This window comes from Mycolicibacterium rhodesiae (assembly GCF_002086695.1).
Lineage (GTDB): Bacteria > Actinomycetota > Actinomycetes > Mycobacteriales > Mycobacteriaceae > Mycobacterium > Mycobacterium rhodesiae.
Map to the genome: position 1 here is coordinate 113,795 of NZ_MVIH01000004.1, position 56,435 is coordinate 170,229.

The 56,435-nt window shown below is 67.4% G+C and carries 61 protein-coding genes and 1 riboswitch (2 of these 62 running past the window's edge); of the genes, 29 read left to right on the forward strand and 32 right to left on the reverse strand.

The features are described from left to right. The 4 genes in view from BST42_RS10295 to speB (BST42_RS10310) are tightly spaced (at most 19 nt apart) and all read left to right on the forward strand, a layout consistent with a single transcriptional unit that may run on beyond the window. Positions 1–309, forward strand: partial view of an ABC transporter substrate-binding protein gene (locus tag BST42_RS10295; protein ID WP_083118493.1) — the final stretch only. The gene continues 1,254 nt to the left of window position 1, outside the view; the window shows 309 of its 1,563 coding nt (coding positions 1,255–1,563); its start codon lies beyond the left edge, outside the window; its stop codon occupies positions 307–309. Beyond that, on the forward strand, positions 306–908 hold the full coding sequence (locus tag BST42_RS10300) for a TetR/AcrR family transcriptional regulator (protein WP_083118494.1): 603 nt from the start codon (positions 306–308) through the stop codon (positions 906–908). Before BST42_RS10295 ends, BST42_RS10300 begins: the two co-directional genes overlap by 4 nt. A gap of 19 nt (positions 909–927) precedes the next feature. After that, positions 928–2,022: an agmatinase gene (speB, locus tag BST42_RS10305; RefSeq protein ID WP_083118495.1), complete on the forward strand. Its 1,095-nt coding sequence runs from the start codon at positions 928–930 to the stop codon at positions 2,020–2,022. Continuing rightward, positions 2,022–2,972: an agmatinase gene (gene speB / locus BST42_RS10310; protein ID WP_083118496.1), complete on the forward strand. Its 951-nt coding sequence runs from the start codon at positions 2,022–2,024 to the stop codon at positions 2,970–2,972. Before speB (BST42_RS10305) ends, speB (BST42_RS10310) begins: the two co-directional genes overlap by 1 nt. A gap of 3 nt (positions 2,973–2,975) precedes the next feature. Here the strand turns inward: speB (BST42_RS10310) and BST42_RS10315 are convergent, their stop codons facing one another. Beyond that, positions 2,976–3,725, reverse strand: a complete 750-nt coding sequence (locus BST42_RS10315) for a class II aldolase/adducin family protein (RefSeq protein WP_083118848.1) — start codon at positions 3,723–3,725, stop codon at positions 2,976–2,978. A gap of 76 nt (positions 3,726–3,801) precedes the next feature. Here BST42_RS10315 and BST42_RS10320 point away from each other — a divergent pair, with 76 nt between their 5' ends. The 5 genes from BST42_RS10320 (at position 3,802) to BST42_RS10340 (ending at position 7,797) form a co-directional block, all read left to right on the forward strand. Beyond that, entirely contained in the window at positions 3,802–4,740 is a 939-nt protein-coding gene (locus tag BST42_RS10320) for a D-2-hydroxyacid dehydrogenase (protein ID WP_110918555.1), read from the forward strand. Between the two features lie 106 nt (positions 4,741–4,846). After that, positions 4,847–5,680, forward strand: coding sequence for a creatininase (locus tag BST42_RS10325; RefSeq protein ID WP_237159356.1), 834 nt, complete (start codon positions 4,847–4,849; stop codon positions 5,678–5,680). A 1-nt stretch (position 5,681) separates the two neighbouring features. Next, a complete protein-coding gene (locus BST42_RS10330) occupies positions 5,682–6,392 on the forward strand; it encodes an SDR family NAD(P)-dependent oxidoreductase (RefSeq protein ID WP_083118497.1) in 711 nt (236 codons plus the stop codon). Continuing rightward, complete coding sequence (locus BST42_RS10335) at positions 6,389–7,108, forward strand: SDR family NAD(P)-dependent oxidoreductase (protein WP_165760827.1); 720 nt, start codon at positions 6,389–6,391, stop codon at positions 7,106–7,108. Before BST42_RS10330 ends, BST42_RS10335 begins: the two co-directional genes overlap by 4 nt. After that, entirely contained in the window at positions 7,105–7,797 is a 693-nt protein-coding gene (locus BST42_RS10340; protein WP_165760828.1) for a TetR/AcrR family transcriptional regulator, read from the forward strand. Before BST42_RS10335 ends, BST42_RS10340 begins: the two co-directional genes overlap by 4 nt. On the opposite strand, the gene BST42_RS10345 is transcribed toward BST42_RS10340, so the two are convergent. From BST42_RS10345 to BST42_RS10360, 4 genes are read right to left on the reverse strand one after another with little or no spacing between them, the layout of a single operon-like run. Next, on the reverse strand, positions 7,772–8,134 hold the full coding sequence (locus BST42_RS10345; RefSeq protein ID WP_083118500.1) for an FKBP-type peptidyl-prolyl cis-trans isomerase: 363 nt from the start codon (positions 8,132–8,134) through the stop codon (positions 7,772–7,774). The genes BST42_RS10340 and BST42_RS10345 overlap by 26 nt on opposite strands. 18 nt (positions 8,135–8,152) lie before the next feature. Beyond that, a complete protein-coding gene (locus BST42_RS10350) occupies positions 8,153–8,938 on the reverse strand; it encodes a GntR family transcriptional regulator (protein WP_083118501.1) in 786 nt (261 codons plus the stop codon). A gap of 4 nt (positions 8,939–8,942) precedes the next feature. Then, a complete protein-coding gene (gene fabG, locus BST42_RS10355; protein ID WP_083118502.1) occupies positions 8,943–9,719 on the reverse strand; it encodes a 3-oxoacyl-ACP reductase FabG in 777 nt (258 codons plus the stop codon). Positions 9,720–9,746: 27 nt separating this feature from the next. Then, complete coding sequence (locus BST42_RS10360) at positions 9,747–10,760, reverse strand: phosphotransferase enzyme family protein (RefSeq protein ID WP_083118852.1); 1,014 nt, start codon at positions 10,758–10,760, stop codon at positions 9,747–9,749. A 281-nt stretch (positions 10,761–11,041) separates the two neighbouring features. Between BST42_RS10360 and BST42_RS10365 the strand changes: the two genes are divergently transcribed. The 3 genes from BST42_RS10365 to BST42_RS10375 are packed head-to-tail and all read left to right on the forward strand — an operon-like array spanning position 11,042 to position 14,261. Beyond that, positions 11,042–12,616 carry an APC family permease gene (locus tag BST42_RS10365; RefSeq protein ID WP_083118854.1) on the forward strand — a complete coding sequence of 525 codons (1,575 nt, stop codon included), beginning with the start codon at positions 11,042–11,044 and terminating at the stop codon, positions 12,614–12,616. A 37-nt stretch (positions 12,617–12,653) separates the two neighbouring features. Beyond that, positions 12,654–13,985 carry an aspartate aminotransferase family protein gene (locus BST42_RS10370; RefSeq protein ID WP_083118503.1) on the forward strand — a complete coding sequence of 444 codons (1,332 nt, stop codon included), beginning with the start codon at positions 12,654–12,656 and terminating at the stop codon, positions 13,983–13,985. A 27-nt stretch (positions 13,986–14,012) separates the two neighbouring features. Further along, on the forward strand, positions 14,013–14,261 hold the full coding sequence (locus tag BST42_RS10375) for a DUF2630 family protein (RefSeq protein ID WP_083118504.1): 249 nt from the start codon (positions 14,013–14,015) through the stop codon (positions 14,259–14,261). Here BST42_RS10375 and BST42_RS10380 read toward each other — a convergent pair. From BST42_RS10380 to pdxH, 7 genes are all read right to left on the reverse strand, one after another. Beyond that, positions 14,254–14,670, reverse strand: a complete 417-nt coding sequence (locus BST42_RS10380) for a MarR family winged helix-turn-helix transcriptional regulator (protein WP_083118505.1) — start codon at positions 14,668–14,670, stop codon at positions 14,254–14,256. The genes BST42_RS10375 and BST42_RS10380 overlap by 8 nt on opposite strands. Further along, complete coding sequence (locus BST42_RS10385; protein WP_083118855.1) at positions 14,660–16,090, reverse strand: MFS transporter; 1,431 nt, start codon at positions 16,088–16,090, stop codon at positions 14,660–14,662. Before BST42_RS10385 ends, BST42_RS10380 begins: the two co-directional genes overlap by 11 nt. A gap of 137 nt (positions 16,091–16,227) precedes the next feature. Then, a complete protein-coding gene (locus tag BST42_RS10390; RefSeq protein ID WP_083118506.1) occupies positions 16,228–17,526 on the reverse strand; it encodes a citrate synthase in 1,299 nt (432 codons plus the stop codon). A 61-nt stretch (positions 17,527–17,587) separates the two neighbouring features. After that, a complete protein-coding gene (locus tag BST42_RS10395) occupies positions 17,588–18,265 on the reverse strand; it encodes a TetR family transcriptional regulator (protein WP_083118507.1) in 678 nt (225 codons plus the stop codon). Positions 18,266–18,305: 40 nt separating this feature from the next. Then, entirely contained in the window at positions 18,306–18,968 is a 663-nt protein-coding gene (locus BST42_RS10400) for a TetR/AcrR family transcriptional regulator (RefSeq protein WP_083118508.1), read from the reverse strand. Positions 18,969–18,996: 28 nt separating this feature from the next. Next, complete coding sequence (locus tag BST42_RS10405) at positions 18,997–20,271, reverse strand: MFS transporter (protein WP_083118509.1); 1,275 nt, start codon at positions 20,269–20,271, stop codon at positions 18,997–18,999. Next, complete coding sequence (gene pdxH / locus BST42_RS10410; RefSeq protein ID WP_110918565.1) at positions 20,272–20,931, reverse strand: pyridoxamine 5'-phosphate oxidase; 660 nt, start codon at positions 20,929–20,931, stop codon at positions 20,272–20,274. An 83-nt stretch (positions 20,932–21,014) separates the two neighbouring features. On the opposite strand from pdxH, the gene BST42_RS10415 reads away from it, so the two are divergent. Beyond that, a complete protein-coding gene (locus BST42_RS10415; RefSeq protein ID WP_083118510.1) occupies positions 21,015–22,139 on the forward strand; it encodes a citrate synthase 2 in 1,125 nt (374 codons plus the stop codon). A gap of 65 nt (positions 22,140–22,204) precedes the next feature. Here BST42_RS10415 and BST42_RS10420 read toward each other — a convergent pair whose 3' ends face one another. Then, positions 22,205–23,542: an MFS transporter gene (locus tag BST42_RS10420; protein WP_083118511.1), complete on the reverse strand. Its 1,338-nt coding sequence runs from the start codon at positions 23,540–23,542 to the stop codon at positions 22,205–22,207. A gap of 157 nt (positions 23,543–23,699) precedes the next feature. On the opposite strand from BST42_RS10420, the gene BST42_RS10425 reads away from it, so the two are divergent. Then, entirely contained in the window at positions 23,700–24,149 is a 450-nt protein-coding gene (locus tag BST42_RS10425) for a VOC family protein (RefSeq protein WP_083118512.1), read from the forward strand. A gap of 7 nt (positions 24,150–24,156) precedes the next feature. Continuing rightward, complete coding sequence (locus tag BST42_RS10430) at positions 24,157–24,630, forward strand: 5' nucleotidase, NT5C type (protein ID WP_237159357.1); 474 nt, start codon at positions 24,157–24,159, stop codon at positions 24,628–24,630. Here BST42_RS10430 and BST42_RS10435 read toward each other — a convergent pair. Both BST42_RS10435 and BST42_RS10440 read right to left on the reverse strand, forming a co-directional pair. Continuing rightward, on the reverse strand, positions 24,627–26,309 hold the full coding sequence (locus BST42_RS10435) for an FAD-dependent oxidoreductase (RefSeq protein WP_083118513.1): 1,683 nt from the start codon (positions 26,307–26,309) through the stop codon (positions 24,627–24,629). The two genes, BST42_RS10430 and BST42_RS10435, sit on opposite strands and share 4 nt — an antisense overlap. Positions 26,310–26,327: 18 nt before the next feature. Further along, positions 26,328–27,344 (reverse strand): AurF N-oxygenase family protein, encoded by a 1,017-nt coding sequence (locus tag BST42_RS10440; protein WP_083118514.1) that lies wholly within the window; start codon positions 27,342–27,344, stop codon positions 26,328–26,330. 144 nt (positions 27,345–27,488) lie between these two features. Between BST42_RS10440 and serC the strand changes: the two genes are divergently transcribed. Beyond that, complete coding sequence (serC, locus tag BST42_RS10445) at positions 27,489–28,601, forward strand: phosphoserine transaminase (RefSeq protein WP_083118515.1); 1,113 nt, start codon at positions 27,489–27,491, stop codon at positions 28,599–28,601. Between the two features lie 74 nt (positions 28,602–28,675). Next, positions 28,676–29,470: a septation protein SepH gene (gene sepH, locus BST42_RS10450; protein WP_083118516.1), complete on the forward strand. Its 795-nt coding sequence runs from the start codon at positions 28,676–28,678 to the stop codon at positions 29,468–29,470. A gap of 4 nt (positions 29,471–29,474) precedes the next feature. On the opposite strand, the gene BST42_RS10455 is transcribed toward sepH, so the two are convergent. The 3 genes from BST42_RS10455 to BST42_RS10465 are packed head-to-tail and all read right to left on the reverse strand — an operon-like array spanning position 29,475 to position 31,016. Then, entirely contained in the window at positions 29,475–29,747 is a 273-nt protein-coding gene (locus tag BST42_RS10455) for a DUF2537 domain-containing protein (protein WP_083118517.1), read from the reverse strand. A gap of 13 nt (positions 29,748–29,760) precedes the next feature. Then, entirely contained in the window at positions 29,761–30,588 is an 828-nt protein-coding gene (locus BST42_RS10460) for a TrmH family RNA methyltransferase (RefSeq protein WP_083118518.1), read from the reverse strand. Further along, positions 30,585–31,016, reverse strand: a complete 432-nt coding sequence (locus BST42_RS10465) for an Rv0880 family HTH-type transcriptional regulator (protein WP_083118519.1) — start codon at positions 31,014–31,016, stop codon at positions 30,585–30,587. The genes BST42_RS10460 and BST42_RS10465 overlap by 4 nt, the downstream gene beginning before the upstream one ends. A 102-nt stretch (positions 31,017–31,118) precedes the next feature. Between BST42_RS10465 and BST42_RS10470 the strand changes: the two genes are divergently transcribed. Continuing rightward, positions 31,119–31,409: a DUF2530 domain-containing protein gene (locus BST42_RS10470; protein ID WP_083118520.1), complete on the forward strand. Its 291-nt coding sequence runs from the start codon at positions 31,119–31,121 to the stop codon at positions 31,407–31,409. A 23-nt stretch (positions 31,410–31,432) separates the two neighbouring features. Continuing rightward, positions 31,433–31,885 carry an SRPBCC family protein gene (locus BST42_RS10475; protein WP_083118521.1) on the forward strand — a complete coding sequence of 151 codons (453 nt, stop codon included), beginning with the start codon at positions 31,433–31,435 and terminating at the stop codon, positions 31,883–31,885. On the opposite strand, the gene BST42_RS10480 is transcribed toward BST42_RS10475, so the two are convergent. Beyond that, positions 31,882–32,850, reverse strand: coding sequence for a DUF3027 domain-containing protein (locus BST42_RS10480; protein WP_083118522.1), 969 nt, complete (start codon positions 32,848–32,850; stop codon positions 31,882–31,884). The two genes, BST42_RS10475 and BST42_RS10480, sit on opposite strands and share 4 nt — an antisense overlap. 180 nt (positions 32,851–33,030) lie before the next feature. On the opposite strand from BST42_RS10480, the gene BST42_RS10485 reads away from it, so the two are divergent. Further along, on the forward strand, positions 33,031–34,611 hold the full coding sequence (locus BST42_RS10485; RefSeq protein WP_110918566.1) for an MFS transporter: 1,581 nt from the start codon (positions 33,031–33,033) through the stop codon (positions 34,609–34,611). 5 nt (positions 34,612–34,616) lie between these two features. After that, on the forward strand, positions 34,617–35,099 hold the full coding sequence (locus BST42_RS10490) for a DUF2771 domain-containing protein (RefSeq protein WP_083118861.1): 483 nt from the start codon (positions 34,617–34,619) through the stop codon (positions 35,097–35,099). Here the strand turns inward: BST42_RS10490 and BST42_RS10495 are convergent. Next, positions 35,076–35,981, reverse strand: a complete 906-nt coding sequence (locus BST42_RS10495) for an alpha/beta fold hydrolase (protein ID WP_083118523.1) — start codon at positions 35,979–35,981, stop codon at positions 35,076–35,078. The genes BST42_RS10490 and BST42_RS10495 overlap by 24 nt on opposite strands. A 64-nt stretch (positions 35,982–36,045) precedes the next feature. On the opposite strand from BST42_RS10495, the gene BST42_RS10500 reads away from it, so the two are divergent. Continuing rightward, positions 36,046–36,666, forward strand: coding sequence for a winged helix-turn-helix transcriptional regulator (locus BST42_RS10500; protein WP_083118524.1), 621 nt, complete (start codon positions 36,046–36,048; stop codon positions 36,664–36,666). Here the strand turns inward: BST42_RS10500 and BST42_RS10505 are convergent. Both BST42_RS10505 and BST42_RS10510 read right to left on the reverse strand, forming a co-directional pair. Further along, a complete protein-coding gene (locus BST42_RS10505; RefSeq protein ID WP_083118525.1) occupies positions 36,663–37,670 on the reverse strand; it encodes a glutathione S-transferase family protein in 1,008 nt (335 codons plus the stop codon). The genes BST42_RS10500 and BST42_RS10505 overlap by 4 nt on opposite strands. Before the next feature lie 18 nt (positions 37,671–37,688). After that, on the reverse strand, positions 37,689–38,102 hold the full coding sequence (locus BST42_RS10510) for a cold-shock protein (RefSeq protein ID WP_083118526.1): 414 nt from the start codon (positions 38,100–38,102) through the stop codon (positions 37,689–37,691). Between the two features lie 148 nt (positions 38,103–38,250). Here BST42_RS10510 and BST42_RS10515 point away from each other — a divergent pair, with 148 nt between their 5' ends. The 4 genes from BST42_RS10515 (at position 38,251) to BST42_RS10530 (ending at position 41,571) form a co-directional block, all read left to right on the forward strand. Then, complete coding sequence (locus BST42_RS10515) at positions 38,251–38,643, forward strand: YccF domain-containing protein (protein ID WP_083118527.1); 393 nt, start codon at positions 38,251–38,253, stop codon at positions 38,641–38,643. Continuing rightward, positions 38,640–39,704, forward strand: coding sequence for a GTP 3',8-cyclase MoaA (gene moaA, locus BST42_RS10520; RefSeq protein ID WP_083118528.1), 1,065 nt, complete (start codon positions 38,640–38,642; stop codon positions 39,702–39,704). Before BST42_RS10515 ends, moaA begins: the two co-directional genes overlap by 4 nt. 1 nt (position 39,705) lies before the next feature. Further along, a complete protein-coding gene (locus BST42_RS10525; RefSeq protein ID WP_083118529.1) occupies positions 39,706–39,966 on the forward strand; it encodes a MoaD/ThiS family protein in 261 nt (86 codons plus the stop codon). 245 nt (positions 39,967–40,211) lie between these two features. Continuing rightward, a riboswitch (cyclic di-AMP (ydaO/yuaA leader) is annotated at positions 40,212–40,393 on the forward strand. An 11-nt stretch (positions 40,394–40,404) separates the two neighbouring features. Further along, positions 40,405–41,571, forward strand: a complete 1,167-nt coding sequence (locus BST42_RS10530) for a transglycosylase family protein (protein ID WP_083118530.1) — start codon at positions 40,405–40,407, stop codon at positions 41,569–41,571. A 4-nt stretch (positions 41,572–41,575) separates the two neighbouring features. Here the strand turns inward: BST42_RS10530 and BST42_RS10535 are convergent, their stop codons facing one another. The 4 genes from BST42_RS10535 to BST42_RS10550 are packed head-to-tail and all read right to left on the reverse strand — an operon-like array spanning position 41,576 to position 43,148. Further along, positions 41,576–42,001, reverse strand: a complete 426-nt coding sequence (locus BST42_RS10535) for a molybdenum cofactor biosynthesis protein MoaE (protein ID WP_083118531.1) — start codon at positions 41,999–42,001, stop codon at positions 41,576–41,578. Next, complete coding sequence (locus BST42_RS10540) at positions 42,001–42,477, reverse strand: MogA/MoaB family molybdenum cofactor biosynthesis protein (RefSeq protein WP_083118532.1); 477 nt, start codon at positions 42,475–42,477, stop codon at positions 42,001–42,003. The genes BST42_RS10535 and BST42_RS10540 overlap by 1 nt, the downstream gene beginning before the upstream one ends. Next, a complete protein-coding gene (gene moaC, locus BST42_RS10545; RefSeq protein ID WP_083118533.1) occupies positions 42,474–42,962 on the reverse strand; it encodes a cyclic pyranopterin monophosphate synthase MoaC in 489 nt (162 codons plus the stop codon). The genes BST42_RS10540 and moaC overlap by 4 nt, the downstream gene beginning before the upstream one ends. 3 nt (positions 42,963–42,965) lie before the next feature. Beyond that, entirely contained in the window at positions 42,966–43,148 is a 183-nt protein-coding gene (locus BST42_RS10550) for a hypothetical protein (RefSeq protein WP_036341358.1), read from the reverse strand. 65 nt (positions 43,149–43,213) lie between these two features. Between BST42_RS10550 and BST42_RS10555 the strand changes: the two genes are divergently transcribed. The 3 genes from BST42_RS10555 (at position 43,214) to BST42_RS10565 (ending at position 49,087) form a co-directional block, all read left to right on the forward strand. Continuing rightward, entirely contained in the window at positions 43,214–45,511 is a 2,298-nt protein-coding gene (locus BST42_RS10555; RefSeq protein ID WP_083118534.1) for a helicase-associated domain-containing protein, read from the forward strand. Between the two features lie 35 nt (positions 45,512–45,546). Then, positions 45,547–47,196, forward strand: a complete 1,650-nt coding sequence (locus BST42_RS10560) for a DNA repair helicase XPB (RefSeq protein ID WP_083118535.1) — start codon at positions 45,547–45,549, stop codon at positions 47,194–47,196. 160 nt (positions 47,197–47,356) lie between these two features. Continuing rightward, positions 47,357–49,087 (forward strand): PE-PPE domain-containing protein, encoded by a 1,731-nt coding sequence (locus BST42_RS10565; RefSeq protein WP_165760829.1) that lies wholly within the window; start codon positions 47,357–47,359, stop codon positions 49,085–49,087. Here BST42_RS10565 and BST42_RS10570 read toward each other — a convergent pair. The 6 genes from BST42_RS10570 to BST42_RS10595 all read right to left on the reverse strand — a co-directional run. After that, positions 49,084–50,229, reverse strand: coding sequence for a thiolase family protein (locus BST42_RS10570; RefSeq protein WP_083118537.1), 1,146 nt, complete (start codon positions 50,227–50,229; stop codon positions 49,084–49,086). The two genes, BST42_RS10565 and BST42_RS10570, sit on opposite strands and share 4 nt — an antisense overlap. A 5-nt stretch (positions 50,230–50,234) precedes the next feature. Next, positions 50,235–50,654: a Zn-ribbon domain-containing OB-fold protein gene (locus tag BST42_RS10575; RefSeq protein ID WP_083118538.1), complete on the reverse strand. Its 420-nt coding sequence runs from the start codon at positions 50,652–50,654 to the stop codon at positions 50,235–50,237. 110 nt (positions 50,655–50,764) lie between these two features. Continuing rightward, entirely contained in the window at positions 50,765–51,754 is a 990-nt protein-coding gene (locus tag BST42_RS10580; RefSeq protein ID WP_083118539.1) for an LLM class F420-dependent oxidoreductase, read from the reverse strand. Between the two features lie 570 nt (positions 51,755–52,324). Continuing rightward, entirely contained in the window at positions 52,325–53,821 is a 1,497-nt protein-coding gene (locus BST42_RS10585) for an ANL family adenylate-forming protein (protein ID WP_083118540.1), read from the reverse strand. A gap of 94 nt (positions 53,822–53,915) precedes the next feature. Continuing rightward, complete coding sequence (locus tag BST42_RS10590; protein ID WP_083118541.1) at positions 53,916–56,051, reverse strand: 3-hydroxyacyl-CoA dehydrogenase NAD-binding domain-containing protein; 2,136 nt, start codon at positions 56,049–56,051, stop codon at positions 53,916–53,918. Positions 56,052–56,060: 9 nt separating this feature from the next. Beyond that, a protein-coding gene (locus tag BST42_RS10595) for an acetyl-CoA C-acetyltransferase (protein WP_083118542.1) crosses the window boundary here: on the reverse strand, positions 56,061–56,435 show its 3' end. The gene runs 837 nt beyond the window's last position; the window shows 375 of its 1,212 coding nt (coding positions 838–1,212); the start codon falls outside the window, past its right edge; the stop codon is at positions 56,061–56,063.

The window sequence follows — 56,435 nt, forward strand, 5'->3', positions numbered from 1 at the left end:
AATCCTGATGCCGCGCACCCCGATACGTTCTCGCGGATATACCAGTACACCAACGCACCGGTCAACATCCAGGGCTGCTCGGTACCCGAGGCCGACAAGCTCCTCGACGCAGGCAGTGCCGAACCCGACGCGGCCAAATCACAGGCCCTGTATGTCGAAGCCGCCAAGGCCTACCGCGACTCGCTGTGCTGGATCAACCTGACCGACCTGCACAACACGGTGGCCGCCCGCAAGGGGTACTCCGGGTGGCAGAGCCAGCCGGCCTGGATGTGGGACACCGACTTCTCCACCCTCAAGCACCAGGGATGACGGCTGGCACCACCGCTCGCGGCGCGGCACGCCGAACCGAGATCATCGACGCGGCAATCGAAGTGATGGCACAGGTCGGCCTGGCCGGGCTCTCGATGCGCTTGGTGGCCAACCAGGCCCAGATACCGCTTGGCGCGCTGAGCTACTACTTCGACGACAAGTCCGATCTGATCGCACAGTCGTTCGCGCAGCTGTCGGACCGCGAAATCGAACGGGTCGTCGCCACCGCGAAGCGGCTCGAACCGTCCATGCCGGCCGAGCGACTCGCCGACCTGGTCGCCGACATGATCATCGACGGGTTCAGCTCACCGCCCGGGGCAATCGTCACCCGTTACGAACTGGTCACCGAGGCCAGCCGCGACGAACGCCTGCGTCCGATGTTCGAAGCCTGGTACGCGGCAATGATTCCCGCGCTCAGCAGGCTCTTCCGGGACATCGGCTCGGGGCAACCGGAACTCGACTCGCGCACCGTGATGGCGGTGATGGCCGGCCTGGAGATCGACAACCTCTACCGCCCGCTGGGTCCGGTGGACAAGCGCCGAATCCGGGCCACCCTGCGCCACGTATTCACCGCAGTGATCGCACTGCATCAGACCTGAGCAACGAAAGGCAGCACACATGGCAGGCGTCCTGTTCGGCCCGGACATCACCTTTCTCGGCGTCCCCCGATGCGACCTCGCCGACGAATCCAGTTATGCCGACGCCGATATCGTCATCCTCGGCGCCCCACTGGACGGCGGCACCAACTACCGCTCCGGCGCCCGCTTCGGGCCATCGGCATTGCGTCAGGCCTGTTATCTGCCGCAAGACGGCTCTCGCCCCAGCCTCGCACTGCGGGTCGACGGCCTGAAGGATCTGCGTGTCTACGATGCCGGCGACGTGATGCTCTACAGCGGCGATATCGAGCGGGCCGTGAAGATGATCGAGGAGGACGTCTACAAGATCACCGCCGCAGGCGCCATCCCCATCGTCCTCGGCGGTGACCACACCATCGCCTGGCCGGACCACACCGGTGTCGCCCGCCACCACGGGTTCGGCAAGATCTCGATGATCCACTTCGACGCCCACGCCGACACCGGCGACATTCACAACGGGTCACTCATCGGCCACGGCACCCCGATGCGCAGGCTCATCGAGTCCGGCGCGCTGCGCGGAGATCGGTTCCTGCAGCTGGGATTGCGCGGGTACTGGCCCGACGAGCCCGTACTGCAGTGGATGGCGGCGCACGGCCTGCGGTCCTATGAGATGACCGAGATCGTCGCCCGTGGCCTGGAACCCTGTCTGACGGAGGCGTTCGAGATCGCCACCACCGATTGCGACGGTGTGTTCATCTCCGTCGACATCGACGTGTGCGATCCCGGCCATGCCCCGGGCACCGGAACACCCGAGCCGGGCGGCTTCTCGGCCCGCGAACTGCTCGACGCCGTGCGGCGCATCTGCTACGAGTTACCCGTCGTCGGAGTGGATGTGGTGGAGGTGGCGCCGCCCTACGACCACGCCGATATCACCGCATTGCTCGGCAATCGTGTTGTCCTGGAAGTCATCTCCGCGATCGCCCGCCGCCGCAAGGACAGGGCGGCCGGCACCACCTGGGATCCCATGCAACCGTTGCTCGCCGGACGCGAGGCGGACGAACAGCTCCGGCTGATCACCGAGGGCGAGCAAGCGCGCCGCCGCGGTGACGGCGGCGCCCGGCCACACCACCACCACTGATGCCCGAGACACCCGTCGGCGCGACGCCGTCGACCCAGGTCCCCCGTTATGCGGGCAAGGGCACCTTCGCGCGGATCGCCGACATTCACGAGGTCGCCGAGTACGACATCGCGGTGGTGGGTCTGCCGTTCGACGGCGGTACCTCCTACCGGCCGGGCGCACGCTTCGGCCCGATGGCGGTGCGCCAGGCGGCGCGTACCCTGCGTCCCGGTTATCACGTCGAATTCGGGATCGCCCCGCTGGAGCAGGTGCAGATCGTCGACGCCGGAGACGTGACGATCACGCCGTTCGACATCCCGCAAGCCTGCACACAGATCGAGAACGGCATGCGCGACATCATCGGCCGGCGGGAACGCAGGTTCGTCGCGATCGGCGGTGACCACACCGTCGCACTGCCGAATCTTCGCGCGCTGCATGCCTTCCACGGACCGCTCGCACTCGTGCATTTCGACGCCCACCTCGACACCTGGGACACCTACTTCAAAGCCCCGGTCACTCACGGCACCCCGTTCCGCCGGGCGTTCGAGGAAGGCCTGCTCATCGAGGACCACTCGATCCACGTCGGCATCCGCGGCCCGATCTACGACCGGATGGACCTCGAAGACGACGCCCGGATGGGGTTTCGGATCATCCGGGCCGGCGATCTCGACGTGATGGGCGTCGAGGCTGCCGTCGACGTCGTCGCCCGGCGCGTCGACGATCTGCCCGTCTACCTCTCGATCGACATCGATGTCCTCGATCCCGCGTTCGCACCCGGAACCGGCACACCCGAATCCGGTGGGCTAACCTCGCGGGAACTCCTGCGAATGCTGCGTCGTCTCAACGGAATCAACGTTGTCGGAGCCGACGTCGTGGAGGTGGCGCCCGCCTACGACCACGCCGAGATCACGTCGATCGCCGCCGCGACAGTGGTGTTCGATCTGCTGAGTCTGATCGTGGCGAACAGCTGAGCCTCAGACCGAGTCGGGAACGTACGTCCGTTGCGCCCATTGGAATACCTGCCAGGCGGCGACCTCGTCGAACATGTCGTGCACCCGCCGGGCGGCCTCGGCTCCGATCGGCTTCGCGTCGCGCGCTTTCACCTGGACTTCCGCGCTGCGCTCCATCATCAGGAAGTACCCGACCGCCGCGTCGACGCTGCCACCGACGGTCAGTAGGCCATGATTGCGCAGGATCGCGGCTCTGGCTCCCCCGAGAGTCGCCGCGATGCGCTTGCCGCCGTCGGTCGAGGAGATGTTGACCTCATCGTCGTCGAAGATCTCCTGGTCGCCGAAGAAGGCGCAGGCCTCCTGCGATATCGGCGCCAGCGGGGTGACCATCGCCGAAAACGGTGTGCCGTAAGGGGTATGGCAATGCGCGGCAGCAACGACGTCAGGGCGGGCCTCGTGTAGCGGGGCGTGGATGTAGTAGGCGGCTACATTGATCTCGCCGCCGCCATCGACTGTCCCGTCGGCATGCACCAGCACCAAATCGTCGGGGGTCATGAACCGGAACGGCACCCCGTAGCGGCCGAGCCAGAAGCACTCGGGCTGCTCCGGATCGCGAGCCGAGATGTGCCCGTCGCCCAGCGAACCCCAACCCATGGCGCCGAACACCCGGTACGCCAGCGCCAGACGCCGCTTGCGATGCTCGCGCAGTTCGATCGGATCGGCGATCACCGGTTCGCCGGCGTACGGGTCGAGAAATGTGCTCGGGTCGGTCACGATGGTCCTGTTCACTGGCTTTCAAATACGATATCGAAATTGTTCGCCCGCGTCGCGGTGAACCGAACGGAGCAGAGTGTCGAGTCGTCCGCGGGTGCTGGTCATCGCCGAACCCGACCCCGAACTGCCACCCCCGCCGCTGGCGCTGATCCCGCCCGACGTGGACGTCGTCGAGGTGCGCGGAACACCCACCGGTGACCAACTCGCAGGGGCCGAGGTGCTGTACGTCTGGGACCACCGCTTCGCCGATCTGGCGCCGGTGCTGCGCAGCGCCGACCGGCTGCGCTGGGTGCACGCCGCGTCGGTGGGCGTCAACCGGCTGATCTGCCCTGAGCTCGCCCAGCACCAGATCACGCTGACCAACTCGCGCGGCGTCTTCGATATCTCCATCGCCGAGTGGGTGCTCGCCGCCGTGCTCAGCTTCGTCAAAGGACTACCCGACACTCTCGCGCTGCAGCGCGAGCACACCTGGCTCTACCGCACCACCGGCAGGCTGGCAGGCAAGCGGGCGGCCGTTGTCGGCACAGGTTCGATCGGGCGAGCCATCGCAGACCGTCTGAGCAGGCTCGATGTTCACGTGACGCTGGTTGGCCGCCATGAATCCAGTGACCTGACAGCCGTCGCCGCCGAGGTCGACATCCTCATCGCCGCGGTACCGCTGACCGCGGCCACCACCGGGCTGATCGACGCGGAGGTGCTCGCCGCGCTGGGGCCGGCCGGCTTCGTGGTCAACGTCGGCCGGGGGGCCACTGTGGTCGAGGACGAGCTGATCGAGGCGCTGCGGGCGGGGACCATCGCCGGCGCCGCGCTCGACGTGTTCGAGGTCGAGCCGCTGCCTGCGTACTCGCCGCTGTGGGCGATGCCCAACGTCTTGGTGTCGCCGCACATGTCCGGCGATTACGTGGGGTTCGAGGCCGACATGATGGGCGTGTTCGTCGACAACCTCCAGCGCTGGCTGCGCGGCGAAAAGCTGCACAACATCGTCGATCCGGACTCCGGGTACGTGCGGGGCTGACGGTGTTTCGGGCGCGAGAACCCGCTGTTTCGATAATGTATCGAAAATGCCGATATCACGCCGTCGTGTTATCAATTGTTCGTCTTCGAATGAATAAAGGTGAGCGATGACCGACGACCTGATGAGACCTGCCATCGGCCCAGGCACCACCGAATACGAGTGGATGACGTGGCCCGAGATCGCAGCGGCCGCTGCCGCCGACGCCCCGGTCGTGATCGCGGTGGGTTCGACCGAACAGCACGGGCCGCACCTGCCGGTGAGCGCGGACTGGGTGATCCCGCAGACGCTGCTGCGGCTGGCCGCCGCCAAACGTCCGTTCGTGGTGGGTCCGGCACTACGGCTGGGCTACCGGTCACGGCCGGCCAGCGGCGGCGGGCAGCAGTTCCCCGGCACCCTGTCATTGCGCGCGACCACCTTCATCGCGATGATCGAAGACCTGCTCGACGAGTTGATACGCACCGGATTCCGCCGAATTATGTTGTACAACTGGCACTTCGAGAACACGAACTTCGTCTACGAGCCGGCCTACCTGGTGTCCGGCCGCTCCCCCGGCGTGAAGATCGTCGTCGTCGAGAACGCGATGCCGGAATTCGGGGACGCCGACCTGGATGTGCTGTTCCCGGACGGTTTTCCCGGCCTGGCGCTCGAGCACGCCGCGGTGATCGAGACGTCACTGTTCGAATACCTTCGGCCGGCCACGGTGCGAATGGATCGCATCGTCGACGACGCCCCGGCCCGAAACGTGCCGTGGGACGTCCTGCCGATCGACGAGTCGATGTCCACCGCCACCGGAGTGCTCGCGTCCGCGACCCAGGCCTCTGCCGCCAAGGGCGAGTTGCTGACCAAGCGGATCGTCGACCACATCGTGTCCATCCTCGACGCCGAGTTCGAGCCGATCGAACGCGACGCGATGCTGCTGACCGCCGACCGGGACAGCTGAGATGGCAGGCACAGCCCTGGTCACCGGCGGCGCCACCGGGATGGGCCGGGCCACCGCGTATCTGCTTGCCGCACGCGGCTATCGGGTTGCCATCGACCACCTCGGTTCGACGGCGCAGGCCGAACAGGTCGCCGACGACATCGGCGGCATCGCCTACGAGGCCGACGTCGCCGATATCGGGGCGGTCGACGCACTCGTCGCCGCCGTCGAGTCCGATCTCGGCCCGATCGACGTCGCGATCGCCTGCGCGGGTTTCGACGTCGACGTACCGCTGGCGGAGGTGACCGAGGACCTGTGGCGCCGCAGCCTCGAGGTGATACTCGGCGGCTGCGCCAATGTGATCGCGACGGTCGGTCCCCGAATGCGGGCGCGGCGACGCGGCTCCATAGTCGGGATCTCCTCGGAACTGGCCTTGCTCGGCGACGAGAACCATGTGCCCTATGTGACGGCGAAGTCGGCGATGATCGGGCTGGTTCGCTCGATCGCCCGCGAATACGGCCCGGACCAGGTGCGCGTGAACATCGTATGCCCGGGCCCCACCGACACCGCGATGCTCACCGAGCGATGGCGCGGCGAGGATTACCGGAACAGCATCGCGCTCAACCGGTTCGGCACACCAGACGAACTGGCCCGCGCGATCGTGGACGTGGCCGAGTGGACCTGGCTGACCGGCCAGGTGATCTCGCCCAACGGCGGCGTGGTGATCCAGTGAGCGGGCCGATCGCACTGGTGACCGGTGCCGCGGGCGGAATAGGTCGCGCGATCGTGACGGCGCTGGCCGACGCGGGCTGGACCGTTATCGGCACGGACCTGCCCGGCACCGGCGAGATCCCCTGCGCCGCAACGACAATCCCCGCCGACCTGCGCGGCCGGACCGCATGCCACGCACTCGTGGACGCCGTCGTCGCCGACGTGGGCCGGCTCGACCTGCTGGTGAACAACGCCGCGACGATGACGGTCGTGGAACCGACTGCTACCACGATGGAGCTGTGGTGGCGCGATATCGACGTGAATCTGTCGTCGCCGCTCTGGCTGACCCAGGCCGCGGCACCGGCACTGCGGGCGGCCGGCGGGCAGGTGGTGAACATGTGCAGCATCTCCGGCCTGCGCGGCGAGCCGGGCTTCAGCGCCTACGCGGCCAGTAAAGCCGGCCTGCTCGGGATGACCCGTTCGCTGGCCCGCGAATTGGCTCCGGACGTGCGGGTCAACGCGGTCGCCCCAGGCCCCACCGACACCGAACAACTCCACCGCGACGCCGAATTTCGCGGGGTCAGCCTGCCGCAGATGCACCGCGAGTACAGCGCCGACATGCCGATCGGACGGCTGATCCAGCCCGCCGAGGTGGCCGACGTGGTGCGCTTTCTGGCCGGTACACGGTCGTTCACCGGCGAGTGCGTACAGATCAACGGGGGGATGCTGATGTCGTGAGGAGTGAATTCGACCGCCGCGGCGACATTCTCGTCGTCGCCGCCCGGCTGTTCGCCGAGCGTGGGTATCTCAACACCACGATGACCGAGATCGCCCGCACCTGCGGACTCGGCCAGTCGTCGCTGTATTACTGGTTCCGGCAGAAGGAAGACATCCTGCTGGGCCTGCTCGCCCTCAACCGGGTATCGCTGGACTTCGCCCGGCAGATGGTGGCTGCGCCGGGCTCACCCGCGGTACGGCTGTTGCGCCTATTGCGATTGGACGTCGGCGAGTTGTGCTCGGCGGCGGTCGACATCTGCGAGGTCGAGGTGCTCGCCGAAGCGCAGCCCGAGGTGTTCGCCGAGTTCTGGGCCGACACCGCGGAGCTGCACCGGCACATGGCCACGCTCATCAGCGAGGGCATCGCCTGCGGCGAATTCATCGACTGCGACCCCGAGTTCGCCGCACTGAACATCTGCGCCGCCGAAGAGGGTGTGCAGCGCCGGTACCGGAACTCCGCGGCGCACTCACCCGGCGGCGCCAGCCCGTTCCGGCACCCGACCTACTCCCGCGAGCACATCGCCGAGGAGCTGGCCGCCATGCTGGTGCGCGGCCTGCTGCGCGACCCGTCGACGCTGCCCACCGTTCGAGCGCAGGCCGGCGACGACCACGCCGGGTATCCGGCTAGCGGGTTGACAGCAGGTCGATGACGAAGATCAGAGTTTTGCCGGACAACTGGTGTCCGCCGCCGGCCGGGCCGTAGGCCTGCTCGGGCGGGATCGTCAGCTGACGGCGGCCGCCCACCTTCATGCCGGGGATGCCGTCCTGCCAGCCCTGGATCAGCCCGCGCAACGGGAAGGAGATGGACTCGCCGCGGTTCCACGAACTGTCGAACTCGGCGCCGGTGTCGTACTCGACCCCTACGTAGTGGACGTCGACGACGGCGCCGGGCTTGGCCTCATCGCCCTCGCCGACCACCAGATCCTTGATGACCAGTTCGGTGGGCGCCGGGCCGTCGGGGAATTCGATCTCGGGTTTGCTCGTCACCGCTCACACAGTAGTCGCTCACGCGCTGCTGACCGAGCGTTCCACCCGCCCGTCGGTACCGCGGCGCTCCCGCGCGGTGACCGTCGACGTGGTGGCCGTCAGCCGCACCCGGTCGGCTCGGAACAGGTCGTAGGCGTACTCGAACGGCCGGTCGGCGGCATCGCGCGTGATCCGGGTGATCGCCACCAACGGTCGCCGGTGCGCGATGCCGAGCCAGTCGGCTTCGCGCGGGCTGGCGCTGACCACCTCGATGGTCTCGCTGGACGTCGCGGGCACCAGACCGTACCGAACAGCGAACAACTCGTACAGCGAGCCGCCGAGCGGCTGCTCCAGGAGATCGACGGCGTGCTCGGCGACGAAGCACGAGAAGTCCACCGAAAGCGGAACCCCGTCGGCGAAACGTAGCCGCCGGATCGCGAAAACCTCGTCGCCGGGCGCGATTTCCAGCGCGGCGGCCTCGGCGGGAGTGGGCGGCCTGCGGTCGGTGGCCAGCACCCGGGTGGCACTGGTGTGCCCGCCGCTACGCAACCGCGCAGGCAGGCCGGCCAACTCGGCGGCGTTACGTTCCACGACGTCGGCGCGCACGAACGTCCCCCCGTTGCGCCCGGTCCGCCGCTCCAGCACCCCGGCACGGCTCAGCGGCAGCAGCGCGCTGCGCAGCGTGGAGCGGGAGACCTCGAAACGGTCGGCCATCTCGCGTTCGGTGCCCAGCCGGGAGCCGGGCCGCAGGGTGCCCTGCGCGAGCATCGACAGGATGCGCCGTCGCACATCCTCCGCGATCGGGCCCCCATCCGACTCCTCCATCGGACTAGGTATTCAGCGCATCCGGCGATTCGGGCAGAACCTGACCGCCGTCGACGGCGATCGCCTGACCGGTGATGTAACCGGCCTCGACGGTGGCCAGAAACGCGGCCAGATGGCCGATGTCCTCCGGCTTGCCCAAGGCCCCTGCGGGGATCGCCTTGGTCATCCCGGCGATGTAGTCCTCACCCATGTCCGCGAGGCCCTCGGTGAAGATGTTGCCAGGCAGCACGGCGTTGACCGTGATCCCGTGCGGCGCCAATTCGATTGCCGCGGTGCGCATGAACCCGAGCTGAGCGGCCTTCGACGCGCCGTAGTGCGACCACCCCGGAAAGCCGGTGATCGGTCCGGTGATCGAGGACGTCAGGATCACCCGGCCCCGCCCGGAGGCGATCAGCGCGTCCAGACAGGCCTGCACGGTGAACACGTTGCCCTTGACGTTGACGTCGAGCACTTCGGCGAGTTGGGCCGGCGTCATGGTGGCCAACGGTGCCTCGGGGAAGATTCCGGCGTTGGCGCAGACGACGTCGATGCCGCCGAACGCGTCGACAACCGAGGCGGCCAACTCGGCACATGCCACCGGATCGGTGACATCGGTCTGGATTCCCAACACTTTTCCGCTTCCCAGCGCGTCCAGCTCCGCGACAACCGAGTCCAACTCGGCCGTCGATCGCGCCGCGATCGCGACATTGGCGCCCGCGGACGCGAACACCGCGGCGATGCCCCGCCCGATGCCCTTGCTGCCACCGGTCACCACCACGGACGTCGACTGCAGATCGAACACGCGTATCTCCTTGTGTTATAGAGTTTTTCAGACCCGGGATCCGAAGATCGCGTCCTGCAACCAGGTACGATCCTCCAGATAGCGCTGAGCCAGCGCAGCGGTGTTGGGTGCGAAGTCCGGGCCGAGTTCAGCCGCGGCGTCGGCGTCGGCATGCGAGGCGATCCACGCGGTGAGGTTGATTCGGCGCAGCATGACGAACGTCGGGATGAGCGCCAGGTGGTCGGCGGGCAGGGTGCCAGCCTCGAAATAGCCGTCGAGCCATTCGGCGATGATGCGCTCGCCGGCCGCGGTGTCCTCGATGAACGACACCGCCGCCCCCAGATCGGCGAGGTACCACGACCAGCCACAATCGTCGAAGTCGATCACGGTGATGCCTGCGCCCGCATCGGCCGGGTCGACCATCAGGTTGGCCAACCGAAGGTCGGCGTGCACCAGCCCGAAACGGTCTGGCGCAGAACCGAAGTCGGTGAGTTTCACCGCGATGTCGTCGGCAGCGCGCTGGATCATGACGCGGTCGTCGTCGGTCAGGCCGGGTGCCAGCCGCCAGTTACCCCAGCGGGCATCTGGCCCCAGGATGGTGTCGAGGTCCCAGCGGAACCGGGTGAAGCCCGACGGAAAGGCCCAGTTCCTGGCGTGCTGGTGCATGATCGCGGTGAGTCGGCCGAGCTGCTCGAAGCCGACGACGTCGGGATTCTCCTCGGCGGTGCAGCCCGCGACGAAGGTGACCGCGTCGACGTGCAGGACCTCCCCGTCAACCTCGGCAGCCACCACATCGGTGCCGTCACGGGCGGCGAGCAACTCCGGCGTTGCGACCGGGGTCTGGGTCCGCAGTGCGCGCATCCACGCCAGTTCGGAGCGGATGGCCTCCAGTGAGTGATAACCGGGCCGATGCACTCTCAGCACGATCGGCTCATCGTCGTCGACCAGGTACGTGGCGTTCTCGGACAGGCTGAGCAGCCGCAATGGCGTGGTGTCTGCGCGACCGTACGCGGGCAGTGCTGCACGCGCGAAGGACTCATGAGTCGGCGGCAGTCCCGGCATGGGCACCAGTGTGGACCATTACCGGGCACCGAGCAGACCAAATCGGCATATTTAACCTCCTTGTTTCGTAACCGGGTTTTGGGAAACACACAGGAAACATCTCTTGCGCATTGCCTGTAAGTTCCTGTTGACCAGGGCATCTGGCGGGGGTAACAATGTCGTCGTCGCACCACAAAGCCGTGCCGACATCACCTTCGCTCCCCGGGTGCAGTCGTAACCGGGAAATACCAGACCAAAAAACGGCGCGACCAAGAGTCACGTTCGAGATGGGAATCCACACCATGAGCGACATCATCGATCCGCCGGCCGCGGCCGACACCGATGCCAAATCCGATTCGGTCCAACGACTCAAGCCGAATGCCGTCGGGCTGATCGGCGTGCTGTTCATGGCCGTCGCCACCGCGGCACCGATCACGGCCATGGTGGGCAACGTGCCGATCGCCGTCGGATTCGGCAATGGCGCATACGCGCCCGCCGGGTACTTCGTGGCCACGATCGTGCTGACGCTGTTCGCCATCGGCTACGCCGCGATGAGCAAGCACATCACCGCAACCGGAGCGTTCTACGGGTACATCTCACACGGGTTGGGCCGGATCGTCGGGTTGGGCGCGGGCTTCCTCACCGCCATGGCCTACATGGTGTTCGAAGCGTCGCTGATCGGTATCTTCGCCTTCTTCGGCAATGACACCTTCAATTCCCTGTTCCACGTGAACATCCCGTGGATCGTGTTCGCCATCGGCATGCTGGTGGTCAACCTGGTGCTGACCTACTTCGACATCAACGTCGCCGCCAGGGTGCTCGGGGTCTTCCTGATCACCGAGATCGTCATGCTGTCGTTGATGGCGTTGTCGGTGCTGTTCACCGGTGGCGGCCCGCAGGGCTGGTCGTGGGGATCGCTCAACCCGCTCAACGCTTTTCAGAATCTGTCCGGGTCGGTGGCCGGGGCGGACGGCAGCATGATCACGGTGGCCGGCTCGGCAGGCATCGGCCTGTTCTTCGCATTCTGGTCGTGGGTCGGTTTCGAGTCCAGCGCGATGTACGGCGAGGAGTCGAAGAACCCGAAGAAGATCATCCCGATCGCGGTCATCAGCTCGGTCGTGGGGATCGGCGTGTTCTACGTTCTCATCTCGTGGCTGGCGATCGTCGGCACCGGACCGCAGAATGCCATTGCGCTGGCCCAGGATTCGACGACGGCCGGTGACATCTTCTTCGGCCCGGTCGGCGCACATCTGGGAACGTGGGCAGTCGACCTGTTCAAGATCCTGCTGATGACGGGTTCGTTCGCCTGCGGCATGGCATTCCACAACTGCGCCGCCCGCTACATCTACGCGATCGGCCGCGAGAACGTCATCCCGGGCATGCGTAAGACACTGGGCGCCACCCACCCGACACACGGCTCGCCGCACATCGCCGGACTGATCCAGACCATCTTCGCGACCGTCGTGGTGCTGTTCTTCGCACTCACCGGTCGCGATCCCTACACCGGTCTGTACGGGTTGATGGCACTGCTCGGCACGACGGCCATCATGATCGTGCAGGCGCTGGCCGCCTTCGCCGTGATCGCCTACTTCCATGTCGGCAAGAACCATCCCGAGACGGCCAACTGGTTCCGGACCTTCCTGGCTCCGCTGCTCGGCGGCCTCGGCATGCTCTACGTGATCTACCTGCTGGCCAAGAACGCATCGTTCGCGGCAGGTACCGCCTCCAGCGACTGGGTTTTCGAGATCATCCCCTACGTGGTGGGCGTCGTCGGCATCGGCGGCATCGTGCTGGCCGTGGTGCTGAAATACACCTCGCCCCAGCGCTATTCGGAGCTGGGCCGCACGGTGCTCGAAGAGGCGCACGAACGGCAGTGAGTGCAGTCACGGGCCGCGTCGACGAGGGAGTAGCACGATGAGCTTTTCCAACATCATGGATTCCAACAGCTACTCGGCGGATCACCCGGTCGATTCCGCCACCGAATCGTTGATCGCGGCCCGTGACCGCATTCTGGGCCCGGCGTACCGGCTGTTCTACCAACGGCCGGTGCACCTGGTCCGCGGCGAGGGAACCCGGCTCTACGACGCCGACGGCGCCTGCTACCTGGACGCCTACAACAACGTCGCCAGCGTCGGGCACTGCCACCCGCATGTGGTGGAGGCGGTCACCCGCCAGCTGTCCACACTGAACACCCACACCCGCTATCTGCACGGCGGCATCGTCGACTACAGCCGGCGCCTGCTGGACACCCTGCGGTCCGAGGGGTCCGACCAGATCGACCAGGTGATGTACGCCTGCACCGGCTCCGAGGTCAACGACCTGGCGCTGCGAGTGGCCGAAATGTACACCGGCGCAAAGGGTGTCATCGTGACCACCGACGCCTACCACGGCAACACCGCCGCGGTGACCGCGATCTCGCCGTCCATCGGCGGGGCCGCCGTGCTCGGTGAACATGTCCGCACGATCCCACCGCCGGACAGCTACCGCATACCCGCCGACGAACTCGCGGGCCGATTCACCGCCGACGTCGTCACCGCCATCGACAAGCTGGTCGCCAGCGGCGCCGGCTTCTCCGCCCTGATCGTCGACACCATCTTCTCCTCCGACGGCATCTACCCCGACCCCTCGGTGCTGGCGCCCGCGGTGGACGCGGTGCACCGCGCGGGCGGGGTGTTCATCGCCGACGAGGTCCAACCCGGCTTCGGCCGCACCGGCGACGCGATGTGGGGCTTCCTGCGCCACGGCGTCGCGCCGGACCTCGTCACGATGGGCAAGCCGATGGGCAACGGCATGCCGATCGCGGCGATGGCGGCCCGCTCGGAGATCCTCGAGACCTTCGCCCGTGAGATCCCGTACTTCAACACCTTCGGCGGCAATCCGGTGACGGTGGCCGCCGCGGCGGCCGTCCTCGACGTCATCGAGGACGAAAAGCTGATGCGCAACGCCGCCGAGGTCGGTTCGCAACTGCGCGACGAAATCGCGCGACTCGCCGCTGACCACCCACGCATCGGCGACGTCCGCGGCACCGGCCTGTACGTCGGCGTCGAGGTGATCGACGAGACCGGCGCACCGGACCGGGCCGGCGCGCGGGCACTGGTCAACACCATGCGCGAGCGCCGGGTGCTGATCTCGGTGTGCGGCCGCGACGGCAACGTCCTGAAGATCCGTCCGCCCTTGGTGTTCTCCAGCACCGATGTGGACTGGTTCTGCACGGAGTTCGCGGGCGCCCTCGCTTCTGAGTTCTGACTCGCTTTCGTCGGGCACACTGGAACCGTGGCTGAAGACAACGAGACCCTTTCCCGGATCCACGACCTGGTCGCCCAAGAGCGCGAACTGCGTGAGCGGGTGGTGAACGGACAACTCGACCCCGCCGAGGAGCACACCCGGCTGCGGGCCATCGAAACCGAGCTCGACCAGTGCTGGGACCTGCTCCGCCAGCGTCGCGCGCTGCGTGAGACCGGCGGCGACCCGAGCCAGGCCAGCGTGCGCCCGGCCGACGAGGTCGAGGGCTACCTCAGCTGATCACCCGGGCCAGGATCGTCCGCAACGCCTGAAGGTCCTGGTCGTCGAGCGACGCCAAGACCTCCGGCGCCGGGTCGTCGGTGTCGTCGAGGACGGCGATCACGTCGCGGCCCGCGTCGGTGAGCGATACCAGCTTGCAGCGCCGGTTGTCCGGATGAGGTTGGCGGACCACCAGTCCGCGCGCCTCGAGATCATTGACGGCGACGGTGGCGGCCGGTGCATCGATGGTGGCCGCCTCGGCGACCTGCTTGACCGTCATCGGCTGCGACGCGAGCCGTCGCAGGATGCGAATCCTGCTGAACGGCAATCCCGTTCGATCGACGACCGCGCGACGCCAGCCGTCCTTGTTGTCCAGCACCAGGCTCGACATCGACCGCCACACCTGATCGGCCAGCGGATTACCCGACATGAGCGGGCTCGCTTCGGGTGTCGTCGATCAATGGAGCCAACCGCTGCGCCGACAGCTTGGCCCGGGCCGAGGTGGACACGATGGCGAGCACCACGATCACCACGCCGAGGCCCAAGTTCATCCACCACAGCGGCCTGGCAGCGGCGGTGAAGTCCGCACCCGCGACCGCCAGCGCCGAACCGGCGACCGAACCGCACAGTGCCACACCGATACTCACGCCTACCTGCCTGCTGGTCGAGGTCACCGCCGAGGCCGCGCCTGCCCGGTCGCGCGGCATCCCGCTGACCGCGGCATTGGTGATCGGCGCGTTGACCATGCCGAACGCGATGCCGTACACCGCGAAGATCACCAACAGCGCCCACACCGGCGTCGTGGCGGTGAGGAAGGTCAGCATCACCGACGCAGCGGTCATCAGAACACCGGACACCAGCAGCGACGGGCGCGCGCCGAACCGGCCCACCAGCCGGCCCGACAGCGGCGAGAAGAATAGGGCGCCGATCGCGATCGGCAGATAGATCAGGCCGGTGTGGGCGGCCGAGTAGCCGCGCTCACCCTGCAGGTACAGCGACATCATGAACAGGAAGGCCCCCCAGGCGGCGAAGGCGCACACGGCGATGACCGTAGCCGACGAGAACGGCACGCTGCGGAAGAACCGCAGATCGATGAAGGGGTCGTGGCGGCGTGATTCGTACCGCAGGAAGGCCAGCAGGGCCACGGCGGCGCAGGCTGCGATCGCGATGATGCGCGGGTTGGTCCACCCCATCCCCGGCCCTTCGATCAGGACGAAGACGATGCCGAACAAGGCCAGCACGGCCAACAGCTGCCCGACCGGATCGATGTCGCGCATGGTGGCCGACTTGGTCTCGGGCACGAAGATCGCGGTGAGGATGATGGCGGCCGCGCAGATGGGCAGGTTGATCCAGAACACCGCGCGCCAGCTGATCGCCTCGATCAGGAAGCCGCCGACGATCGGGCCCAGCGCCATCGAGATCCCGACCACCGCGCCCCACAGGCCCAGTGCGCGGGCGCGCTCCACCCTACCGACGAAGATCTGTGAAATGATGGACAGCGCAACGGGATTCATCATCGATCCGCCGAGACCTTGAATCAGCCGGGCACCGATCAGGGTGTCGATGTCGGGGGCCAGGCTGCACAGCAGCGAGCCGACCGCGAAGGTGGCCAGACCGATCTGGAAGATACGACGGCGCCCGAAGCGGTCACCGGTGGCGCCGGAGAGCATCAGCAGTGAGGCGAGCACCAGCGTGTAGATGTCGATGACCCACTGCATCTGTGACGAGGTGGCGTGCAGATCGGCGCGGATCGCCGGGATCGCGACGTTGACGATCGTCGAGTCCATCGACACGATCAGCAGGCTCAGGCAGCAGGACGCCAGGATGATCGTCTTGCGCCGTGCGCTCAGCTCGCCAACAGTTGTAATCACACAATCATTGTGAAACTACAACCGTTGATGGTCAAGCCGGTGTGGCCCAGCAGACACAAAAGTCCCATGACACGCCGGTGTCAGGGGACTTTTGTGTCTGCTCGCGCAGGAAAAAATCAGCCGCGGGTGTCGATGGTGGCGTAGTCGCGCTCGGTGTAGCCGGTGTAGATCTGGCGCGGGCGGCCGATCTTGCTGCTGCCCTCGTCGTGCATCTCCCGCCAGTGCGCGATCCAGCCCGGCAGCCGGCCGAGCGCGAACAGCACGGTGAACATCCGGGTCGGGAAACCCATCGCGCGGTAGATCACGCCGGTGTAGTAGTCGACGTTCGGGTACAGCTTGCGCTCGATGAAGAAGTCGTCGGTCAACGCGATCTCTTCGAGCTGTTTGGCGATCTCGAGCAGCTCGTCGTCGCCGCCGAGCTTGCCGAGGATCTTGTCGGCCTGCTCCTTGACGATGCGCGCCCGCGGGTCGTAATTCTTGTAGACCCGGTGACCGAAGCCCATCAGCTTCACGCCGTCTTCCTTGTTCTTGACCTTCTTGACGAAGGTCTGCACGTCGTCCTGGCCGACGCGGATCTTCTCCAGCATCTCCAGCACCGCCTGGTTGGCGCCGCCGTGCAGCGGGCCCCACAGCGCGTTGATGCCACCAGAGATCGAGGTGAACAGGTTGGCCTGTGAGGAGCCCACCAGGCGCACGGTCGAGGTCGAGCAGTTCTGCTCGTGGTCGGCGTGCAGGATCAGCAGCATGTCCAGCGCCCGGACGATCTCCGGGTCGACCTCATAGGGCTCGGCCGGGAATCCGAACGTCATCCGCAGGAAGTTCTCCACCAGCGTCAGCGAGTTGTCCGGGTACAGGAACGGCTGACCCTCGGACTTCTTGTACGCGTACGCCGCGATCGTCGGCAGCTTGGCCAGCAGCCGGATCGTGGAGAGCTCCACCTGCTTCTTGTTCAGCGGGTCCAGCGAGTCGGGGTAGTAGGCGCTCAATGCGTTGACCGTGCTGGACAGCACCGGCATCGGGTGCGCATCGCGCGGGAAGCCGTCGAAGAACCGCTTCAGGTCCTCGTGCAGCAGGGTGTGCCGCTGAATCTGGGTGGTGAACTTCTCCAGCTGCTCGGTGGTCGGCAGCTCACCGTAGATCAGCAGGTAGCTCACCTCGATGAAGGTGGACTTCTCGGCGAGCTGCTCGATCGGGTAACCGCGATAGCGCAGGATGCCGGCGTCACCGTCGATGTAGGTGATCGCACTCTTGGTCGACGCCGTGTTCACGAAACCCTGGTCGAACGTCGTGTAACCGGTCTTGGCCAGCAACGAGCCCAGCGCGAACCCGTCAGACCCCTCCGTCGCTTTCACGATGTCCAGGTCCAACTCGCCGCCCGGGTACTTCAGGGAGGCGGTCTCGTCGGTTGCGGCCACATGAACCCCTTCTGAGCTCGTCGACGCCCGCGAGGCGTCCGTATGTAGGTGAAGGTAGTCGCTATTCTGCCGATACGCCCGCGGGGGTCGGGCCCGGGGTCACCCACGGCGCCCAGAGCCGGGCGAAAAGCCCGTACACCGACTCGATTCGGCGGCACACCACGTCCGGCTCGATCGGTGGACCGTCTGGCGTTCCCAGCCCGTTACAGGCCACTCCCATCACCACCGCCCAGGTGTCGAACAGGATGCGGATCGACGGGTGGTCAGCTGTCACACCCATCCGTTGCGCCGCGACGTCCATCGCCCGGTGGTGGTAGCCGCCGGCCCGGAACATGAACGGCGCGAGGCCGAGCGCCGGGGCCGAATTCACGATCGTCAGCAACAGCCGCATGCGCTCGAACGACGCCGTCGACCCGTACTGCTCGGTGCTGAACGTCTCGACGTGCGCACGGGCCAGCGCGTCGTACTGGGTGATGTCGAGGGGCTGGCGCGCGAGGGCGGCGGCCACATCGCCGACGACCTCGTCGAGGATGGCGACGAGCACCGCTTCCTTGTTCGAGAAGTACCGGCTGAACGTGCGCGGGGCGACCTCGGCGGCGGCCGCTATCTGCTCCACGGTGGTGTTGTCGTAACCCTGGTCGATGCACAGCTGGACGGCCGCGTCGATCAGCGTCGCCCTGGTTCGCTGCTTCTTGAGTTCGCGCAGGCCGGGAACGGGAATCCGCGCGACTGGGGCCATGTCGCGCCTCCCCCCCGCGCCGTCTCGGCGCCCCCCGACGTCAAACAGTAGAGGGTAGCGCCCAGCCCACTTCCAGCGCGGCGATATCGGCGAATTCGGTGAAGGCGAGGTGCAGCCGGTCGGCCATGATGACCCCGCAGTTGTCGTAATCGCCCGGCCCGATCACCAAGTTCCCCCACGCCGCGGCGGTGATCGCACCCCACACCGACACGATCAGCGCCACCCGCCGGTCCCTCGGTTCGGCGCCCATCCGCGCGGCCACAGCCACGACCAGCGGCTGCAGCCGCGTCGCGGCCGCCGCCAGCCGCAATGCACTCGACGACGAGATGACGTTGACCATCAACACCAGACGGTGCGTGGTCAGCGACGTCACCGCGCCGGAAGTGACGCCGCGCAGCGCCACGGTGTGCGCGCGGGCCAGCGCCGTCAGTGGCGGAACTCCCGGGTCGATCGTGGCGAGGGCGGTGACGGCGGCGTCGACGAGGTCGTCGAGCACGGTCATCATCACCGCATCTTTGGTCGGGAAATATCGGCTGAATGTTCGCGGGGACACCTCGGCCGCGGCGGCGATCTGCTCGACGGTGGTGTTGTGGTAGCCGCGCTCCATGCAGAGCGTGACGGCCGCGTCCACGAGCATGGCGCGCGTGCGTTGCTTCTTCCGTTCGCGCAGTCCCGGAGGTGGCTGCGCGATCACGTCGGCCACTGTTCGATCGTAGCCGTAACGTGCCGATTTACGGGTTCGCCGCAGGCACCCGATAGCGAACGAAAATCGGGACGGCAGCGGCCGCGATCAGCACACCGACCACCACCAGCGCTCCCCCACCGGCCGCGGCGATCGTGGTGCCGACCACCGCGGCGGCGGCGCCGTGCAGGGCGTCGGCCAGCCGGGGACCGCCCGCCACGACCACGGTGAACACCCCCTGCAGCCGGCCGCGCAGGTCGTCGGAAGCCACCTGCTGCAGGATCGTCGAGCGGAACGCCGCCGACACCATGTCCGCTGCGCCACCAATCGCCAAGAACACCAACGCAATCCACAGCATCGTGCCGGTATGGCCATGTGCGAGCCCGCCGGCGACACCGAAGCCGACCATGGCCGCGCCCCACACCACGATCGAGATCACGACGGCCAGACCCTGACGCTGGATGCGGGGGAACCAGCCGGAGAACACCCCGCCCGCCACCGCCCCGACCGACATCGCAGCCGCCAGCAGCGCAATCGTCGTGCCACCCTCGATCGGAGCGCCGAAACTCTGATGCGCCATCTCCGGGAACAACGCCCGCGGCATGCCCAGGATCATCGCGATCAGGTCGACCACGAACGACATCAGCACGACCTTGTTGCCGGACAGGAAACGGAAACCCTCGATGACCGAGCGCAGGGCGTCGAAGCCCATGCCCCGGCCGCCGACCGAAGGCGGGATCGGCGCGAGCCGCAACGCCACCAGAACCGGGACCACACAGGTGAGCGTGTCGATCAGGTAGAGGGTGGACAGGTCGACCCAGCGCAGCATCACGCCGGCCATCAGCGGCCCGACAATCGCGCCGAACTGGAACACCGTGAAGTTCAGCGAGTTGGCCGCCGGCAACTGCGCGCCGGGCAGCATCCGTGGGATGGCGGCCGCGCGGGTCGGGCTGTCGATGGCATAGAACACCTGCTGCACCGCCAGCAGGCACAGCACCGCCCACACGTTGTTCAGGCCCAGGGCGGCCTGCAGCCACAGCAGCAGCGAGGAGACCGTCAAGCCGCTGGAGGTGATGATCAGCAACACCCGGCGATCCATCGCGTCGGCCCATGCCCCGCCGAGCAGACCGAAGACCACCAGCGGCACCAACGCGAACACGCCGGACAGCCCGACGTACGCCGAGTTGTGGGTCAGTGCGTACAGCTGGACGGGGACGGCGAAGATCGTGAGATTGGCCCCGATGACCGTGATGACGCCGGCCACCCACAGCCGGCGGAAATCCGGCGTTCTCAGTGGCGTGGTGTCGGCAAAGAGCCGCGCCACCTACGGCTGCAGCCGCTCGACGCTTGTGCCCGTTACCCGAATTCGGTTGTGAACCCGGTTCTCCCGGCCCTGCCAGAACTCGACGACCTCGGGGGCGATCCGATAGCCACCCCAGTGCGGCGGCACCGGCACCCGCTCGTCGGCGGCAAAGCGTTCGGTGGCTTGCGAGAGCTGAGCGAGCAGTTCGGCACGCGAGCCGATCGGGCGCGACTGCGCCGACGCCCACGCCCCCAGCTGGGATCCGCGCGGGCGCTTCGACCAGTACTCTTCGGTCTCCTGCGCGCTGACCTTGGTCACGGCGCCGCGGATGTGTACCTGGCGCCCCAGCGCATACCAGGGGAACGTCACGGCGGCATACGGAGTCGCCGCGAGCTCATCGCCCTTGGCCGAGTCGTAGTTGGTGTAGAAGGTGATCCCGGTCTCGTCCACGCTCTTGCACAACACCGTGCGGCTCACCGGTCTTCCCGCGTCGACCGTGGCCAGCACCATGGCGTTGGGCTCGGCGATCCCGGCCGCCTCGGCGTCGGCTATCCACCTGTGCAACAGGGCAAGCCAGCCGTCGGCGAGCCAGTCGACATCGAGGTCGCTGCTGCCGTCCTTCTCCACCGAGCCGTACTCAACGCGCATCGCCGCGAGGCGATCGTCCCTGGGCGTCTCCACGGCCCAACGGTACGCCGCAAACATTCGGCCGCCGGTTACCGACCGGCAGCGACGACCCGATCGCCGAGTGGGAGAATCCCCCCATGACGGTGGTACCCGACGACTTCGTGCCCGGCCTCGAAGGGGTGGTGGCCTTCACCACCGAGATCGCCGAACCTGATCGAGACGGCGGGGCCCTGCGCTACCGCGGTGTGGACATCGAGGAACTGGTCGGCAATGGCGTGACGTTCGGCGACGTCTGGGCGTTGCTCGTCGACGGCAAGTTCGGCAACGGTCTGCGCCCCGCCGAGCCGTTCCCGCTACCCATCCACACCGGCGACGTCCGGGTCGACGTCCAGGCAGGCCTGGCGATGCTTGCGCCGATCTGGGGCTACGCACCGCTGCTGGACATCGACGGCGAAACTGCCCGCGATCATCTCGCGAGGGCATCGGTGATGGCGCTGTCCTACGTCGCCCAGTCAGCCCGCGGCATCTACCGGCCTGCGGTGCCGCAGCGCGTGATCGACGAATGTTCCACTGTCACAGAACGTTTCATGACCCGCTGGCAGGGTGAGCCGGATCCGCGGCACGTGGCGGCCATTGACGCCTACTGGGTGTCCGCGGCCGAACACGGGATGAACGCCTCGACGTTCACCGCGCGCGTGATCGCCTCGACCGGAGCGGATGTCGCGGCCGCCATGTCGGGTGCGATCGGCGCGATGAGCGGCCCACTGCACGGCGGCGCTCCCGCCCGGGTGTTGCCGATGATCGAGGAGGTCGAACGAACCGAGGACGCCCGCGCGGTGGTCAAGGGCGTGCTGGACCGCAACGAGAAGCTGATGGGCTTCGGCCACCGGGTGTACCGAGCCGAGGATCCGCGAGCACGGGTGCTGCGCGCCACCGCCAAGCGGTTGCAGGCACCGCGCTACGAGGTGGCCGTCGCCCTCGAGCAGGCGGCCCTGGCCGAGCTGCGCGAGCGGAGGCCGGACCGGGCGATCGAGACGAACGTGGAGTTCTGGGCCGCGGTCATCCTGGACTTCGCCCAGGTGCCCGCCAAGATGATGCCCGCGATGTTCACCTGCGGCCGCACGGCCGGATGGTGCGCCCACATCCTGGAACAGAAGCAGCTCGGCAAGCTGGTGCGGCCGTCGGCGATCTATGTCGGTCCGGCACCCCGGCCACCTGACGCGGTCGAGGGCTGGGACGAGATCGCGCACCAGCCGGTCTAGCGACCGATGCCGCCGAGGAACGAGGCGGAGGAGGAGCGAGACAATCAGGCACGGTCTGAGGCTGCTCAGGCCCGGAACGCCGAACCCCGTTCGCGGTCCAGGTACGTATCGGCCTTGTTGCGCAGGAAGAACACGTACACCACCAGCGACACCGCGATGCAGACGGTGACATAGCCGATGAACAGCGGTACCTGGCCCTGCTCCTTGGCCGCCTGGTAGATCAGCGGCGCCGTCCCGCCGAAGATCGAGTTCGCCAGCGCGTATCCGACGCCCACTCCGAGCGCGCGGACCTGCGCAGGGAACAGCTCCGACTTCACCAGCGCGTTGATCGACGTGTACCCCGTCAGGATCACGTAGCCGGCCGCGACCAACGCGAAAGATGCCAGCGGCGAGCGTGTCTGGGGCAGGAAGGTGATGAGGACATAGGTGTAGAACACGCCCCCGACACCGAAGAACACCAGCATCGGCTTGCGACCGATCCGGTCGCTGATGATCCCGCCGACCGGCTGCAGCAGCATCAGGAAGATCAGCCCGGTCAGATTGATCCATGTCGCCGTCATGCCCTCGCTCTTGTAGGCGGTCTTGACGATCGCCGGAGCGTTGACGCTGTAGGTGTAGAAGGCCACCGTCCCACCGAGGGTGATGAGGAAGCACAGCAACAGCGGCCGCCAGTACTGCGTGAACAGCGCCCGCATGGATCCCGCACCGCGGTCCTCGCCTGCCTTGGCCGCCTCGATGACCTCCTCGGACAGCGACTCGTCCATCGTGCGCCGCAGCCAGAACACCACCACCGCCGCCACGCCGCCGACGGCGAACGCGATGCGCCAACCGAATTCGCGCAACTGGTCATCGTCGAGACCCGTCTGCAGGATCAGCAGCGTGAGCTGCGCCAGCACGTGCCCGCCGATCAGCGTCACGTACTGGAACGACGAGAAGAACCCGCGCCGCTCCCGCGTCGCCGCCTCCGACATGTACGTCGCCGACGTGCCGTATTCACCGCCGGTCGCGAAGCCCTGCACCAGCCGGGCAACGATCAGGATGATCGGCGCCGCCATCCCGATCAACGCCTGCGACGGCACCACCGCGACCACCAGCGAGCACAGCGCCATCAGCGACACGCTCACCGTGAGCGCCGCCCGCCGGCCTCGCCGGTCGGCGTACCGGCCGAAGAACCACGACCCGACGGGGCGCATCACGAACGTGATCGCGAATATCGCATAGACGTACACCGTCGAGTTCTTCTCGGACTCATCGAAGAACTGGCCCTCGAAATACGTTGCGAACACGGTGTAGACGTAGACGTCGTACCACTCGACCAAGTTGCCCGACGACCCTCGGATCGTGTTCCAGATCGCCCGCCGGGTTTGGGCGGCGCTCGAGCGCGGCACGGTCGTGGTGGTCATCGTCGGCCTCCCCTGTGTCAGCCCGAACCGTACTCCACGGCGGGTCGTTTCTGTCGGTACCCGGTGGTTGCATGCGAGGCGCCGATGAGTTTTCCCCGACCGCGGTGTCTACATCGGTGGCGGCCCGGCCGGCCGCTTCACACCACAGGAGGCTTCTATGGCGATCGAGATCCAACCCACTCTGTCCCCGCACCTGGTCGTCGACGACGCACCCGCGGCGATCGACTTCTACATCAAGGCGTTCGGCGCCACCGAGATCGGCCGGGTGCCCCGTCCTGACGGGAAACTGATCCATGCCGCGCTGCAGATCAACGGGGCCATGATCATGCTCAACGACGACTTTCCGGAGATGTCCGAGGGCAGGTCGATGACGCCGCCTGCGTTGGGCGGCACCCCGGTGACGATTCATCTGACCGTCACCGACGTCGACCAGAAATTCCAACAGGCGCTCGACGCGGGCGCCACCGTGGTGATGCCGCTCGAGGATCAATTCTGGGGCGACCGCTACGGCATGGTCCGGGATCCGTTCGGGCATCAGTGGTCACTGGGGCAGCCGGTGCGCGAGGTGAGCTACGACGAGATCCAGCAGGCGATGAGTCAGGCATAATCCAGGCGTGACGCAGGGGCCACGCAAGATCCTCTACATCGACCTCGACAACACGATGGTCGACTTCGCCCATCGGATCGAGGGCCTCGACCAGGTGGTGGCGGACAAGTACCGCGGCCGGATGGACGAAGCGCCGGGCATCTTTGCATTGATGAAGTCGATGCCCGGCGCGATTGCGGCGTTCACCGAACTGTCGGAACTGTTCGACACCTATCTGCTGTCGACCGCGCCGTGGCGCAACCCGTCGGGCTGGCAGCACAAGCTCGAATGGGTGCACGAGCACCTTGGCGTCGAAGAGGATTCACCGGCGTACAAGCGGCTGATCCTGACCCACCACAAGGACCTCAATCGCGGCGACTTCCTCGTCGACGATCGGCCCAACAACGGCGCCGAACGCTTCGAGGGCGAGTGGATCCACTTCGGGTCCCCCGAATTCCCGGACTGGGACGCCGTTTTGATCTATTTGCGGAACAAGGCTTAACGCAGCAGACCGGCGAGCAGTCGCTTGGCCAGCGGGGCCGCGGGCGCGGCCGCCGCCGCGACCATGTCGGCCACGTCGGTGAACTTCACCCGCACCCGTCCCTGCTCCTCGCCGCGCGCGGTCTCGGCGGCGTCGATGGCCCGCCAGCCTCGCGCATCGACAACCTCCGGCTGCCGCGAACGAATCAGGTTGTCCAGCAAGGCCGGTCGGGCACTCGGGTCGGCGAGCAGGCCCGCGTTGAAGTCGTCGACCAGGTTCGAGACGGTCTGCATCGAACACGACTTGTTGGTGCCGATGAATCCGGTCGGTCCGCGCTTGATCCACCCCGCGACGTAGGCCCCGGTGACGGCCGCGCCGGTGGCGGGGTCGATCACGCGTCCGTCCCGGTTGGGGACGACGGCGTCGGCCTCGTCGAACGGCAGATCGGCGATCGGGGCGCCGCGGTAGCCGATCGAGGTGAGTAGCAAGCCGGCCTCGATCCGCACGGTCTCGTCGGTTCCGGTGCGCAGGAACTCGACGCCGCTCACCCGGTCGGTGCCGAGCACCCGGTGCGGGGTGAGCCGATAGGCAAGTCGAATGCGGGGGCGGCCGGTGAGCTCGGCGGCGACCGGCAGCTTGGCCAGGATCTCGAGCTTGGCTTTGGCGAGGGTATCGGTGGCAGTGGCCAGATCCTGCTCGACCAAGTCGTGGTCACCGGCGTCGAGGACGACCTCGGCGGTCGACGTCAGCCCGATCAGCTCGGGCAGGGTGAAGGCCGAGTCGACGGGCCCGCGGCGCGCCGCGATGACCACCTCGCGCACTGCCGAGCCTCTCAGCACGGCCAGCGCGGTATCGGAGATGTCGGTGCGAGCCAGGTCGTCGGGATTGGCGGTCAGAATCCGCGCCACATCAAGGGCGACATTGCCGTTGCCGACCACTACCACCCGTTCGTGGCGAAGATCGACATCCAGTCCGGCGAAATCCGGGTGGCCGTTGATCCAAGCGACCGTCTCGGTGGCGGTCGCCGTGCCGGGCAGTTCCATGCCTCCGATGTCGAGCCTGCGGTCGTTCGGCGCACCGACGGTGTAGAGCACCGCGTGGTGGTGCTTCAGTAATTCGTCGTGCGAAATATGCTGCCCCACTTCGACATTGAGGTAGAACGTGAAGCGTGGCTGCTTGCTTATCCGATCAAAGAGCTTCGTGACCCCCTTGGTGTGCTGGTGATCGGGCGCCACACCGGCGCGCACCAGACCGAACGGGGTGGGCAGCTTGTCGAAGACGTTGACCCGCACGCCCTTCTGGGTGAGCAGTTCGTCGGCGGCGTACATCCCCGCCGGTCCCGAGCCGACGACGGCCACCGTCAGTTCCGCCTCGCCACGGCGCACCTGCGGTGCGGGCAGCACCGGGGCGAGCTTGGAGGTCGGCGGCAATTTCACGCCGGCAGGCCGCTCGGGGTAGAACCCGGCATTGAGTTCGATGAACGGCAGCTGCTTGTCGGTGAGTTTGCTGTCCGGTGCGATCGCACCGACCGGGCAGGCGCTGACGCACGCCCCGCAATCCACGCAGGCCACCGGGTCGATGTAGAGCATCTCGGCGGTCGCGAAGCCCGGCTCGTCGGGGCTGGGGTGGATGCAGTTGACCGGGCAGGCGTAGACACAGGACCCGTCGCTACAGCACGACTGGGTGATGACGTGAGGCACAGGCGTGAGTCCTTCGGTTTACGCGACGGCGACCACGTGCTGGCGAGCCGGCTCGCTGCGGAAGCGACTCGGCGCACCGTCGATCCGGCAGATCCGCCAGATCAGCTTCGCCAGCGGGTTCATCAATCCGGTGTCGTGGCACAGCATCCGGACATCGCCGAACATGTCACGCAACATCTGTCGCGACGGCGCCGAGGAGAAGAAGATGTCCTTGCGCACCGAGCGCGGGATGTCGAACTCCTTCCAGAACGCCTTCGGCGGCACGATGATGGCCGAGCACAGCACTCGCATCACCACCGGCACATAGAGCGACAGCCAGAAGCGCTTGCGCCGCGACAGGTGCGGCACCCGCTTGCGCAGGTACTCGTGCGCGAACGAGATGTGCCGCGCCTCCTCGGCTACGTGGATGGCCATCACCCGCTCCATGATCGGGTGCAGGGTCTTGCCTTCGCGCAGGACGTTTTTCTGGGTGTGGTCGATCGGTTCCTCGCCGGCGAGGATGCCGAACCAGAACGGGATCGGCAGCGGGCCGGCCACCAACGGGATCGCCGGCTGAACCCACTTGAGCAAGCGCGGCATGCCCGGCACGTCGGCGCCGATGTGGTTGACCATCTCCTGGAACATCATCGTGTGATTGCATTCTTCGACCGCCTCGTGCAGGCAGTACCGGTACTCCGGTGAACCGTTGGGCGCCCAGAACGCGTACTCCATGAGGCCCCGGATGAGGATCGACTCGAAGTGCAGGCCGACCTTCGCGACATTGGACTGACGCCACATGCCGATCTCGATCTGCCGCTCTTTGGATTGCGACTGGTACCAGGGGTGCTGGCCGATCGGGTCGGTCGCAGGCAGGATCCAGCGCTCGTCGTTCGGGACCACGGCGAACTCGGGCGCATCCCAGTCGATGTCGGTGTAGGGGTTGAAGTTGCGCCGCACCGACCCTTCGGACAGCGTCATCAGCTTCTCGACGTATTCGGTGTCGTCCAGCACGTCCATGTTGCGGCGCCAACGCTGAATGATCTTGGTTCTCGCCATGACAGTCTCCTCAACAGAGGTTTACATTTGGGCGGGTGATGTACAAACGGTACCGCAGGTATCGCATACTGTCCATACCCCGAATTCGGGTCTCCTGAACGCCTCGGTGTAATACCCGCCTGCGTCGACTCCTAGGCTTGGGTCATGGCTGATTCGCTCACGATCCCCGCTGATCTCAAGCCCGCTGACGGCCGCTTCGGCTGCGGCCCCTCGAAGGTGCGCCCCGAACAGCTCGAGGCACTGGCCGCATCAGCCGCATTGTTCGGCACGTCGCATCGGCAGGCGCCGGTGAAGAACCTGGTCGGCCGGGTTCGCGACGGCCTGCGTGAGTTCTTCTCTTTACCCGACGGCTACGAGGTCATCCTCGGCAACGGCGGCGCCACCGCGTTCTGGGACGCCGCCGCGTTCGGGCTGATCGAGAAGCGCTCGCTGCACCTCACCTACGGCGAGTTCTCCTCGAAGTTCGCCTCGGCCGCTACGGCCAACCCCTTCATCGACGACCCGATCGTGATCAAGGCGGACGCGGGCAGCGCGCCGGAGCCGCAATCCGATCCGTCCGTCGACGTCATCGCCTGGGCGCACAACGAGACCTCGACCGGAGTCGCGGTGCCGGTCAGCCGGCCCGACGGCGACGCCCTGGTGCTCATCGACGCCACGTCCGGAGCCGGTGGTCTGCCCGTCGACGTCCGCGACGTCGACGCGTACTACTTCGCGCCGCAGAAGAACTTCGCCAGCGACGGCGGCCTGTGGCTGGCCGTGGTGTCCCCGGCCGCGCTGGCCCGCATCGAGGCCATCTCCGCCTCCGGCCGCTGGGTGCCCGACTTCCTGTCGCTGCCGATCGCGGTGGACAACAGCCTGAAGAACCAGACGTACAACACCCCGGCGATCGGCACGCTGGTGCTGATGGCCGAGCAGGTCGACTGGCTGAACGGCAACGGCGGCCTGGATTGGGCGGTCAAGCGCACGGCGGACTCGTCGCAGCGGTTGTACTCCTGGGCCGAGGCATCGTCGTATGCCACCCCGTTCGTCAGCGATCCCGCACTGCGCTCGCAGGTGGTGGGCACGATCGACTTCACCGATGAGGTCGACGCCGCGGCGGTGGCCAAGGTGCTGCGGGCCAACGGCATCGTCGACACCGAGCCGTACCGCAAGCTGGGCCGCAACCAGCTGCGGATCGCGATGTTCCCCGCGATCGAACCCGACGACGTCTCCGCGCTGACGCAGTGCGTCGACTGGGTTGTCGAACATCTCGGCTGACTTCTCGTCACCGCCGCGTGTCCTAACCGTAATCAAGTCGGGGCTGAGTTAAAGTCCGGGCGAAGGAGGTCGACATGCGAGAACTCAGGGTGATCGGACTCGATGTCGACGGCAGGCACATTATTTGCGAAGGTCCCGACCCGGCCGACAAGTTCACCCTGCAGGTCGACGACCGACTGCGTGCCGCGGTTCGCGGTGACCGGTCGCTGGGCCAGACCCCGAGGGACAAAGAGGTCAAAGGCGTGTTGCGGCCAAGGGATATTCAGGCGCGCATCCGTGCGGGTGCGTCCGTCGAGCAAGTTGCCTCGTCTTCCGGCATGGACATCAGCAAGGTCGAGCGTTTCGCCCACCCGGTGCTCTTGGAGCGCTCACGGGCGGCCGAGCTGGCCGGCGCTGCGCATCCGGTGCTGGCCGACGGTCCGGCGGTGACCACATTGTTGGACACCGTCACCACCGCCCTCGTGGCGCGCGGACACAGCCTCGAGTCGACGTCGTGGGACGCCTGGCGCGGTGAGGACGGCCGGTGGGTGGTGCAGATGTCGTGGCAGGCCGGACTCTCCGACAACGTGGCGCACTTCCGCTTCAGCCCCGGCGCGCACGGTGGCACGGTGTCGGCTCTGGACGACGCCGCGAGCGAGTTGATCGACCCGACGTTCGAGCGCCCGCTGCGCCCGGTGGCCGTCGTCGCACAGCTGGAATTCGAGGAGCAGCAGCCGCAACCGGCACCCGCCCCGGTCGAGGAGAAGCAGGCACCCGCTCCTGCCTCGGCTCCCGCCCCGGCGCCGAGGGCCAAACGCGCCAAGGCCAAGCCGTCCGTACCCGGCTGGGAGGACGTCCTGCTCGGGGTGCGTTCCAGCGGCGAGCGCTGACCGCCTACTGAGCGGCGGCCATAGCCAGCAGGGTGATCCACCCGCCGGCGACGCCGATACCGGCACCGAGGACGAACCAGCGTCGTACCGGAATGCGCCGCCACCCCCATAACGTCGGCGCCAGTCCGCCGACCGCGATCAGGTTCAGCACGATCGCCACCAGCGGATGCACCCGCAGCATGCCGAGGCTGAGCACCACGATCGCGGCGCCCGTCACCGCGGCGACGAAGGCCGCCACGGTCAGACCGGTCCCCCACGGCGTCGACTCGTCGATCATGTGGCGAGCCTAGTCATCGCGACCGCTCGTAGAACGCCAGCGCTGCCGCGGTTGCGACGTTGAGCGAATCGGTGCCCCGCGACATCGGGATCCGAACCCGGACGTCGCTGGCCCGCATCACCGTCTCGGTCAGCCCGGGCCCCTCAGCGCCGACCAGCACCGCGACCCTGTCCCCCGCCAGCGCGGCCATCGCCTCGGCCAGGGTCTGTGCCGCGGGGTCGGGTGTCATGGCCAGCAGCCGGAATCCGCGCTCGCGCAACCCGCCGAGGTCGGCCGGCCAGTGCTCGGCACGGGCGAACGGCACCAGCAGGGCATGGCCCATCGACACCCGGACCGCACGCCGGTACAGCGGGTCGGCGCATCCGGAACCGAAGATGACCGCGTCCACCCCGAGGCCGGCGGCGTTGCGGAAGATCGAGCCGAGATTCTCGTGGTCGTTGACACCTTCGAGCACCGCGACCGTGCGCGCCCCGTCGAGCACGTCGGCCATCATCAGCTCCGGTGGCCGGCGGGCCGCCGCGAGCACACCGCGGTTGAGGTGGAAACCGACGACCTCGGCCATCACCTCGGCGGTGGCACGGTAGTACGGCGCCCGCACCCGGGTCAGGTCGTCACCGAGTTCGGCCAGGCGGCGCTCGGTGCCGAGGAACGCGTGCGGGGTGAAGCGCGAGGCGATCATCCGCTGAGCCACCAGCACGCCCTCGGCGATCACCAATCCCTTGCCGCTGGGCAGGTCCGGTCGCCGGTCGACACTGTTGAGGTCGCGGAAGTCGTCGACGCGGGGGTCACCCGGATCGGTGATATCGACGACTTCTATCGCGCCAAAAGCCTTGTCGCTCACGCGTCTTCGTCGACAAGGACGGTCATCAGGTCCGCGGCCCGCAGTAGGATGTCGCGCTCGTCGCTGTCCAGGGTGGCCAGCCGATTGCGCAGCCACTCTTGACTGGCCCGCCGCTCACTGTCGACCAGCGCCGCACCGGCGTCGGATACCGCCACCAGAACCTGGCGGCCGTCAGAGGGATGGGAGGTGCGCACGACCAGACCGAGGTCGGCCAGTGATGCGATCACCCGGGTCATCGACGGCGGCCGGACCCGTTCCCGGATCGCCAGCGCCCCCGGCGTCATCGCCCCGTCCTTGGCCAGGGTCGCCAGCGCGGACAGCTGCGACAGCGTGACCGGTGACTCGGGCCTGCGGAAGCGCAGTTGGCGCGCCAGACGCATCACGGCCAGCGACAAATCACTGGCCAATCGCAGGTCACCGTCTTTCACGACGCAAACAGTACGACACGACAACACCTGATCAATGATGAACCGGCCAACTCCGGTAGCTGGACACCTGGCCATCTCACCCATCGGTTACCTTGGACGACAATGCCTTCCGATCAGCGCGAACCGAGTCGAGAGCCGGTGGCCGAACCCGAGCCGCCTGCGCTGCCCGCGGCGTTGCTCGATCCGTGGCCGGTGATCATCGTCGGGGCCACGCTGTGGGCGCTGGTGACGATCGCGGCGTTCACCGTCGCGGCGTGCGAGTCCTGGCGCCCGATTGCGCTCGCCGGACTGGGCACCGGGGTGGTAGGCACGTCGGTGTTCCTGTGGCAGCGCACCGCAGCACGGCGCGGGGCGCGAGGAGCGCAGACCGGCCTTGAGTCGCGCGAACAGTAACCAGTCACCACGAAGGGAAACCAATGGCAGCGCCGCTGTTGCAAGCAGAAATCGAGATCAACGCCCCGGTCGCCACGGTGTGGACTTTGCTGTCGGACCTGGGCAACATGCCCAAGTGGAGCCCACAGTGCCGGCTCATGAAGCCACTTGGCCCAGTGAAACCGGGCACCCGAACCGTCAACCTCAATCGTCGCAACAACCTGTTCTGGCCGACGACGTCGACGATCACCGAACTGATTCCGGAGCGGAAGCTGGCGTTCCGGGTCAACGCCAACAACACCGTCTGGAGCTATGAGCTCTCCCCGACGGCCACCGGCACTCGGGTCGTGGAGACCCGCCACGCCGAGAACGGCGTCAAGGCCGTCTCCACGATGACGGTGAATGCGGTGATGGGCGGCGTACCCAACTTCGAGAAAGAACTGGTCGAGGGGATGAACCTGTCGCTGGCGCGCATCAAGGCCGCCGCCGAAGGTTAGGCCTGCTCGCCCGGTTCGGACGCTTCGGCACCGTCGGCCGGCTTCGCGCTCTCGGGCACCTCCGGGGCGCTCTCGGGCACCTCCGGGGTTTCGGTTTCCGAAACTTCCGAGGCCTCCACGACTTCGGGTGTCTGCGAGACTTCTGAGTCTTCCGGCGCCGCGGGGGCATCGGCGACGGTCGCGACCACCTCGACCACCTCGAGCACACCGTCGTCGTACGGGTCGTACAACGGCGATCCCGTGCCCGCGGGCTGCGGGGTGTCCGAGTGCGCACCGCAGCCGTACTCGAAGTCGACGACGTGGGAGTCGGCCGCCAGCTCGTTGCAGCACACCCCGAACATGGCGCCGAGCGCGCCGGCCAGCGGCACCATGAAGCCGCAGTCGCGGCAGACCCGCTTGGTCGCGCGGGCCATCGGTGAATCGGGACCATGATCACCGTCGTGCCAGCGCTGGGCGGTCTCGTCGCGACCAAGCGCGCTGAGCACCTGACGACGCCCGAAGCCGACCTCGAAGGCGGTGTCGTCGATCAGCGGATCCCCGGTGGCGGTGTAGCCGGGGGCCAGCCGCGGGTCATCCTTGCCGGGAGCCAGCAGATCACCGGGGCTCAGGTCACCGGGCTTGATGCGCTCGTCCCAGGGCACCCAGGCCGGAGCCAGCAGCGCGGTCGGGCCGGGCACCAGCACGACCTCGCTGACCGTCGCGTGATCGGCGCCCTCATAGGCCGCGACCACCACCGCCCACTGCCAGCCCTGATAACCGGGCATGTTCGCCAAGAAGCGATGCGTCGCCGCCGTCTCGTCCTCGAAGCTGACACCGAGGTACTCGCCCACGGTGTCGCCGCTGTGCTCGACGATGGCCTGCCGTGCCTGCTCCACCGCACCGCTCAGTACGGCGGCAACCGCGTCCGACGGCGCGGCGGCCTGCGCCGGTGCCGTGGCTTCTTTCGCGTCAAGGGTGCTGTCCATCGTCACCAATCTTGCCTCACGGTCCATGTGTGCAGCCACACCGGTCACGTGCGAGCCCGGCATGCCGGGATAGGGGACAATCGTGAGGTGTCTGAGAGCCGGCGTGACGAACTCCGCGCGAATCCGGCGTTCGGCCCCGACCGCCGCTACTCGTCGGGCGCATCCGGAGAACACCCGGGCATGGCCAACTATCCCTCCGACGGGGACGGCTACCCGCGGTCGGAGGCCACCCGCCGGTCCAGCCCCACGCCCAGCTCCAACCGCTACCTGCCGCCGCTGGGCGAGCCTCGCACCGAGAACATCGGGCCGCCGCCCGGACCGCGCAGCGCCGACGAACGGGCGACTCGTGGCCGCGGCGCCGCGTATCGCAGCCGCGAGATGGGCACGAAGGTGTATTCGATGGTGCACCGCGCGGCCACGGCCGACGGCGCCGACAAGTCCGGCCTGACCGCGCTGACCTGGCCGGTGGTCGCCAACTTCGCGGTGGACTCGGCGATGGCCGTCGCACTGGCCAACACGCTGTTCTTCGCCGCCGCCTCCGGCGAGAGCAAGGGTAAGGTCGCGCTCTACCTGCTGATCACGATCGCGCCGTTCGCCGTGATCGCACCGCTCATCGGGCCTGCGCTGGATCGCGTCCAGCACGGCAGGCGCGCGGCGCTGGCGATGTCGTTCGTCCTTCGCGCTGCGCTGGCGTTCGTGCTGATCATGGACTACGACGGCGCCACCGGCAGCTATCCGTCGTGGGTGCTCTACCCCTGCGCGCTCGGAATGATGGTGCTGTCCAAGTCGTTCAGCGTGCTGCGCAGCGCGGTCACCCCCCGGGTCATGCCACCGACGATCGACCTGGTGCGGGTCAATTCGCGGCTGACGATGTTCGGTCTGATCGGCGGCACCATCGTCGGCGGCGGTATCGCGGCGGGGGCCGAGTACCTGCTCAGCACCGTGTTCCGGCTGCCCGGCGCCCTGTTCGTGGTCGTTTTCGTCGCGGTGGCGGGCGCGTCGCTGTCGATGCGGATCCCGCGCTGGGTGGAGGTCACCGAAGGTGAGGTGCCTGCCACCTTGACCTATCACGGCGAAAGCGGACCGCAGGGCTGGATCGACGAACCGGCCGCGAAAACCGGCAGACCACGACAACCTTTGGGCCGCAACATCATCACCTCGCTGTGGGGCAACTGCACGATCAAGGCGATGGTGGGGTTCCTGTTCCTGTATCCGGCGTTCGTCGCCAAGGCACATCAGGCCAGCGGCTGGGTACAGCTGGGTATGCTCGGCCTGCTCGGCGCGGCCGCAGGCATCGGCAACTTCGCGGGTAACTTCACCGCGGCCCGCATGCGGCTGGGCAGGCCCGCGATGCTGGTGGTGCGGTGCACGGTCGCGGTGACCGTCATGGCGCTGGTGGCCGCGGTCACCGGCAACCTGATCGTCGCGGCAGTGGCGACGCTGATCACCTCCGGCGCGACCGCGATCGGCAAGGCGTCGCTGGACGCCTCGCTGCAGGACGATCTGCCGGAGGAGTCGCGGGCCTCGGCGTTCGGCCGCTCCGAGTCGGTGCTGCAGCTGGCGTGGGTGATGGGCGGTGCGATCGGAGTGCTGGTGTACACCGAACTGTGGGTCGGCTTCACCGCGATCAGTGCGCTGCTGATCCTCGGCCTGGCACAGACCATCGTCAGCTATCGCGGCGATTCACTGATCCCCGGCTTCGGCGGCAACCGGCCGGTGCTGGCCGAACCGGAGGGCGCATCGGCGGTGACTCACCGGTGAGCCGCCTGACCCGATGGCTTTTGGCGATCGTCGTTGTGTTGGCGTCGGCCGGTGCCGGCGTCGGCGCCTGGGCACTGACCCGCGGCACCGAATCGGCCTTCCCCGAGATCAGCGCGTATTCGCACGGCCAGGCGGTGCGCGTCGGGCCGTACGTGTACTGCAACGTGGTGAACCTCAACGACTGCCAGAACCCGCAGACCCAGGGCCAGCTTCCGGTCAGCGAGCGCTACCCGGTCCAGCTCTCCGTTCCCACCGCGATCGGGCGCGCACCGTGGCAGTTGCTGCGCGTGTACGAAGACGAGCGGAATTCCACGACCACCATCTATCGGCCCAATACCGAACTGGCAGTGACGATTCCGACGGTCGATCCGCAACGCGGCCGGCTCACCGGGGTTGTCGTGCAGTTACTCACGTTGGTGCAGGATCAGAATGGCGAACTGCGCGACGCCCCGCACGCGGAGTGGTCAGTCCGCCTGGCCTGGCCCTAGCGTCGGCGACGACGGCTGCGAGCACCAGTCCCGAATGGCGGCGGCGAACTGTTCAGGGGCATCGGATTGGACGAAATGACCTGCGCCGTCGGCAATCACGGTCCGATGGTTGGGAAAGATCCGCTCCCAGTGCCGTCGATCGCTTTCCCTGAAGGCGATGTCGGCATCACCCCAGATGATGAGCGTGGGGATGCCTGCGATCGCCGGCTGTCCGGCTTCCACCTCGGCGAGGAACGCGCGGCTGGCAGTGAGCTCGCGGGGGAAGATGGCCGACGCATCGCGCCGTGACGGGCTGTCGAGTGCCTTCTGATAGTGAGCCATCTCGTCCCGGCTGGGTTTGGCCAGCCGGTGCCCCGCAGGAATCATCAGGTTGACGAACAGATTGAACTGCCGGATCAGTAACCGACCGAGCGGTCCGCCCATCACATGGGACATGATCTGCACGTGCGGCGCATCCGTCGGCCACGCCCAGGTGTTGCCCACCACCAGCCGGTCGAACACTTCCGGGTGTTTCTCGACCACCGACAGCCCGATCGGGCCGCCCCAGTCGTGTACCACCAGCGTCACCTGAGTCAGCTCGAGAGCATCGATGAACGAGCCGACGACCTCGGCGTGCTCGTTGGGCAGATACCGGTAACCCGGCGCCGCGGTCGACAGTCCGAATCCGGGGTAGTCGATTGCCACGCAACGAAATTCGCTTCGCAGGGCCGCGATGACGTCGCGGTAGACGAACGACCAGGTCGGGTTGCCGTGCAAGAACAGCAATGTCGGCCCCGAGCCTTCGTCGACGTAGTGAACGGTATGGCCGGCGATGTCGACGAACCGGCTCACGAATGGAAACAACTCGTCGTCGACCCACCCGGGCCGCTGCGCCACCGCCATATGGATCCCTCCTCAGCGTCGCTTGATATAATCAAGCAGACATTAATTTAGCAACCGGAGCGGGATGAGTCGAGACTACGGCCAGTACTGCGGACTGGCCCGGGCGCTGGATGTGGTCGGCGACCGGTGGAATTTACTGATCGTCCGGCAGCTTCTCCTCGCCCCCGCCCGCTACCGGGAACTGCGCGACGGGCTGCCGGGCATCGCGACCAACCTGCTGACCGACCGGCTCCGCGACTTGGAGAGCGCGGGCGTCGTCGAGCGGCGGCTGGCCGAGGACGGCAACGCGATCACCTACGGCCTCACCGACTGGGGCGCCCAACTTCGCGAACCCATCGAGGGACTCATCCGCTGGTCCACGCCGCTGATGGTTCGCGGTGCCGAGGGCGACGAGTTCCGCATCGAGTGGCTTCTGGTGGCGCTGCCCGCACTGTTCACCGGCCGGGCGCCGACCCGATCGGTCACCGTGGGGATCGACGTCGGCGGCGAGGTGCTCCAGGTGCGCGCCGGCCGATCCGGTGTGTCCGTCAGTCTGCCCGACGGGCGCGCGCTCGACGCCGTCCTGCAGACCGAGGCGTCGATCGTCCTCGGCCTCGCGACCGGGCTGCTGACCCTCGATGATGTTGCGGCACAAATCCAGATAGACGGCGACCGGACCGCGGTGAAGACCGTCTTCGCGCGTTAACCCGCGCCGTGCCCGGCAGGCACCCGCTCCCCCTCGGGCGTCGGCCCCGGCGGCGTTCCGTCACCGAATGGTCTGCCGCCCAACGCTTCCCGTCCGTGCGGAGTCAGCCAGTTCGACAGGTCCGGCCCCTTCGGCACGACCCCGGTGGGATTGATGTCCGAGTGCACGATGTAGTAGTGCTGTTTGATCTGGACGAAGTCGGTGGTATCGCCGAATCCGGGTGTCTGGAACAGGTCTCGGGCGTAGGCCCACAGCACCGGCATCTCCGCCAGCTTGGACCGGTTGCATTTGAAGTGGCCATGGTAGACCGGATCGAAGCGCGCCAGCGTGGTGAACAACCGCACGTCGGCTTCGGTGATGGTGTCTCCCACCAGATATCGCTGATCGGCCAGCCGTTCGGAGAGCCAGTCCAGCGCGGTGAACAACCGGTCATAGGCGCGTTCATAAGACTCCTGCGAGCCGGCGAACCCGCAGCGGTACACACCGTTGTTCACCTCGGTGTAGATCCTCTGCGCCACCTCGTCGATCTCGTCCCGCAGCGGCTCGGGGTACAACTGCGGTGCACCCTCGCGGTGGTAGGCGGCCCACTCGGTGGAAAAGTCCAGCGTGATCTGGGCGAAGTCGTTGGTGACCACCTGGCCGGTGGACACTTCGACGATCGCCGGGACCGTGATGCCCTTCGGGTAATCCGGGAACCTCGCGAAGTAGGCGTCCTGCAGCCGCGGTATCTTCAGCACCGGGTCCACGCCACCGGGATCGAGATCGAAGGTCCAGCTGCGTTGGTCGTGCGTCGGCCCGCAGAACCCGATGGACAGCACGTCCTCCAGGCCCAACAGGCGGCGCACGATGATCGTCCGGTTCGCCCACGGACAGGCGCGCGCGACGATCAGCCGATAGCGGCCTGGCTCGCTCGCATAACCGTCAGCTCCGTCGGCGGTGATCCTGGTGGTGATGTAGTTGGTATCGCGATTGAACTCGCCGCCTCCGGCGACATAGGCACCCACGAGTCCAGTTGTACCCGCTTAGGCGTCAAGTTCCCGGGCGACGGCCTTGACGACTTCGGACACCCGCCGGGCGACTTTGCGGTCCGGGTAGCGGCCCTTGCGCAGCTCGGGCTGTACGGCGCCTTCGAGCAGCGTGATCATGTCCTCGACCATGCCGTGCAGTTCGTCGGGGGTGTGCTTGCGCTCGACCGGGGGCGCGGCCTCCCGGCGCGTGCGGCTCAGGCTGGGGGGCGGGTCAATCAGCTTGACGCTCAACGCCTGCGGGCCGCGGCGCCCGGATGCCAGCCCGAACTCGACCCGCTGGCCCGCCTTCAGACCTTCGACGCCCTCAGGCAGTGCCGACGCACGGACGTAGACGTCCTCGCCTTCCTCCTGGGACAGGAAGCCGAATCCCTTCTCGGCGTCGTACCACTTCACCTTGCCGGTCGGCACTGGTCTCACCTGCTTGTCTGACGGGGTCCATGACAACATGACGAAGCGTCCCGCCGGTGCAGGACGCGTGCCGGTGATCCTACTCGGGAAGACCTACGGCCAGCACCTGAGTTTAGTTCGGTAGGCTGGGCAAACCGCTGGAGGAGACATGCGCCTGATCCTGAACGTCGTCTGGTTGCTGTTCGGCGGGCTCTGGCTTGCCCTCGGCTATCTGTTGGCCGCGCTGGTCAGTTTCGTTCTGATCATCACCATTCCGTTCGGCTTCGCCGCGCTGCGGATCGCCAACTATGCGCTGTGGCCGTTCGGGCGGACCATCGTCGACAAGCCGGGCCCGCGGCCTGGTGCGCTGGTCGGCAACGTCATCTGGATCGTGCTGTTCGGCGTGTGGCTCGCGATCGGCCACCTGGTGAGCGCGGTGGCGATGGCGATCACGATCATCGGGATCCCGCTGGCCCTGGCCAACCTCAAGCTCATCCCGGTCTCCCTGGTGCCGCTGGGCAAGGAGATCGTGCCCGCCGATCATGCTCGGGTGGCGGCATGACCGTCGTCGGGCTGGGAGTGCCTACGATCCGCCGCGACGACGACGCGCCTGCGGCGGACATGCCGCGCAGCGGGCCGCTGGTCGACACGTTCGGCCGGGTGGCCACCGACCTGCGGGTGTCGCTGACCGACCGGTGCAATCTGCGCTGTACCTATTGCATGCCCGCCGAGGGACTGGACTGGCTACCCGGCGACGACCTGCTGACCCTCGACGAGCTGGTGCGGCTGCTCACCCTGGCGGTGACCCGGCTCGGCATCACCAGCGTCCGCTTCACCGGTGGCGAGCCACTGTTGTATCGCGGGCTCGAAGACGTGGTGGCCACCGTGGCCGCGCTGCGCCCGCGTCCCGAGATCGCACTGACCACCAACGGGATAGGCCTGGCCCGTCGGGCCCGGGCACTGGCCGATGCGGGTCTGAATCGGGTCAACGTGTCGCTCGACAGCCTCGACGCCGCGCAGTTCGCCGCCATCACCCGGCGGGACCGCCTCTCCGATGTTCTTGACGGCCTGTCCGCCGCGTCGGAGGCCGGCCTGGGACCGGTCAAGGTCAACGCGGTACTGGACGCGGTCAGTGGCCTCGACGACGCCGTCGAACTGTTGGAGTACTGCCTGCGCTACGGCTACCAATTGCGCATCATCGAGCAGATGCCGCTCGACGCCGGCCACCTGTGGCGTCGGGACGCCAACCTGAGCGCCGACGAGATCTACGCGGCACTGGCCGAGCGCTTCACCCTCACCACGGATCCGGCCCCGCGCGGGTCGGCTCCGGCCCAGCTCTGGCAGGTCAACGGTGGCCCGGCGACGGTCGGGATCATCGCCTCGGTCTCGCATGCGTTCTGCGCGGCCTGCGACCGGACCCGCCTGACCGCGGACGGTCAGATCCGTAACTGCCTGTTCGCCGCCGAGGAGACCGATCTGCGGGCGCTGCTCCGCGACGGCGCCGACGATTCCGTGCTGGAGGCGGCATGGCGTGGCGCGATGTGGCGCAAGGCGGCCGGCCACGGCATCAACGATCCGGATTTCGTCCAGCCCCGACGGCCGATGAGCGCGATCGGGGGCTGAAGTGGCCGAATCGGTACAGGTGACTGTGCGTTTCTTCGCTGCGGCGCGCGCCGCAGCGGGTACCGAGTCTGATCACCTCACCGTGCCGTGCGGCGCGACCGTCGCCGACCTGGTGGACGAATTAGCTTGTCGCAACGCGGAATTAGCGAGGGTGTTACAGCGCTGTTCATATCTGCGCGACGGCATCGCGGTGCGAGACAAGGCGACGACCCTGCAATCCGGGCAGACGCTCGACGTGTTACCCCCGTTTGCCGGCGGGTGAGCGTGATTTGCGTCACATCACGATCAGGTAACGAGATGGCCACGGTGCGGTTTAGTGCCGGAACTACCTGGGGGAACGTCGGGCTGTCTAGGCGCTTTAACCTTTTTTAAGGTTTGCCAGTACCAGAAACGCCCGGATTTGCAAAAGATGACGGGTCTCGCCGATCCCATTACCGTCTCTCGAAGGTCAGCCCCCTCAACCCGGGCAGACCCTCTTCGCTCTTAGCGCTGAGCTCCATCCAAGGAGCGGAGAGACCAACGAACACCATGGATGGAGGCGGGGGACCCACCGGTCCACCGATAGGACTCGGAGCCACAAAGCTCCTTGGGGTGAAGCCGAAATCGTTTCCACCAGAGACGACCACGGCCGGGCGACCTCTCCAGCCCGAACCCGACAGCTGACCTCGCAGGCGCATTGAAGAGAGGAACACTTCGCCATATGAGTGGACGGCATCGCAAGCCCACTTCATCGTCAGTCAGCGTCGCCAAGATCGCGGTCACCGGTGCGGTCATCGGAGGCGGCAGCCTCGCCTTCGCCAGCCAGGCCCAAGCGGCCCCGGATGCCGAATGGGATCAGGTTGCCCGTTGTGAGTCCGGCGGAAACTGGGGTATCAACACCGGCAACGGTTACCAGGGTGGCCTGCAGTTCTCCCCCAGCACGTGGTCAGCGCACGGCGGCGGTCAGTACGCCCCCGCCGCGAACATGGCCAGCAAGGACCAGCAGATCGCCATCGCCGAGCGCGTCCTGGCCAGCCAGGGCCGCGGCGCCTGGCCGGTGTGCGGACGCGGCCTGTCGGGTGCGACCCCGCGCAATGTGGTGAACGAGCCCACTCCGGAAGACGCGCAGATTCAGCCCGCCGGCTTCCAGGCGCCCGCTCCGGACGCCCCGGCACCGGATGCGCCGGCTGATCTCCCGCCAGCCCCGCAAGACCTCCCGCCGGCCCCCCAGGACCTGCCGCCCGCTCCGGCACCGCAGGACCTGCCCCCGGCACCCGCCGACCTGCCGCCTGCTCCGCAACCGGACGTCGTCCCTGCCGCTCAGGACGTCGCTCCTCCGGCGGCCGCGCCGGTGATCGACACCGCCCTGCAGGTACCCGCCCCCGAAGCGCCCGCGAACCCTGACGAGCAGACCGTCACCGTCCAGGCGGCGTCGATCCACTTCGTACCGCAGGCTCCGGCCGACCCCGCGGTTCCGCCGACCTTGCCGCCGGCGCCCGCACCCGCCCCGGCCGATCCCGCCGCGGCGCCCGCACCGGGCACCGACGTGGTGGCCGCCGGCCCGGCAGGACAGCCGCCTGACGGCATGCCGCACCTGACGAGCCCGGAGAACCTGCCGCCCGGCACCAGCGATCAGCCGGAAGGCCCGCAGGAAGGCCCGAATGTCACGTACCTCAAGGAACTGTGGCACGCCATCCAGACTCAGCAGGTCAGCAAGGGCGACGCGCTCCTGGCCCTGACCCAGCGTCCGCTGAACACCCCGGTGACCAACGATCCGAGCATGGGCACCCCGCCCGGTGATCCGAACGCGCAGGCGCCGGCTCCGGCCGACCCGAACGCGCCGCTGGTTCCCGCTGCCCCCGCTCCGGCTCCGGCTCCGGCTCAGTAAGCGCTCACGCCGAGTTCACCCACTCGTCGGTACCGTCGGCGAAAAACTGGTGCTTCCACACCGGTAGCCGCTCTTTGACGGTATCGACGAGCAAGGCGCACGCCTCGAACGCCGCCTGCCGGTGGTCGGCCGCGACGGCGGCTACCAGCGCGGCGTCTCCGATGTGCAGCACGCCCACCCGGTGGCTGGCGGCGATCGCCCGCACCCCGGTGGCTTTTCCGGCCACCTCGGCGACCGCCTCGAACAAGGTCTGCTCAGCCAGCGGGTGCGCGGAGTACTCCAGCCGCACCACGTCTCGACCGCCGTCGTGGTTACGCACCATTCCGGAGAAACCCACCACCGCGCCTGCGGCGTCGTCGGCGACCAACTCCTCGTGCTCAGTGAGCGAGATCGGGCCCTCGACGAGCGCGGCCCGCAGAATGCGTGTCATCAGCGGTGGTCCCCTCCGGACAGTTGGTCCAACGCGTGGTCGAGCACGTCGGCGAGCACCGACAGGCCGTCGCGCACCCCGCCCGTCGAGCCGGGCAGGTTGATCACCAGCGTGTGGCCCGCGACGCCGCACACCCCACGGGACAGCACCGACGTCGGCACCGTCGGCAGGCCGGACCGGCGGATCGCGTCGGCCAGACCGGGGATCTGGTAGTCGAGAACCCCGAGAGTCGCCTCCGGGGTGGCGTCGGTCGGCGAGATCCCGGTGCCGCCGGAGGTGATGACGACGTCGGCCCCCGCGTCGATCGCCGCGCGCAGCGCATCGCCGACGGCGCTACCGTCGACCACCACATGTGCCTCGGGCACGTCGAAACCGCGCTCGGCGAGCCAGGCGACGACGATCGGGCCGGTCCGGTCGTCGTAGACACCGGTCGCCGCCCGGGTGGAGGCGATCACGACCCGTGCGGAGCGCGTCATGGCTCGCGCACCCACAGGCCGGTCTTACCGCCCTCCTTGCGCAGCACCCGGATGTCCTCGATGCGCGCGCCCGGGTCGACGGCCTTGATCATGTCGTAGAGGGTCAGGGCGGCGACGCTCACGGCGGTCAGCGCCTCCATCTCGACCCCGGTGCGATCGGTGGTGCGCACGGACGCGGTCACGCCGACGACGGCGTCACCGATCGCGAACTCGATGTCGACCCCGGTCAAGGCGAGGTGGTGGCACAGCGGAATCAGATCGGACGTGCGTTTGGCAGCCAGGATGCCGGCCACCCGCGCCGTGGCGAGGGCGTCACCCTTGGGCAGCCCGCCTGCCGTGATCAGCTCCACGACCTCGGCGGTGGTGTGAACAGAGCCGGCCGCCACCGCGGTGCGCGTGGTGGCGGCCTTGTCGGTGACATCGACCATGTGCGCCGCACCGTGCTCGTCGAGGTGCGAGAGGCGGCGCTGCGGTCCGTCGGTCACCGGTTACTTGTTGACGACGGTGACCGGGTGCAGGTACGGCAGGTCAGAGGCCGGCAACGGGAACGTGATGTCGCCGAACGGGGACAGCGCGCCGGTCCGATCGGCGGCCAGCTCGCTCACGGCGTGGTCGTCGGGGTCGCTGGTCGGCCAGCCATTGTCGACATACCTTGTCTTCTTCTCAGCCACGGCAACATTCTGTCATCTCACGGCCCGGCTTGTGCACACAGGCGGCTGTTTTACGCTGGTCAACAATGAGTGCACAGTCCGGGCGGCCGGCGGGCAGGAGCGAAGCGACCCGGGAAGACAGCCCTGGTGTGCCGCTGGGCGCGTGGCTGGCCGATCTGCCCGACGACCGGCTGATCCGCCTGCTGGAACTGCGGCCGGATCTCGCCCAGCCGGCTCCCGGCAGCATCGCCGCGCTGGCCGCCCGCGCGGTGGCAAGGCAATCGGTCAAGGCCGCCACCGACGAGCTGGACTACCTGCGGCTCGCCGTTCTCGACGCCCTGATCGTGCTGCACGCCGAGACCGCGGCAACCCCGGTGGCCAAGCTGCTCGCCCTCATCGGCGAGCGCGCCGACGAGAAGTCGATCCTGGCCGCGCTCGACGACCTACGTGAGCGCGCGCTGGTGTGGGGCGAGGGCGAGGTGCGGGTGTCGGCCGAAGCGGCCGCGGGACTGCCCTGGTATCCCGGCCAGGCGATCGGAGAGGACTCGTCGCGGTCGGCGGCGGAGATCTCTGCTGCGATCGACGCCCTCGACGAGCCCCAGCTCGAACTGCTGGACCGGCTGCTGATGGGTTCCCCGGTCGGCCGTACCCGCGACGCCGCGCCGGGCGCACCCGCCGACCGGCCCGTCCCGCGGCTGCTGGCGGCCGGACTGCTCCGACAACTCGATGCCGAGACGGTGATCCTGCCGCGGCAGGTCGGTCAGGTGCTGCGCGGCGAGGAACCCGGCCCGGTGAGCCTGACGGCGCCCGACCCGGTCTCGGGCACCACCACCGTGGCCGACGTCGACTCCGCCGCGGCCGGTGCCGTCCTGGACCTGATCCGCGAGATCGAACTGGTCATCGAATCTCTCTCTGCCGCACCGGTTCCCGAGCTGCGCAGCGGCGGCCTGGGGGTGCGTGAAGCCAAGCGGCTGAGCAAGCTCACCGGTATCGACGAACAGCGCCTCGGGCTGGTCCTCGAGATCAGCTCGGCGGCAGGCTTGATCGCCAGTGGCACACCCGACCCCGAACCCCAGGACGGCGCGAGCCCCTACTGGACGCCGACGGTGGCCGCGGACCGATTCATGGAGACGCCCACCGCCGCCCGCTGGTATCTGCTGGCCAGCAGCTGGCTGGAATTGCCGTCGCGCCCAGGCCTGATCGGCAGCCGCGGCCCTGACGGCAAACCCTATGCCGCACTGTCTGATTCGTTGTATTCGACGGCCGCCCCGCTGGATCGGCGCCTGCTGCTGGAACTGCTCGCCGAGCTGCCGCCCGGCGCAGGCGTGGATGCGCAGCACGCCTCACGTGCGCTGATCTGGCGCCGGCCGCGGTGGGCCGCCCGGTTGCAGCCTGAACCGGTCGCACACCTGCTCGACGAAGCCCACGCGGTGGGACTGATCGGCCGCGGCGCCCTGAGCACCCCGGGGCGGGTGCTGCTCGACGGCGACGAGGACGCCGCGATCGACGCGATGGGCAAGGCGCTGCCCGCACCGATCGACCACTTCCTGGTGCAGGCCGACCTCACCGTCGTGGTGCCCGGACCGCTGCAGCGTGACCTGGCCGACGAACTGGCGGCGGTGGCCGCGGTGGAATCGGCTGGTGCCGCCATGGTGTACCGGGTCAGCGAAGCCTCGATCCGGCACGCCCTGGACACCGGACGCACCGCGGGCGGTCTTCACACCTTCTTCGAGCGGCACTCCAAAACACCTGTCCCGCAAGGCTTGACGTATCTGATCAACGATGTCGCCCGTCGGCACGGCCAGCTGCGCGTCGGGATGGCGTCGTCGTTCCTGCGCTGCGAGGACCCCACGCTGCTCGCCCACGCGGTGGCCGCACCTGCTCTGGAACATCTGGAGGTGCGGCTGCTTGCACCCACGGTGGCGGTGTCACAGGCGCCGATCGGTGACGTGCTCGCGGCGCTGCGCGCGGCGGGCTTCGCACCGGCCGCCGAGGATTCCTCGGGGGCGATCGTCGATCTCCGGCAGCGCGGTGCACGGGTGTCCACACCCCAACACCGTCGACCGTTCCGCACGTTGCCCAGGCCGAGCACGGACACCCTGGCCTCGGTGGTGGCAGTGTTGCGACGCGTAAATTCGACCACCCCGTTCGCCAACGTCCGCCTGGATCCGGCGGTGTCGATGGCCCTGCTGCAGCAGGCGGCCATGGAACAAAAAGACGTGGTGATCGGTTATGTCGACGCGGCCGGGGTCGCCACCCAGCGGGTAGTACGGCCGCTCACCGTCAGCGGCGGTCAGCTGATGGCCTGGGATCCCGCTCAGGGCCGCCCGCGGGAGTTCGCGGTGCATCGCGTGACGTCGGTGATGTCGGCCGACGCTGGATAATGGAGCGTTATGAGTTGTGAACACATGGGCCTGGCATGACCGAAGGCCCGTTGATCGTGCAGTCCGACAAGACCGTGCTACTCGAAGTCGACCACGAGCTTGCGGGTGCGGCCCGGTCTGCGATCGCCCCGTTCGCGGAGCTCGAACGCGCCCCTGAGCACATCCACACCTACCGCATCACCCCGCTGGCGTTGTGGAACGCCCGAGCTGCCGGCCATGACGCCGAGCAGGTCGTCGACGCGCTGGTCAGCTTCTCGCGTTACGCCGTGCCGCAGCCGTTGCTGGTGGACATCGTCGACACGATGGCCCGGTACGGCCGGCTGCAGCTGGTGAAGCACCCCGCACACGGCCTGACTCTGGTCAGCCTCGACCGGGCGGTGCTCGAAGAGGTGTTGCGCAACAAGAAGATCAATCCGATGCTCGGCGCGCGGATCGACGACGACACCGTGATCGTCCATCCCAGTGAGCGCGGCCGGATCAAGCAGATGCTGCTCAAGATCGGCTGGCCGGCCGAGGACCTGGCCGGCTACGTCGACGGCGAGGCCCACCCGATCGACCTCGACCAGGACGGTTGGGAACTCCGCGACTACCAGCAGATGGCCGCCGATTCGTTCTGGGACGGCGGCTCGGGTGTGGTTGTCCTGCCGTGTGGCGCGGGCAAGACACTTGTGGGCGCAGCGGCGATGGCCAAAGCCGGTGCGACGACGTTGATCCTGGTCACCAACACCGTTGCGGGCCGGCAGTGGAAGCGTGAGCTGATCGCGCGGACGTCACTGACCGAGGAGGAGATCGGCGAGTACTCCGGTGAGCGCAAGGAGATCCGGCCGGTCACCATCGCCACGTATCAGGTGATCACCCGCCGCACCAAGGGCGAGTACAAGCATCTCGAGCTGTTCGACAGCCGGGACTGGGGCCTGATCATCTACGACGAGGTCCACCTGCTGCCCGCACCGGTGTTCCGGATGACGGCCGACCTGCAGTCCCGCCGGCGGTTGGGGCTGACGGCGACCCTGATCCGCGAGGACGGCCGCGAGGGCGACGTGTTCAGCCTGATCGGTCCCAAGCGGTATGACGCACCGTGGAAGGACATCGAGGCTCAGGGCTGGATCGCCCCCGCGGAGTGCATCGAAGTGCGCGTGACGATGACCGACAACGAGCGGATGTTGTACGCGGTCGCCGAACCGGACGAGCGCTACAAGCTCTGCTCGACCGCGCACTCCAAGATCGCGGTGGTGAAGTCGATTCTCGCCAAGCATCCCAATGAGCCGACGTTGGTGATCGGCGCCTACCTGGATCAGCTCGACGAGCTCGGCACCGAGTTGGGCGCCCCCGTGATCCAGGGTTCGACGAAGAACGCCGAGCGCGAAGAGCTGTTCGATGCCTTCCGCCGCGGTGAGGTCAAGACGCTGGTTGTCTCGAAAGTGGCGAACTTTTCCATCGACCTGCCGGAAGCTTCCGTGGCCGTTCAGGTTTCGGGAACCTTCGGCTCACGCCAGGAAGAGGCCCAGCGGCTGGGCCGGCTGCTCCGACCCAAGCACGACGGCGGTGGGGCGGTGTTCTACTCCGTGGTCTCCCGCGACAGCCTCGATGCCGAGTACGCCGCGCACCGGCAGCGGTTCCTGGCCGAACAGGGCTACGGCTACATCATCAAGGACGCCGACGACCTGCTCGGCCCGGCCCTCTGACAGCGCTTCACCAAACGTTGCCCGCCGCCCCCGGCAGCAACAAACCGTTGCCCGTTGACCTGCGCGCTACGATCGCGAAACGAATGTGACAGCGAACGTCACGGCAACGGGCTAGTCTTCGCCAAAGACACGTGGTCGGGTGACGAAAAAGGGGTACAGCGTGCGCGCAGCGGGCTTCATCGGTCGGGTTGGCGGGCTGGCGGTTGCGCTGGGAGTGGGTGCCGCGGCGTTCGGCGGCGCCACAGCCTGGGCGGACGGTACCGACTCGGGCGGCTCCTCGGCTCACGCCGGTTCCGCCCGGTCGGGGTCCAGTCAGGCCACTGCGGGCCCGGCCAAGCACAGCGCCCCGAAGGCGGCATCGGGGAGGTCACGGCCGGCTTCGACAGTGCGTGCCCAATCGATCACCTCGGTGCCCGCCGCCACGGCGACGCCAACGGCGCAGTCGGACCCCTCGGTTCCGCAGACACCGCCTGCCGATTCGCCGTTGGAGCTGGCGGCGCTGGCCTACAGCCGTCGCGACACCGGCATCTCGGCCCGCCCAGCCGCGGCGACGTCGTTGGCGCCGGAAGCCCTGGTACAGGCCTCGGCCGCGCAGAACACCGCCGTGATCATGGGACCCAGCGGTGTTCCGATCCCCAAGCCGAGCTACATCAGCAGCGTCTTCAATCTCTACATCGCGCCGTCATACCCGGGATCCATTCCCTTCCAGCTGGACACCCCCGAAGGCTTGTACCCGATCACCGGGGTGAAGAGCCTGCCACTGAATGTGTCAGTGCAGCAGGGCATTCAGATTCTGGCCGCGTCAATCGCCGAACAGGTCGCCGCGGGCAACACCGCCACGGTGTTCGGTTACTCCCAGAGCGCGATCATCTCATCACTGATCATGAGTCAGCTACCGCCGGGCACACCGGTCGACTTTGTCTTGGTCGGCAATGAGATGAACCCCAACGGCGGCATGCTCTCCCGCTTCCCGGGGTTGAACCTGCCCAGCCTCGGCCTGCCGTTTTATGGCGCTACACCGGAAAATGCCTTCCCCACAACGAATTACACCTTAGAGTACGACGGGTTCGCCGACTTCCCGCGCTACCCGCTCAATGTCCTGTCGGTGCTCAACGCCGGGCTGGGCATCATCTTCGTGCACACCAAGTACGCGGACCTGACCTCCCAGCAGGTGAATTCAGCCATTGCGCTGCCGACCACCGACCCCACCCAGAAGTACTACATCATCCCGACCGCAGATCTGCCGCTGCTCGAACCGCTGCGCCTACTGCCCGTGATCGGCACCCCGGTGGCCGATCTGTTGCAGCCCGCGCTGAAGGTGATCGTGAACCTTGGCTACGGTGATCCGCAATACGGTTGGTCCACCAACGGATTCGCCAATCAGCAGACCACCTTCGGCTTCATCCCCGATGTCGACTGGGGCCAGGTGGCCAACCTGTTCGTCGCCGGCATCGGGCAGGGCCTGCACGCCTTCGCCGCTGACGTCAGCCCGGGCGGGGTGATGTGGCAGGAACTCGCGGCGCTGAAGCCGCCGACCCTCGGACCGGCACCGGTGCTGCCCACCCCCGCGGGCGTCATCGCCACCCTGCAGACGGTGATCACCGACATCGCCTACACCATTTCCAATTCCGCTGCGGCACTGTACGCGGCGGCACTGCCGACGGCCGATATCGCCAACGCCATCGTCACGATGCTGCCCGCGTACGGAATCACCCTGTTCCTCGATGGAATACAGCAGGCGCTGTCCGGCGACGTGATCAACGGGCTGGTCAACGCGATCGGACTTCCGATCGCGGCCGCCACCGGGTTGGTCACCACGGCAGGCCTGATCGAGGTGCTCGTCCTGATCCAGGCCGTCCAAGGAATCCTGGGTCAGGAGACCAACGTCTAAAGCGAAAGTATTGTCGCCGAGGCGGTTCCGGGCGCGCCGTACACCTGCGCCAAGCCCACCCGTGGGTTGCCCGGCACCTGACGTTCGCCGGCCTCGCCACGCAGCTGGCGCACCAGCTCGTGCATCTGCCGCAGACCGGAGGCACCGATCGGCTCCCCGTTGGCGATCAGGCCACCATCGGTGTTGATCGGCAGCGAGCCGTGGATCTCGGTGGCCCCGTCGGCCAGCAGCTTCTCCTGCTCGCCGTCGGCGCACAGACCGGTCTCGGCCATGTGGATGATCTCGGCACCGGCATCGGTGTCCTGCAGCTGCGCGATGTCGATGTCCTCGGGACCGATCCCGGCCTCCTCATAGGCCGCCTTGGCGGCATAGACGGTCGGCGACACGTCCTCGTCGAGCGGGGCCGAGGTGCCGTGAACCTCGTATGCGCCGAAGGTCCGGGTACGAATCTCACTGGCGCGCACGTAGACCGGCTTGTCGGTGAATCGGTGCGCGATGTCGGCGCGGCACATGATGACCGCAGCGGCGCCCTCGTCGGGAGCACAGAACATGTACTGCCGCAGCGGGTAATTCAGTACCGGCGACGCCATGATCTCCTCCACGGAGATCTCCTTGCGGCGGAAGGCATTCGGGTTCAGCACGCCGTTGCGGAAGTTCTTGTTGGCCACCCGCGCCAGCGTCTCCTCGGAGATGCCGTGATCGTGGATGTATCGGTTGGCCTTGATACCGAAGAACTTTGTGGTGACGAACTGCCCGTTCTCGGCATACCACTGCGGCAGCGCCAGCTTGGCCGGGTCGTCGGTGAACGCGCCGCGCGGGTGCTTGTCCAGGCCCACCGCGATGCCGATGTCGTACTTGCCGAGCCGGATGGTGTCCGCGGTCTGCTGGATCGCGCTAGCCGCGGTGGCACAGGCATTGAAGACGTTGGTGAACGTGATGCCGGTCAGGCCGACCAGGCGCGTCACCGCGTCGGGATTGGACACCTCGTAGCTGCCGCCGAAACCGAACTGGATGTCCTTCCACTGCGCACCTGAGTCCTGCAGTGCCAGCTCGATCGCCTCGGCACCCATCTGCATGGCGGTCTTGTCGAACCGGCCGAACGGATGCAGGCCGACGCCGATGATCGCAACGTCATTGCTCATGCCGCTCACGCCTCCACGGGTGCGAAGGCGAACGTGACGACCTCGTTGCCGTCGGCGTCGGTCGCGAACGGGATCATCGTGAGCTCAACGTCCATGCCCCACTTCAGCTTCTCCGGGTCGTTCTCGGTGAGCCGACCCTCGACGCGCACCACATCCTCGAGTTGCACCAGGCCGACACCGAACGGCACGAAATCCTTGCCGGTGGGGCCGATATAGGGCGCGCCGGGCGGGAAGCCCTGCGTGGTCCAGGCGACCAGGGTGCCGCGCCGCGGCAGCATGACCTCGTTCATGCCGCCCGCGCTGCACCGCGGGCACCGGTCCTGGCTGGGAAAGACCACGGCCGAACAGCTGGCACATTCACTGCCGATCAGCTGCGGGTTGTCAGCGGGCCAAGTGGAGATTTCGGGCGCCAGGGCCTTTTGCATAGCGGCATCCTTCGTAGTCCAAATCGGTAGCCGGATCGTACAACACTGTTGGCCACGAATGGAAACCGCATTCTCATCTGAGTGCACGCCCTTCTCGGACTGGCGCGGGCTCATGTGAGCGCGGGCATCACCTCACGCTCGAACAGTTCGATGCCGGATCGGTCGTAGGCCGCCTCGGGGAAGTAGCAGATGACGTACTCGCAGCCCAGTTCTCGCAGCGCCGTCAGGCTCTTGATGACCTGCTCGGGCGTGCCCGCCGCCGAACCCGGCGCATTGACCGTCGTCATCATTGCGTCGGCGGCCGCATCACCGCAGACCCCGGCCAGCCGCTCGCGAACCCGCTGCACCCGCGCCGCGACGTCGTCGGCCGAGGTGCCGAGGATCGCGTTGACGTTGGCCGAGCGGACGATGGCGTCGAAATCCGTGCCGACCTCGCGGCAGTGCTCGGCGAGCACCTGCGACTTGTGCGCGAACCCGTCGGGCTCGGACGTGAAGTTGGTGTACTGCGCGTACTTGGCCGCGATCTTGAGCGTCACCTTCTCACCGCCACCGGCGATCCACAGCGGAATCCCGTTCTCCTGCAACGGCTTCGGGGCAACAATGGCCGCGTCCACCTGATAGTGCTTACCGCCGAAGCTCACCTTGCCGTCGCGCCAGGCGTCCCGCATGATCTGGACGCCCTCGTCGAGTCGGGCCAACCGCACGCCCGCGGAGGGGAAGCCGTACCCGTACGCACGCCACTCGTGCTCATACCAGCCGCCACCGATGCCCATCTGCACGCGGCCGCCGGAGATGATGTCGGTGGTGGCGGCGACCTTGGCCAGGTAGGCGGGGTTGCGATAGCTCATCGCCGTGCACATCTGGCCGAGCTTGATCCGGGAGGTGGTCGCCGCGTACGCCGCCATCAGCGTCCACGCCTCGTGGGTGGCCTCATCGGTCGGGATCGGCACGGTATGGAAGTGGTCGTAGACCCAGAGCGAATCCCATGGACCCGCATCGGCGTGATCAGCCAGATCACGCATTACCTGCCAGTGCTTTTCAGTGGGAATGCCGGCCAGATCCAGTCGCCAGCCCTGCGGGATGAACAGTCCGAAGCGCATGGCCCGACTCTACGGACGAGCGCGTCACCCGACCAGGGTGCCGTCAGGGCATCCGGGAGTGCCTCTACTCCGGAAGAGTTAAGACCCCTGGACGGCAATCGGCCCCTCCCATACGGGAGGGGCCAATGCTCCCCCTTGCCTCCTCATTCCCCTGGCGTAATGCCCATCACACCGCAAAAACTAGCTGAGAGCAAGCTGAGACGATGGAATTCAGCAAAAAATCTTGATCACGCAGGCAAATGCAGCGCGAACAGTTGACCCGCTATCCACTTTGGACATACCACCAGATCAGGCACGCACTATCGAAACAGGTCTCGCGGCAAATGGTGCGCCAAGTGCCGAATAGGGCAATTCGCTCAGCAACTGAGGTCACGAGTTGGCATATGACCGAACGCACCGGAATTTGCTCTAACTGACGGCGCTGCACATTTATCCGAGGTCACACTTATCGGAAAGTTGAGGTAGCGGATTTGCAATCTCGCCGCGGAGTGCCCGCGAGGGGAACCGCCCGGCGCGACAGCGGTTGGCACACTGACGTGCGTGCCGGCAATGCTCCGGATCGGACCCCGCCTACCCCGCACCGCCGGAGTACATCGCGGCTATGTCAGGAAGCGAAACTTTGAGCGAGTGGTTGCGCGGAAGCTCGGCGACGACAACCACCTCGACGGGCACATGATGTTTGGGCAGCGCACCGCGGACCAGAGCCAGCAGGTCAGCCGGGTCGGGTGCTGGGGCGCCGGGAACCGTCTCCACCGCCGCGAACGGCACCTCGCCGAGCCGGGGATCGGGAACGCCGACGACCGCGGCGTCGCGCACCGACGGGTGGCCCACGAGGACTCGGCGAACGGTCTCCGGCAGGACCTTGAAGCCGCCGCGATTGATCGCCCCGTCGGCGCGGCCGTGCAGGGTGATGAACCCGTCGGCGTCGACCGACGCCAGGTCGTTGGTGCGGATCCAGTCCGGATCCATGGACGCGATCTTGGCTTCCAGGACACCCTGTTCGCCGGTCGGCACCTCACTGTCTCCGTTCGGATCGATGATGCGGACCTCGGTGTTGGGCATCACCCGACCCGAGCTTGCACGCTTGGCTGCGCCGAACTCCCGATAGAGATCGGGCGTCCAGGTGCACACCGATCCGGCGAATTCGGTTGCGCCATAAGCCAGCAGGACGGGCACGCCGTACCTCTGCTCGAACGCGTCACGGGTCTCGGGATCCAGCGGTCCCGCGGCGCTGATGACGTAGTCGAGCGAGGCGAGGTCCTCGCTCGGCAGGTCGGCGTCCAGAAGCATGCGTACCGCGGCCGGCTGCAGACCGCAGCGCCGGATGCCGTAGGTCTTCACCACCCTCACCCAGTCGGCGACGCTGAACTTCTCCAGAAGAGCAATCCGCTTGCCGAGGTAGGCACCGGTGATCAGCTGGCACACCCCGCCTATCCCGCCGAGCGGCCAGTACATCAGCTCAGGTGGCTCGTCGGCGGAGGCACCGGTGATCGCCACGCTGGACACGGTGTGTTCCAGCACCGACGCCGAGATCGGGTGCCGTTTGGGCGGTCCGGTGGTGCCGCTGGTGAGCACCTGCAGACCGGTCGACCCGTCCCGGCCCGATGAGCTCAGCCGCGGTGCCACCCGCTCGAGTCCAGCCACAAGCTCCACAGCGGGCGACGACAGTGACACCGCGATACCGGCGGTGCCTGCGCGCCGGGCGGCGGCGATCACCGGCTCGGTCCAGTCCTCCCGGTCGGCGACGACCGCGGCAGGCTCCAGCTGTTCGATGTCCCGCCCGATCGCCTCGGCCGACTGGAACGAATAGATCATCGGCACCCACCGCCCGCCGCCGAGCAATCCGATCACGGCCGCCGCATGGGGCGGGCGGTTGCGGGCCACCACTGCCACAGTCGCGCCGGCCGCGACTCCCGCCCGCGCCAAGGCATCGTCGATGGCACGGGCATAGGCAGCGATCTCGTCACCGGTGTACCAGCGACCGTTGAACTCGATGCACGGCGCGCCGCCGTAGCCTGCCAGGCTGGCGGCCAGCTTGCTGCTGATCGTTGCGGCGCCCTCGCTCACGCGCCCCACGCTAACGGTCGCCTGCCGACCAGACGCAAAAGTCCCCGAAACACCGAGGTTTCGGGGACCTTTGCGTCTGGTCGCGATGGAACAGTTACAGCAGCGACGCCGGCGGGTTGAACCGCTCGCCGTACTTCTCCGCCAGTTCCTTGGCGCGCGCCACGAACCCGGCCTTACCGCCGTGCGGGTAGCCGACGATCAGCTGTGCGGCGCCACCGGTCCACGGCGGGAAGCCGATGCCCATGATCGAGCCGATGTTGGCGTCGGCCGTCGTCGTGATCACGCCCTCGTCGAAGCACTTCTGGGTTTCCAGCGCCTCGGCGAACAGCATCCGGTCGATCATGTCCTGCAGCGGCGGCGTCGAAGTGCCCGAGGAGAAGGTTTCCCGCAGCCCCGGCCACAACTGGGTGCGCTTGCCGTCGACGTATTCGTAGAATCCGGCACCGGAAAGCCTTGAGGGACGGCCGAGTTCGATCATCTTCTCGACAACGGCCTCCGCCGGGTGCGGCTCGTAGGTGCCGCCGGCGTCCTCGACGCCCTTGCGAGTGGCGAGAGCGATCTTGTGCATCAGTTCGAGGTTGAGCTCGTCGGACAGCTGCAGCGGCGGGGCCGGGTAGCCGGCCTGGGTGCCCGCATGCTCGATCGACGCGGGCTCCACACCCTCGCCGAGCATCGCCAGCGCTTCGTTGACGAAGGTGCCGATGACCCGGCTGGTGTAGAAGCCGCGGCTGTCGTTGACCACGATCGGGGTCTTCCCGATGGCCAGCGTGTAGTCGAACACCCGGGCCAGCGCTTCGTCAGATGTCTTCTCGCCCTTGATGATCTCCACCAGCGGCATCTTGTCGACCGGGGAGAAGAAGTGAATGCCGATGAAGTCGTCCTGGCGCTTCACCCCGGTCGCGAGTTCGGTGATCGGCAGCGTCGAGGTGTTCGAGCCCAGCAGCGCGTTGGGCTCGACGATGTCCTCGATCTCCTGGAACACCTTGTGCTTCAGCTCGACCGACTCGAAGACCGCCTCGATGACGAAGTCGACGCCCTTGAAGTCGGCGGCGTCGGCCGTCGGGGTGATCCGGCCCAGCAGGGCGTCGGACCGTTCCTGGGTGGTCTTGCCCCGCTCAAGGGCCTTGGCCTCCAACTTCTCGGAGTAACCCTTGCCCTTCTGGGCCGCTTCGAGCGTGACGTCCTTGAGGACCACATCGAAGCCGGCCTTGGCCGACACGTAGGCGATACCGGCGCCCATCATGCCCGCACCGAGCACACCGATCTTGGTGATCGGGGTCTTGCCGATGCCGTCGGGCCGCGATCCACCGGAGTTGATGGCCTGCAGGTCGAAGAAGAACGCCTGGATCATGTTCTTGGCGATCGGCCCGGTGACCAGCTCGGTGAAGTACCGGCTCTCGATGCGGCTGGCGGTGTCGAAGTCCACCTGCGCGCCTTCGACGGCGGCGGCCAGGATGGCCCGCGGCGCCGGCATCGGCGCGCCCTTGAGCTGCTTGCGCAGCAGCGACGGGAACGACGGCAGGATCGCCGCCAGCGACGGGCTGGCCGGGGTGCCGCCGGGCATCTTGTAGCCCTTGGCATCCCACGGCTGGGTGTGCGATTCGGGGTTTGCCTTTATCCATGCCTTGGCGGCGGGCACCAATTCCTCGACGCTGCCGACGAGTTCGTCCACCAGGCCGTTGTCCTTGGCAGCGGCCGGCTTGAACCGGGTGCCCTGGCTCAATACGTTGACGAAGCCGTTCTGGATACCGAGCATCCGGGTCACGCGGGTGACGCCGCCGCCACCGGGCAGCAGGCCCAGGGTGACCTCGGGCAGACCGATCTGAACGCCCTTGACGTCAGCCACAATCCGGTGGTGGCAGGCCAGCGCGATCTCCAGGCCACCGCCGAGGGCGGCGCCGTTGATCGCGGCGACGACCGGCTTGCCGAGGGTCTCCAGGGCGCGCAGGTCGCGCTTGATGTCCTCGACCTCGGCGAAGATCTCACCGGCGTTCTCCGGACCGGCGGTGATCATGCTCTTGAGGTCGCCACCGGCGAAGAAGGTCTTCTTGCCGCTGGTGATGACCACACCGGTGATCGAATCCTTCTCGGCAACCAGGCGTTCTACCGCCGTGTGCATGGACTCTTTGTAGTGCTCGTTCATCACGTTGGCCGAACCGGTCGGGTCGTCCATCGTCAGCGTGACGATGCCGTCGGCATCCTTGTCCCACGCAATCGTGTTCTCTGCCATGACTTTTCCTTAAACCCTCTCGATGATGGTGGCGACACCCATGCCGCCGCCGATGCACAGCGTGATGAGCGCGCGCTTGGCGCCGCGACGCTCGAGCTCGTCGACCATGGTGCCGGTGATCATGGCGCCGGTGGCACCAAGCGGGTGGCCCATCGCGATCGCGCCACCGTTGACGTTGAGCTTCTCGCTCGGGATGTTCAGGTCCTTCTGGAACTTCAGCACCACCGACGCGAAGGCCTCGTTGAGCTCGAACAGGTCGATGTCGTCGACGGTCAGGCCGGCACGGTCGAGCACCTTGCGGGTGGCCGGCGTGGGGCCGGTCAGCATGATCGTCGCGTCCGAACCGCTGGTGGCGGTGGCCACGATGCGCGCCCGCGGGGTCAG

Coding starts and splice junctions, on each gene's coding strand:
- BST42_RS10530 (WP_083118530.1), top strand. CDS start 40,405: ATGAGTGGACGGCATCGCAAGCCCACTTCATCGTCAGTCAGCGTCGCC.
- BST42_RS10555 (WP_083118534.1), top strand. CDS start 43,214: ATGAGTGCACAGTCCGGGCGGCCGGCGGGCAGGAGCGAAGCGACCCGG.
- BST42_RS10350 (WP_083118501.1), bottom strand. CDS start 8,938: ATGGAGGAGTCGGATGGGGGCCCGATCGCGGAGGATGTGCGACGGCGC.
- speB (WP_083118496.1), top strand. CDS start 2,022: ATGCCCGAGACACCCGTCGGCGCGACGCCGTCGACCCAGGTCCCCCGT.
- BST42_RS10380 (WP_083118505.1), bottom strand. CDS start 14,670: ATGTCGGGTAATCCGCTGGCCGATCAGGTGTGGCGGTCGATGTCGAGC.
- BST42_RS10415 (WP_083118510.1), top strand. CDS start 21,015: ATGACGGTGGTACCCGACGACTTCGTGCCCGGCCTCGAAGGGGTGGTG.
- BST42_RS10420 (WP_083118511.1), bottom strand. CDS start 23,542: ATGACCACCACGACCGTGCCGCGCTCGAGCGCCGCCCAAACCCGGCGG.
- speB (WP_083118495.1), top strand. CDS start 928: ATGGCAGGCGTCCTGTTCGGCCCGGACATCACCTTTCTCGGCGTCCCC.
- BST42_RS10325 (WP_237159356.1), top strand. CDS start 4,847: ATGACCGACGACCTGATGAGACCTGCCATCGGCCCAGGCACCACCGAA.
- BST42_RS10330 (WP_083118497.1), top strand. CDS start 5,682: ATGGCAGGCACAGCCCTGGTCACCGGCGGCGCCACCGGGATGGGCCGG.
- sepH (WP_083118516.1), top strand. CDS start 28,676: ATGCGAGAACTCAGGGTGATCGGACTCGATGTCGACGGCAGGCACATT.
- BST42_RS10590 (WP_083118541.1), bottom strand. CDS start 56,051: ATGGCAGAGAACACGATTGCGTGGGACAAGGATGCCGACGGCATCGTC.
- BST42_RS10360 (WP_083118852.1), bottom strand. CDS start 10,760: ATGCCGGGACTGCCGCCGACTCATGAGTCCTTCGCGCGTGCAGCACTG.
- BST42_RS10580 (WP_083118539.1), bottom strand. CDS start 51,754: ATGCGCTTCGGACTGTTCATCCCGCAGGGCTGGCGACTGGATCTGGCC.
- BST42_RS10455 (WP_083118517.1), bottom strand. CDS start 29,747: ATGATCGACGAGTCGACGCCGTGGGGGACCGGTCTGACCGTGGCGGCC.
- BST42_RS10370 (WP_083118503.1), top strand. CDS start 12,654: ATGAGCTTTTCCAACATCATGGATTCCAACAGCTACTCGGCGGATCAC.
- BST42_RS10395 (WP_083118507.1), bottom strand. CDS start 18,265: ATGGCCCCAGTCGCGCGGATTCCCGTTCCCGGCCTGCGCGAACTCAAG.
- BST42_RS10425 (WP_083118512.1), top strand. CDS start 23,700: ATGGCGATCGAGATCCAACCCACTCTGTCCCCGCACCTGGTCGTCGAC.
- serC (WP_083118515.1), top strand. CDS start 27,489: ATGGCTGATTCGCTCACGATCCCCGCTGATCTCAAGCCCGCTGACGGC.
- BST42_RS10475 (WP_083118521.1), top strand. CDS start 31,433: ATGGCAGCGCCGCTGTTGCAAGCAGAAATCGAGATCAACGCCCCGGTC.
- BST42_RS10535 (WP_083118531.1), bottom strand. CDS start 42,001: ATGACACGCATTCTGCGGGCCGCGCTCGTCGAGGGCCCGATCTCGCTC.
- BST42_RS10300 (WP_083118494.1), top strand. CDS start 306: ATGACGGCTGGCACCACCGCTCGCGGCGCGGCACGCCGAACCGAGATC.
- BST42_RS10575 (WP_083118538.1), bottom strand. CDS start 50,654: ATGCAAAAGGCCCTGGCGCCCGAAATCTCCACTTGGCCCGCTGACAAC.
- BST42_RS10480 (WP_083118522.1), bottom strand. CDS start 32,850: ATGGACAGCACCCTTGACGCGAAAGAAGCCACGGCACCGGCGCAGGCC.
- BST42_RS10365 (WP_083118854.1), top strand. CDS start 11,042: ATGAGCGACATCATCGATCCGCCGGCCGCGGCCGACACCGATGCCAAA.
- BST42_RS10440 (WP_083118514.1), bottom strand. CDS start 27,344: ATGGCGAGAACCAAGATCATTCAGCGTTGGCGCCGCAACATGGACGTG.
- BST42_RS10500 (WP_083118524.1), top strand. CDS start 36,046: ATGAGTCGAGACTACGGCCAGTACTGCGGACTGGCCCGGGCGCTGGAT.
- BST42_RS10515 (WP_083118527.1), top strand. CDS start 38,251: ATGCGCCTGATCCTGAACGTCGTCTGGTTGCTGTTCGGCGGGCTCTGG.
- BST42_RS10495 (WP_083118523.1), bottom strand. CDS start 35,981: ATGGCGGTGGCGCAGCGGCCCGGGTGGGTCGACGACGAGTTGTTTCCA.
- moaA (WP_083118528.1), top strand. CDS start 38,640: ATGACCGTCGTCGGGCTGGGAGTGCCTACGATCCGCCGCGACGACGAC.
- BST42_RS10560 (WP_083118535.1), top strand. CDS start 45,547: ATGACCGAAGGCCCGTTGATCGTGCAGTCCGACAAGACCGTGCTACTC.
- BST42_RS10470 (WP_083118520.1), top strand. CDS start 31,119: ATGCCTTCCGATCAGCGCGAACCGAGTCGAGAGCCGGTGGCCGAACCC.
- BST42_RS10485 (WP_110918566.1), top strand. CDS start 33,031: ATGGCCAACTATCCCTCCGACGGGGACGGCTACCCGCGGTCGGAGGCC.
- BST42_RS10540 (WP_083118532.1), bottom strand. CDS start 42,477: ATGACGCGCTCCGCACGGGTCGTGATCGCCTCCACCCGGGCGGCGACC.
- BST42_RS10570 (WP_083118537.1), bottom strand. CDS start 50,229: ATGAGCAATGACGTTGCGATCATCGGCGTCGGCCTGCATCCGTTCGGC.